The sequence below is a fragment of the Cellulomonas sp. P4_A2 genome, assembly GCF_056402515.1.
Genome location: NZ_JBFUHG010000001.1, coordinates 53,128 through 107,262 on the forward strand (window position 1 = coordinate 53,128; position 54,135 = coordinate 107,262).

Annotated in this window: 62 protein-coding genes (2 of these 62 cut by a window edge); 32 read left to right on the forward strand and 30 right to left on the reverse strand. The window is 72.4% G+C overall.

Annotated features, from left to right (window positions below):
• From AC1DUE_RS00310 to AC1DUE_RS00320, 3 genes are all read right to left on the reverse strand, one after another.
• Positions 1 to 735, reverse strand: the start of a protein-coding gene (locus AC1DUE_RS00310) for an AfsR/SARP family transcriptional regulator (protein WP_477037382.1). Its footprint begins 2,082 nt before the window's first position; only the first 735 of its 2,817 coding nucleotides appear in the window; it begins with the start codon at positions 733 to 735; the stop codon falls past the left edge of the window.
• A gap of 59 nt (positions 736 to 794) precedes the next feature.
• Positions 795 to 1,463 carry a hypothetical protein gene (locus AC1DUE_RS00315; protein WP_477037383.1) on the reverse strand — a complete coding sequence of 223 codons (669 nt, stop codon included), beginning with the start codon at positions 1,461 to 1,463 and terminating at the stop codon, positions 795 to 797.
• Between the two features lie 100 nt (positions 1,464 to 1,563).
• Entirely contained in the window at positions 1,564 to 2,397 is an 834-nt protein-coding gene (locus AC1DUE_RS00320) for a class II glutamine amidotransferase (protein ID WP_477037384.1), read from the reverse strand.
• A 187-nt stretch (positions 2,398 to 2,584) separates the two neighbouring features.
• Between AC1DUE_RS00320 and AC1DUE_RS00325 the strand changes: the two genes are divergently transcribed.
• The 3 genes from AC1DUE_RS00325 (at position 2,585) to AC1DUE_RS00335 (ending at position 4,556) form a co-directional block, all read left to right on the forward strand.
• Complete coding sequence (locus tag AC1DUE_RS00325; RefSeq protein ID WP_477037385.1) at positions 2,585 to 3,133, forward strand: RNA polymerase sigma factor; 549 nt, start codon at positions 2,585 to 2,587, stop codon at positions 3,131 to 3,133.
• A 23-nt stretch (positions 3,134 to 3,156) separates the two neighbouring features.
• The gene (locus tag AC1DUE_RS00330) at positions 3,157 to 3,927 is read left to right on the forward strand and encodes a hypothetical protein (protein ID WP_477037386.1); all 771 of its coding nucleotides are present in this window, start codon (positions 3,157 to 3,159) and stop codon (positions 3,925 to 3,927) included.
• A gap of 119 nt (positions 3,928 to 4,046) precedes the next feature.
• Positions 4,047 to 4,556, forward strand: coding sequence for a hypothetical protein (locus AC1DUE_RS00335; RefSeq protein ID WP_477037387.1), 510 nt, complete (start codon positions 4,047 to 4,049; stop codon positions 4,554 to 4,556).
• Between the two features lie 84 nt (positions 4,557 to 4,640).
• Here the strand turns inward: AC1DUE_RS00335 and AC1DUE_RS00340 are convergent, their stop codons facing one another.
• From AC1DUE_RS00340 to AC1DUE_RS00375, 8 genes are all read right to left on the reverse strand, one after another.
• Positions 4,641 to 5,507, reverse strand: coding sequence for an ABC transporter ATP-binding protein (locus AC1DUE_RS00340; protein WP_477037388.1), 867 nt, complete (start codon positions 5,505 to 5,507; stop codon positions 4,641 to 4,643).
• The gene (locus AC1DUE_RS00345; protein WP_477037389.1) at positions 5,504 to 6,319 is read right to left on the reverse strand and encodes an ABC transporter ATP-binding protein; all 816 of its coding nucleotides are present in this window, start codon (positions 6,317 to 6,319) and stop codon (positions 5,504 to 5,506) included. Before AC1DUE_RS00345 ends, AC1DUE_RS00340 begins: the two co-directional genes overlap by 4 nt.
• Complete coding sequence (locus AC1DUE_RS00350; RefSeq protein WP_477037390.1) at positions 6,316 to 7,350, reverse strand: ABC transporter permease; 1,035 nt, start codon at positions 7,348 to 7,350, stop codon at positions 6,316 to 6,318. The genes AC1DUE_RS00345 and AC1DUE_RS00350 overlap by 4 nt, the downstream gene beginning before the upstream one ends.
• A 32-nt stretch (positions 7,351 to 7,382) precedes the next feature.
• The gene (locus AC1DUE_RS00355) at positions 7,383 to 8,444 is read right to left on the reverse strand and encodes an ABC transporter ATP-binding protein (protein WP_477037391.1); all 1,062 of its coding nucleotides are present in this window, start codon (positions 8,442 to 8,444) and stop codon (positions 7,383 to 7,385) included.
• The gene (locus AC1DUE_RS00360) at positions 8,441 to 9,286 is read right to left on the reverse strand and encodes an ABC transporter permease (protein WP_477037392.1); all 846 of its coding nucleotides are present in this window, start codon (positions 9,284 to 9,286) and stop codon (positions 8,441 to 8,443) included. Before AC1DUE_RS00360 ends, AC1DUE_RS00355 begins: the two co-directional genes overlap by 4 nt.
• A 40-nt stretch (positions 9,287 to 9,326) precedes the next feature.
• The gene (gene modA / locus AC1DUE_RS00365; protein WP_477037393.1) at positions 9,327 to 10,127 is read right to left on the reverse strand and encodes a molybdate ABC transporter substrate-binding protein; all 801 of its coding nucleotides are present in this window, start codon (positions 10,125 to 10,127) and stop codon (positions 9,327 to 9,329) included.
• Between the two features lie 16 nt (positions 10,128 to 10,143).
• The gene (locus tag AC1DUE_RS00370) at positions 10,144 to 10,554 is read right to left on the reverse strand and encodes a TOBE domain-containing protein (RefSeq protein ID WP_477037394.1); all 411 of its coding nucleotides are present in this window, start codon (positions 10,552 to 10,554) and stop codon (positions 10,144 to 10,146) included.
• Between the two features lie 81 nt (positions 10,555 to 10,635).
• Positions 10,636 to 11,793, reverse strand: coding sequence for an ROK family protein (locus AC1DUE_RS00375; RefSeq protein ID WP_477037395.1), 1,158 nt, complete (start codon positions 11,791 to 11,793; stop codon positions 10,636 to 10,638).
• A 97-nt stretch (positions 11,794 to 11,890) separates the two neighbouring features.
• On the opposite strand from AC1DUE_RS00375, the gene AC1DUE_RS00380 reads away from it, so the two are divergent.
• The 5 genes from AC1DUE_RS00380 to AC1DUE_RS00400 all read left to right on the forward strand — a co-directional run bounded on the left by AC1DUE_RS00380 (position 11,891) and on the right by AC1DUE_RS00400 (position 18,335).
• Positions 11,891 to 14,068 carry an alpha-galactosidase gene (locus AC1DUE_RS00380; protein ID WP_477037396.1) on the forward strand — a complete coding sequence of 726 codons (2,178 nt, stop codon included), beginning with the start codon at positions 11,891 to 11,893 and terminating at the stop codon, positions 14,066 to 14,068.
• Positions 14,069 to 14,101: 33 nt separating this feature from the next.
• On the forward strand, positions 14,102 to 15,391 hold the full coding sequence (locus AC1DUE_RS00385; RefSeq protein WP_477037397.1) for an ABC transporter substrate-binding protein: 1,290 nt from the start codon (positions 14,102 to 14,104) through the stop codon (positions 15,389 to 15,391).
• A 65-nt stretch (positions 15,392 to 15,456) separates the two neighbouring features.
• Positions 15,457 to 16,329 (forward strand): carbohydrate ABC transporter permease, encoded by an 873-nt coding sequence (locus AC1DUE_RS00390; protein WP_477037398.1) that lies wholly within the window; start codon positions 15,457 to 15,459, stop codon positions 16,327 to 16,329.
• The gene (locus AC1DUE_RS00395; RefSeq protein ID WP_477037399.1) at positions 16,329 to 17,240 is read left to right on the forward strand and encodes a carbohydrate ABC transporter permease; all 912 of its coding nucleotides are present in this window, start codon (positions 16,329 to 16,331) and stop codon (positions 17,238 to 17,240) included. The genes AC1DUE_RS00390 and AC1DUE_RS00395 overlap by 1 nt, the downstream gene beginning before the upstream one ends.
• A 39-nt stretch (positions 17,241 to 17,279) precedes the next feature.
• Positions 17,280 to 18,335, forward strand: a complete 1,056-nt coding sequence (locus AC1DUE_RS00400; RefSeq protein ID WP_477037400.1) for a DMT family transporter — start codon at positions 17,280 to 17,282, stop codon at positions 18,333 to 18,335.
• 6 nt (positions 18,336 to 18,341) lie between these two features.
• Here the strand turns inward: AC1DUE_RS00400 and AC1DUE_RS00405 are convergent, their stop codons facing one another.
• A complete protein-coding gene (locus AC1DUE_RS00405) occupies positions 18,342 to 18,683 on the reverse strand; it encodes a hypothetical protein (protein WP_477037401.1) in 342 nt (113 codons plus the stop codon).
• Positions 18,684 to 18,728: 45 nt separating this feature from the next.
• On the reverse strand, positions 18,729 to 19,817 hold the full coding sequence (locus tag AC1DUE_RS00410) for a winged helix DNA-binding domain-containing protein (RefSeq protein ID WP_477037402.1): 1,089 nt from the start codon (positions 19,815 to 19,817) through the stop codon (positions 18,729 to 18,731).
• Between the two features lie 57 nt (positions 19,818 to 19,874).
• Between AC1DUE_RS00410 and AC1DUE_RS00415 the strand changes: the two genes are divergently transcribed.
• Positions 19,875 to 20,936: a DUF4232 domain-containing protein gene (locus tag AC1DUE_RS00415; RefSeq protein WP_477037403.1), complete on the forward strand. Its 1,062-nt coding sequence runs from the start codon at positions 19,875 to 19,877 to the stop codon at positions 20,934 to 20,936.
• Positions 20,937 to 20,940: 4 nt separating this feature from the next.
• Here the strand turns inward: AC1DUE_RS00415 and AC1DUE_RS00420 are convergent, their stop codons facing one another.
• Positions 20,941 to 21,741: a DeoR/GlpR family DNA-binding transcription regulator gene (locus AC1DUE_RS00420; protein ID WP_477037404.1), complete on the reverse strand. Its 801-nt coding sequence runs from the start codon at positions 21,739 to 21,741 to the stop codon at positions 20,941 to 20,943.
• Between AC1DUE_RS00420 and AC1DUE_RS00425 the strand changes: the two genes are divergently transcribed.
• The 4 genes from AC1DUE_RS00425 (at position 21,740) to AC1DUE_RS00440 (ending at position 24,463) form a co-directional block, all read left to right on the forward strand.
• A complete protein-coding gene (locus AC1DUE_RS00425; protein ID WP_477037405.1) occupies positions 21,740 to 22,126 on the forward strand; it encodes a DUF4406 domain-containing protein in 387 nt (128 codons plus the stop codon). The genes AC1DUE_RS00420 and AC1DUE_RS00425 overlap by 2 nt on opposite strands.
• Before the next feature lie 27 nt (positions 22,127 to 22,153).
• Complete coding sequence (locus AC1DUE_RS00430) at positions 22,154 to 22,579, forward strand: DUF4259 domain-containing protein (protein ID WP_477037406.1); 426 nt, start codon at positions 22,154 to 22,156, stop codon at positions 22,577 to 22,579.
• A 145-nt stretch (positions 22,580 to 22,724) separates the two neighbouring features.
• On the forward strand, positions 22,725 to 23,531 hold the full coding sequence (locus AC1DUE_RS00435; RefSeq protein ID WP_477037407.1) for a LolA-like protein: 807 nt from the start codon (positions 22,725 to 22,727) through the stop codon (positions 23,529 to 23,531).
• Between the two features lie 83 nt (positions 23,532 to 23,614).
• Positions 23,615 to 24,463, forward strand: a complete 849-nt coding sequence (locus AC1DUE_RS00440) for a lysostaphin resistance A-like protein (protein WP_477037408.1) — start codon at positions 23,615 to 23,617, stop codon at positions 24,461 to 24,463.
• Positions 24,464 to 24,555: 92 nt separating this feature from the next.
• Here the strand turns inward: AC1DUE_RS00440 and AC1DUE_RS00445 are convergent, their stop codons facing one another.
• Complete coding sequence (locus tag AC1DUE_RS00445; RefSeq protein ID WP_477037409.1) at positions 24,556 to 25,749, reverse strand: glycoside hydrolase family 76 protein; 1,194 nt, start codon at positions 25,747 to 25,749, stop codon at positions 24,556 to 24,558.
• A gap of 138 nt (positions 25,750 to 25,887) precedes the next feature.
• Between AC1DUE_RS00445 and AC1DUE_RS00450 the strand changes: the two genes are divergently transcribed.
• The 3 genes from AC1DUE_RS00450 (at position 25,888) to AC1DUE_RS00460 (ending at position 28,516) form a co-directional block, all read left to right on the forward strand.
• A complete protein-coding gene (locus AC1DUE_RS00450; protein WP_477037410.1) occupies positions 25,888 to 26,973 on the forward strand; it encodes a LacI family DNA-binding transcriptional regulator in 1,086 nt (361 codons plus the stop codon).
• An 89-nt stretch (positions 26,974 to 27,062) separates the two neighbouring features.
• A complete protein-coding gene (locus AC1DUE_RS00455; protein ID WP_477037411.1) occupies positions 27,063 to 28,049 on the forward strand; it encodes an aldo/keto reductase in 987 nt (328 codons plus the stop codon).
• Between the two features lie 59 nt (positions 28,050 to 28,108).
• On the forward strand, positions 28,109 to 28,516 hold the full coding sequence (locus AC1DUE_RS00460) for a type II toxin-antitoxin system VapC family toxin (protein WP_477037412.1): 408 nt from the start codon (positions 28,109 to 28,111) through the stop codon (positions 28,514 to 28,516).
• Between the two features lie 10 nt (positions 28,517 to 28,526).
• Here the strand turns inward: AC1DUE_RS00460 and AC1DUE_RS00465 are convergent, their stop codons facing one another.
• Positions 28,527 to 28,955, reverse strand: a complete 429-nt coding sequence (locus AC1DUE_RS00465) for a VOC family protein (protein WP_477037413.1) — start codon at positions 28,953 to 28,955, stop codon at positions 28,527 to 28,529.
• Between the two features lie 71 nt (positions 28,956 to 29,026).
• Between AC1DUE_RS00465 and AC1DUE_RS00470 the strand changes: the two genes are divergently transcribed.
• Both AC1DUE_RS00470 and AC1DUE_RS00475 read left to right on the forward strand, forming a co-directional pair.
• Entirely contained in the window at positions 29,027 to 30,271 is a 1,245-nt protein-coding gene (locus AC1DUE_RS00470) for an MFS transporter (RefSeq protein WP_477037414.1), read from the forward strand.
• 123 nt (positions 30,272 to 30,394) lie between these two features.
• The gene (locus AC1DUE_RS00475; RefSeq protein ID WP_477037415.1) at positions 30,395 to 31,258 is read left to right on the forward strand and encodes a sigma-70 family RNA polymerase sigma factor family protein; all 864 of its coding nucleotides are present in this window, start codon (positions 30,395 to 30,397) and stop codon (positions 31,256 to 31,258) included.
• Between the two features lie 30 nt (positions 31,259 to 31,288).
• On the opposite strand, the gene AC1DUE_RS00480 is transcribed toward AC1DUE_RS00475, so the two are convergent.
• The 4 genes from AC1DUE_RS00480 to AC1DUE_RS00495 are packed head-to-tail and all read right to left on the reverse strand — an operon-like array spanning position 31,289 to position 33,334.
• Complete coding sequence (locus tag AC1DUE_RS00480; RefSeq protein WP_477037416.1) at positions 31,289 to 32,038, reverse strand: ABC transporter permease; 750 nt, start codon at positions 32,036 to 32,038, stop codon at positions 31,289 to 31,291.
• Positions 32,035 to 32,400 (reverse strand): fluoride efflux transporter CrcB, encoded by a 366-nt coding sequence (crcB, locus tag AC1DUE_RS00485; RefSeq protein WP_477037417.1) that lies wholly within the window; start codon positions 32,398 to 32,400, stop codon positions 32,035 to 32,037. The genes AC1DUE_RS00480 and crcB overlap by 4 nt, the downstream gene beginning before the upstream one ends.
• Positions 32,400 to 32,816 (reverse strand): fluoride efflux transporter FluC, encoded by a 417-nt coding sequence (locus AC1DUE_RS00490; protein ID WP_477037418.1) that lies wholly within the window; start codon positions 32,814 to 32,816, stop codon positions 32,400 to 32,402. The genes crcB and AC1DUE_RS00490 overlap by 1 nt, the downstream gene beginning before the upstream one ends.
• Positions 32,813 to 33,334, reverse strand: coding sequence for a universal stress protein (locus tag AC1DUE_RS00495; RefSeq protein WP_477037419.1), 522 nt, complete (start codon positions 33,332 to 33,334; stop codon positions 32,813 to 32,815). The genes AC1DUE_RS00490 and AC1DUE_RS00495 overlap by 4 nt, the downstream gene beginning before the upstream one ends.
• A 73-nt stretch (positions 33,335 to 33,407) precedes the next feature.
• On the opposite strand from AC1DUE_RS00495, the gene AC1DUE_RS00500 reads away from it, so the two are divergent.
• Positions 33,408 to 34,040 carry an NADPH-dependent F420 reductase gene (locus AC1DUE_RS00500; RefSeq protein ID WP_477037420.1) on the forward strand — a complete coding sequence of 211 codons (633 nt, stop codon included), beginning with the start codon at positions 33,408 to 33,410 and terminating at the stop codon, positions 34,038 to 34,040.
• Positions 34,041 to 34,077: 37 nt separating this feature from the next.
• Here AC1DUE_RS00500 and AC1DUE_RS00505 read toward each other — a convergent pair whose 3' ends face one another.
• The 4 genes from AC1DUE_RS00505 to AC1DUE_RS00520 form a co-directional block, all read right to left on the reverse strand.
• A complete protein-coding gene (locus AC1DUE_RS00505; protein WP_477037421.1) occupies positions 34,078 to 34,974 on the reverse strand; it encodes a patatin-like phospholipase family protein in 897 nt (298 codons plus the stop codon).
• 189 nt (positions 34,975 to 35,163) lie between these two features.
• Positions 35,164 to 35,598 carry a DUF6194 family protein gene (locus tag AC1DUE_RS00510; RefSeq protein WP_477037422.1) on the reverse strand — a complete coding sequence of 145 codons (435 nt, stop codon included), beginning with the start codon at positions 35,596 to 35,598 and terminating at the stop codon, positions 35,164 to 35,166.
• Between the two features lie 10 nt (positions 35,599 to 35,608).
• Positions 35,609 to 37,090, reverse strand: coding sequence for an MFS transporter (locus AC1DUE_RS00515; RefSeq protein ID WP_477037423.1), 1,482 nt, complete (start codon positions 37,088 to 37,090; stop codon positions 35,609 to 35,611).
• Positions 37,087 to 37,506 carry a MarR family winged helix-turn-helix transcriptional regulator gene (locus AC1DUE_RS00520; protein WP_477037424.1) on the reverse strand — a complete coding sequence of 140 codons (420 nt, stop codon included), beginning with the start codon at positions 37,504 to 37,506 and terminating at the stop codon, positions 37,087 to 37,089. Before AC1DUE_RS00520 ends, AC1DUE_RS00515 begins: the two co-directional genes overlap by 4 nt.
• A gap of 89 nt (positions 37,507 to 37,595) precedes the next feature.
• Here AC1DUE_RS00520 and AC1DUE_RS00525 point away from each other — a divergent pair, with 89 nt between their 5' ends.
• Positions 37,596 to 38,321: an SAM-dependent methyltransferase gene (locus AC1DUE_RS00525; RefSeq protein WP_477037425.1), complete on the forward strand. Its 726-nt coding sequence runs from the start codon at positions 37,596 to 37,598 to the stop codon at positions 38,319 to 38,321.
• Positions 38,318 to 38,836, forward strand: coding sequence for a class I SAM-dependent methyltransferase (locus tag AC1DUE_RS00530; RefSeq protein WP_477037426.1), 519 nt, complete (start codon positions 38,318 to 38,320; stop codon positions 38,834 to 38,836). Before AC1DUE_RS00525 ends, AC1DUE_RS00530 begins: the two co-directional genes overlap by 4 nt.
• Here AC1DUE_RS00530 and AC1DUE_RS00535 read toward each other — a convergent pair.
• The 4 genes from AC1DUE_RS00535 to AC1DUE_RS00550 are packed head-to-tail and all read right to left on the reverse strand — an operon-like array spanning position 38,824 to position 42,172.
• Entirely contained in the window at positions 38,824 to 39,681 is an 858-nt protein-coding gene (locus AC1DUE_RS00535) for an alpha/beta fold hydrolase (RefSeq protein ID WP_477037427.1), read from the reverse strand. The two genes, AC1DUE_RS00530 and AC1DUE_RS00535, sit on opposite strands and share 13 nt — an antisense overlap.
• A 21-nt stretch (positions 39,682 to 39,702) precedes the next feature.
• Positions 39,703 to 40,290: a TetR/AcrR family transcriptional regulator gene (locus tag AC1DUE_RS00540; RefSeq protein ID WP_477037428.1), complete on the reverse strand. Its 588-nt coding sequence runs from the start codon at positions 40,288 to 40,290 to the stop codon at positions 39,703 to 39,705.
• A 26-nt stretch (positions 40,291 to 40,316) separates the two neighbouring features.
• Complete coding sequence (locus AC1DUE_RS00545) at positions 40,317 to 40,961, reverse strand: response regulator transcription factor (protein WP_477037429.1); 645 nt, start codon at positions 40,959 to 40,961, stop codon at positions 40,317 to 40,319.
• Positions 40,958 to 42,172: a sensor histidine kinase gene (locus AC1DUE_RS00550; protein WP_477037430.1), complete on the reverse strand. Its 1,215-nt coding sequence runs from the start codon at positions 42,170 to 42,172 to the stop codon at positions 40,958 to 40,960. Before AC1DUE_RS00550 ends, AC1DUE_RS00545 begins: the two co-directional genes overlap by 4 nt.
• A 140-nt stretch (positions 42,173 to 42,312) precedes the next feature.
• Here AC1DUE_RS00550 and AC1DUE_RS00555 point away from each other — a divergent pair, with 140 nt between their 5' ends.
• The 5 genes from AC1DUE_RS00555 to AC1DUE_RS00575 all read left to right on the forward strand — a co-directional run bounded on the left by AC1DUE_RS00555 (position 42,313) and on the right by AC1DUE_RS00575 (position 46,686).
• On the forward strand, positions 42,313 to 42,657 hold the full coding sequence (locus AC1DUE_RS00555) for a VOC family protein (protein ID WP_477037431.1): 345 nt from the start codon (positions 42,313 to 42,315) through the stop codon (positions 42,655 to 42,657).
• A gap of 41 nt (positions 42,658 to 42,698) precedes the next feature.
• Positions 42,699 to 43,517, forward strand: coding sequence for an SDR family NAD(P)-dependent oxidoreductase (locus AC1DUE_RS00560; protein WP_477037432.1), 819 nt, complete (start codon positions 42,699 to 42,701; stop codon positions 43,515 to 43,517).
• Between the two features lie 37 nt (positions 43,518 to 43,554).
• Positions 43,555 to 44,607: an NAD(P)-dependent alcohol dehydrogenase gene (locus tag AC1DUE_RS00565; protein WP_477037433.1), complete on the forward strand. Its 1,053-nt coding sequence runs from the start codon at positions 43,555 to 43,557 to the stop codon at positions 44,605 to 44,607.
• A 128-nt stretch (positions 44,608 to 44,735) separates the two neighbouring features.
• Positions 44,736 to 45,458 (forward strand): YqjF family protein, encoded by a 723-nt coding sequence (locus AC1DUE_RS00570; protein WP_477037434.1) that lies wholly within the window; start codon positions 44,736 to 44,738, stop codon positions 45,456 to 45,458.
• A 49-nt stretch (positions 45,459 to 45,507) separates the two neighbouring features.
• A complete protein-coding gene (locus tag AC1DUE_RS00575) occupies positions 45,508 to 46,686 on the forward strand; it encodes a low temperature requirement protein A (RefSeq protein WP_477037435.1) in 1,179 nt (392 codons plus the stop codon).
• A 53-nt stretch (positions 46,687 to 46,739) separates the two neighbouring features.
• On the opposite strand, the gene AC1DUE_RS00580 is transcribed toward AC1DUE_RS00575, so the two are convergent.
• Entirely contained in the window at positions 46,740 to 47,423 is a 684-nt protein-coding gene (locus tag AC1DUE_RS00580; RefSeq protein WP_477037436.1) for a PadR family transcriptional regulator, read from the reverse strand.
• A 259-nt stretch (positions 47,424 to 47,682) separates the two neighbouring features.
• Here AC1DUE_RS00580 and AC1DUE_RS00585 point away from each other — a divergent pair, with 259 nt between their 5' ends.
• The 5 genes from AC1DUE_RS00585 (at position 47,683) to AC1DUE_RS00605 (ending at position 51,664) form a co-directional block, all read left to right on the forward strand.
• Entirely contained in the window at positions 47,683 to 48,051 is a 369-nt protein-coding gene (locus AC1DUE_RS00585) for a YciI family protein (protein ID WP_477037437.1), read from the forward strand.
• Entirely contained in the window at positions 48,048 to 48,392 is a 345-nt protein-coding gene (locus tag AC1DUE_RS00590; RefSeq protein ID WP_477037438.1) for a YciI family protein, read from the forward strand. Before AC1DUE_RS00585 ends, AC1DUE_RS00590 begins: the two co-directional genes overlap by 4 nt.
• Before the next feature lie 338 nt (positions 48,393 to 48,730).
• Positions 48,731 to 48,961: a YciI family protein gene (locus AC1DUE_RS00595; RefSeq protein ID WP_477037439.1), complete on the forward strand. Its 231-nt coding sequence runs from the start codon at positions 48,731 to 48,733 to the stop codon at positions 48,959 to 48,961.
• A gap of 161 nt (positions 48,962 to 49,122) precedes the next feature.
• On the forward strand, positions 49,123 to 50,541 hold the full coding sequence (locus AC1DUE_RS00600; protein ID WP_477037857.1) for an RNA polymerase sigma factor: 1,419 nt from the start codon (positions 49,123 to 49,125) through the stop codon (positions 50,539 to 50,541).
• Between the two features lie 181 nt (positions 50,542 to 50,722).
• A complete protein-coding gene (locus AC1DUE_RS00605; protein WP_477037440.1) occupies positions 50,723 to 51,664 on the forward strand; it encodes a hypothetical protein in 942 nt (313 codons plus the stop codon).
• Between the two features lie 105 nt (positions 51,665 to 51,769).
• On the opposite strand, the gene AC1DUE_RS00610 is transcribed toward AC1DUE_RS00605, so the two are convergent.
• On the reverse strand, positions 51,770 to 53,014 hold the full coding sequence (locus tag AC1DUE_RS00610) for an Nramp family divalent metal transporter (protein ID WP_477037441.1): 1,245 nt from the start codon (positions 53,012 to 53,014) through the stop codon (positions 51,770 to 51,772).
• A gap of 485 nt (positions 53,015 to 53,499) precedes the next feature.
• On the opposite strand from AC1DUE_RS00610, the gene AC1DUE_RS00615 reads away from it, so the two are divergent.
• On the forward strand, positions 53,500 to 54,135 hold the 5' portion of the coding sequence (locus AC1DUE_RS00615; protein WP_477037442.1) for an N-acetyltransferase family protein. 465 nt of this gene lie beyond the right edge of the window; only the first 636 of its 1,101 coding nucleotides appear in the window; its start codon is at positions 53,500 to 53,502; the stop codon falls past the right edge of the window.

Genomic DNA, 54,135 nt, shown 5'->3' on the forward strand with positions numbered 1-54,135 from the left:
CCTGCCCGGCTCGACGCCGAGCTCGTCATCGAGACGCCGGCGCACCTGGTCGTAGGCCGCGAGCGCCTCGGCCTGCCTCTCGTCCCGGTAGAGGGCCAGGACCAGCAGCGCGTGCAGGCTCTCCCGGAACGGGTGCTGCTCGACGAGGGCGCCCGCGGCGCCGACGACCGCGGACGCGTCGCCCAGGCTGAGCAGCGCGGTCAGGCGCGCCTCCTGGGCCAGGAGCACGAGCTCCTCGAGACGCGAGGCCTCGGCCGCGGCGGCGTCGCCGAGCGAGTCGACGACATCGGCCAGAGGCGGCCCGGAGACGAGCGCCAACGCCGCGTCCAGACTGCGCAGCGCGGCACCGGGGTCGTCCGCCAGACCGGCGCGCGCATCCGCGAGCAGCCGGGCGAAGCGCCGGGCGTCCACAGCGTCGTCGGGCACCTCGAGGACGTAGCCCGGCGCGCGCCGCACGATCTGGGGACGCGCCCCGTCGGACCCCGGGACGTCGTCGACGAGGCTCTTGCGGAGCCGCGAGACGTACACCTGGAGCGTGGACAGGGCGGACTCGGGAGCGTCGTCGCCCCACAGCTCGTCGACCAGCCGGTCCGTCGAGACGACCTGGCCCGACGACATGGCGAGTGCCGCGAAGACGGCCCGCTGCTTGGGCGAGCCGAGCGACACCTCGTGGCCCCCGACCGTCGCGGAGACCGGACCCAGGATCCGCACGCCGGCGGGGACGAGGTCAACCACCGGGCCCGCTCATGGCCGCAGCCTCGCGCACGCGAAGAACGCGGGTCAAGGACGGGCGTTCAGTAGCCGCCGATGCGGTCCTGGGCCGCCTTGCGGGCCGCGACGACGTCCACGAAGTGCCGGGCCGACAGCGGTAGACGCTCGCGCGCGTCCGCCAGCCGACGCACGGTCGCGCGGTCACGCGCCCCCGGCACCACGTGGTGGAGCACCTCGGTCGACTGCAGCAGCAACGCGGTGATCACGGCCTGCGCGCTGGGCTCACCGATGCCCGAGCAGGCGCGCTCCACGCGGCCGAGCGCGGCGGACCGTGCCGCCTCGGCGACGTTGACGAGCGCCGGCGTGCGACCGAACGGGTGCCAGCGACCCTCGAACCGCTCGCCGACCGGGCCGAGCTCGTCCAGGACGCCGTCGGGGGCGAACGTCGCCGCGTGCCGGACCCATCCCCACGGCTTCTCCGGCGCCACCTGCGCGCACCGCCGCCCCAGGCGGGCGAGCATCGCCGGCAGGTCGTCCGCGAGCGCGGCCGGTCCGGCCACGACCCGTCGTCGGTCGATCCCGAACGTCTTGGTCCCGACCATGTCGATGACGCCGAGCAGGCAGGCGTCCGCGCAGAGGCCGGCGGCAGGGAGCAGCCACTCGCTCTCGTAGCCGCGCCAGGTGCCGCGGTCGGTCACCGCCAGCAGGACGGCGTCGCCGCGTACCGACGGCAGGGTGGTGATGGTCTCCATGTCGACTCGCTCTCGTCGCGGGGCGACCCGACCGGTCGTCCCCTGCACGAGAAACCTGCCCGCCGGGGCATGCAGGCCGCTGAACGTTCCCCTGCAGGACCTACGGCGCCGACGGGACGAACGGCCGGGTCTCCTGCGTGCCTCCGCCGATGACCAGGCAGGTGGCCTCCGGCACCTCGAGCCACGCGCCGCGCAGGTCCCCCAGCGGTTCGGACACCACGATGCGCGTGTCCTCCGACAGGTCGTGCAGCACCGGGTTGTCCGGGTACTGGTGGCGCAGGACGGCGACGTCCTGGTTGTGGAACAGCGACCGCGACCGCCCCTCGGACGAGTACCGGACCGCCCAGAGCCGCTCGCCGTCGGTCGTCGCGATCGTGCCCTGGAACGGGTACTCGACGCCGCGGCGGCGCGCGACGTCCTCGACGAGCCCGATCGTCGCGGCGATCGCCTTGGGCGGATCGTCGGTCAGCCCGAACGTCAGCGCGAGGTGGAAGAGCGTCTCGGAGTCGGTGGTGCCCTCGATCGTCGGGAAGAGCTCGGGGTCGATCTCCAGCTGCAGGTCCCGCTTGAGCTCCCCGAACCGCGAGACGAGGCCGTTGTGCATGAACAGCCAGCGCTCGTGCCGGAACGGGTGGCAGTTGGTCAGCTGCACGGCCGACCCGCTGGTCGCCCGCACGTGCGCCAGGACCGTGCCCGACCGCACGTGCTGCGCCAGCTCGCGCAGGTTCCGGTCGCTCCACGCGGGCTCGATGCTGCGGAACAACCCGGGTGTCGACGAGTGCTCGTCGTACCAGCCCACGCCGAACCCGTCGCCGTTGGTCGGCTCCGCGCCCAGCCGGCTGTGCAGGCTCTGCATGACCAGCGAGTTGGCGGGCTTGTAGAGCAGCTCGTCGAGCCTCACGGGCGAACCCGTGTAGGCGATCCAGCGGCACATCGTCGGCCTCCTCGCCGCGGTCACTGCGTCCGTCCAGAGTCGCACACCGTCGACGCCCGCACGCAGGCGGCTTGCCCCGGCTCGAGGCATGTTCGTAACGTGACGGCCGACCGTCGGCCGGCAACGGCGGTCCCGAACCGGACGGAGGTGCGCGCGTGGAACGCTCGTCGGCACGTGCGCGCACGCCGTGATCGAGGGGTTCGACGACGTCCTCGCCCGCGCCCGGAAGGGCTCGGGTGACGCGTTCGCGACCATCTGGACCGACCTGTCCCGCCCGGTGGCCGCGTTCCTGCGCTCCCGGGGCGCCGACGACCCCGACGACCTGACCAGCGAGGTCTTCCTGTCCGTCTTCACCGGGCTCGACCGTTTCCGCGGAGACCAGGACGACTTCCGCTCCTGGGTGTTCACGATCGCGCACCGCCGATCGGTCGACGCGTGGCGCCGGCGGGCGCGGACCGTCGCGGTCGCACCGCTCGCCGACGACGAGGACGGCGGGACGGTGCCGAGCGCGGAGGACGGCGCGCTCGAGACCCTCTCGCGGGAGCGCGTGCTCGCGGTCCTGGGCACGCTGACCGACGACCAGCGCGAGGTGCTCACGCTGCGCATCGTCGCCGACCTCACCGTCGAGCAGGTCGCCGCCGTGATGGACAAGCAGGTGGGGGCCGTCAAGGCCCTGCAGCGTCGCGGTCTCGCCTCCGTCCGCCGGGCGATCGAGAGACAGGGCGTACCCCTGTGAGCCTTTTCGACGATGACCAGGACATGAGGATCCCCGACGAGCAGCTGCTGTCGGGGCAGTCCGTGCCGAGCGAGCCGGAGCTGACCTCGTTCGTCGCGACGCTGCGGGACCTGGCGGACGGGCCGGCGCCGACCCCGTCGGCGGCGCTGGCGGCCCTGTTGCGCGACGGCCTCCCGACCGCGCAGCCCGCCGCCGACGCCGACGTCGTCGACCTCGGCGCGCACCGCTCACGGCGCCACACCCTGCGCCGGGCCGGCGCGGTGGCGGGAACGACGGTCGCCCTGAAGATCGCGCTCGGCGTCGCCGTGGCCGCGGCCGCGGTCGTCGGCACCTCGCAGCTCGACGGCGCTCCGGACATCGTGCGCGAACCCGCGCAGGCGGTCGTCGGTGCGGTCGTCGACACGTGGCAGGCGGTGACCGGAACGGCCCCCGCGGTCGAGCCCGCAACGCCCCATCAGGTGCCCGCCGTGCCGTCGGACCCCCAGGACGGGGCACCCGCCGTCCCGGCTGCGCCTGCGGCGCCGTGCGACGGCAGCTGCGCGGTCGACCCTGCACCGGGCCGCGGTCCCGTCGTCATCCCCCCGGGCTCGACCACCGCTCCTGGGCAGACCGGCGAGGCCCCCGGCGCGCCGGCGGACCCGGGCCGACCGGCGGAGCCCGGGAAGCCCACGGACCCGGGTCGCTCCGACGAAGCCCCTGGCCAGGACCGCAAGGCCACCCCCGCACCGGCCGCGACGCCGGCCCAGGGCGCCCCGGCCGTGCGCCCCACGCAGGCCCCCGCGCACGGCGGCTGACGCGAATCTCGTCGCACCCGTACCCCTGCGGGCCGGTCCGGCGATGACGTGGTTGAGAGGCGCGGTCCCCACCCCACCCGGGGTGGTCCCGGGGTCGCACCGGACTCAGGAGGTACCCCATGAGCACCACGACCCTTGCCGCCGTCGTGGCGAAGCTGGCCGCACTCGGCCTGCCCGCCAAGGCTGCCGGCGTGGCCGTGGCCGTCGGTGTGATCGGCGGCGTGCCCGCCGTGGCTCACGCCGTCGACTCGTCCCACCAGACGCCGGCCGTCGTCGAGACGACGACCTCGCCGACCGACGAGCCGACCGTCGAGCCGTCCACGGCACCGACCGACGCGCCGACCGCCATCCCGACCGACGACGCGACCGCAGCGCCGACCCCGACCGAGGAGCCGAGCGCCCCGGCGCCCGAGCCCACACAGCCGGCGTCCGACAAGGACCTGCCGGACGCGGCCTCGTTCGGCCAGTCGGTGGCCGACGACGCCCGCGACGGCGGCGTCGACGGCCAGGAGATCGCCGAGCAGGCTCGGCAGAAGTCCGCGAGCGACACCGCTCTCGAGCACCGTCCCGACGTGACCCCGCCGACGGACAAGGCGCCTGCCGACCCGGGCGCCCACGCCGAGGACTGACTCGGCACCCCTGACGTCCGCGGGCCTCGGTACATCCCCCTCCGAGGCCCGCGGACTTCTCCGTCTCCCGCCCCGGAACGGCCCTCAGCCGGCCCTGCCGCGGGCGAGGACCAGCATCCGCTCCTCGATGGTCGCGGGCACCGGCTCGACGGTCGCGGGCAGGGCGGCGGCGGCCAGGATCCGACGCACCTCGTCCAGGTCGACGTCGGCGACGCGCACGTCGCGGCCGTCCAGCGTGACCGGCACACCGGCGGCGTTCAGCGCACCGAACACCGCGGCCCAGTCGTCGGTGCGGACCGCACCGGCGCTCGTCGACCCGACGATGTCCGCCTCGCTGCCCTCCCCGACCAGCAGCCCGTCGGACATCAGCAGGAGCCGGTCGCACTGCTGCGCCTCCTGCATGTAGTGGGTGGTGACCAGCACGCCGGTGCCGTCGGACGCCTGCTCGCGGATGGTGTCCCACAGCGCCGCGCGCGAGAGCGCGTCGACGCCCGACGTCGGCTCGTCGAGGAGCAGGACCTCGGGGGCGTGCGAGAGGGCGACCACGAACGACAGGGTGCGCTGCGAGCCCAGGGGCATGTCGCCGACGAGGGTCGAGGCGTACCGCGCGAGGTCGGGAGGCAGCGTCGGCACGGGGGTGCCGTAGGCGTCGGCGACGAAGCGCATGTTCTCGGTAGCCGTCAGGTCGAGGTACAGACCGAGGTTCTGCGGCACGTAGCCGATCCGTCGCCTGCGCTCCCGCGACGGCGGGCCGCCGAGGATCTCGACGCTGCCCGCGCTGGTCTCGATCAGGCCGAGCAGCATCCGCATGAGGGTCGTCTTGCCGGCGCCGTTCGCGCCGAGCAGTCCGACGACCTCGCCGGGCCGGACCGCCATCGACACGTCGGAGACGGCCGTGAAGTCGCCGAACCTCCGCGTCACCGACGACGCGCGCAGCAGCACCTCGCTCACGACGGCACCCGACGCAGCAGCGACAGGGCGATGACGATGTCCTCGAGGTCCGGATCGATGACCTGCCCCGCCGGCGGCGACCCGCCCTCGGGCCAGTACTCGTGCCGCTCGGTCCCACGACGCCATGACCAGGCGTCGCGGACCGCGGAGGCCGAGCTCGTGACCGTGCCGTCGAACTGGGCGCGCACGTGCTCGTACGACCCCTGGACCAGCACGCGCCCGGAGTCCATGACCACGAGGTGCCCGGCGCGCTCGGCCTCGTCGAGGTACGTCGTCGACATGATCACCGCGGCACCGTCGGCGGCCGCCTGCGACACCATCCGCCACAGGTCGATGCGGCTCACCGGGTCGACTCCCGTGCTGGGCTCGTCGAGCACCAGCAGCGCGGGCCGGTGCACGCTGGCCAGGCAGAACCCGAGCTTGCGACGCATCCCGCCGGACAGCTGCGACGCGAGCCGGTCCTTCGCCCGGACCAGGCCGGCACCCTCCAGCAGCTCCGCCCGGCGTTGCTCGAGCCCCGGTCCGGCCAGACCGTAGATCCCCGCCACGAAGTCGAGGTTCTGCGTCACCGACAGGCCCGCCCAGCTTCCCGACGACGCGGGCAGGAACCCGATGTCCTTCTTGCCGGGCGCCTCGACCTCGCCGTCGTCGAGCCGCTGCTCGCGGACCAGCGCGCGCAGCAGAGTCGACTTGCCCGCGCCGTCTCCGCCCACCACGGCCACGACGGACCCGGCGGGCACCTCGACCGTGACGTCGTCGAGCGCGACCGTGCCGCCGAACCGCACCGTGGCGGACCGCAGCCCGTAGGTCACGCGGCCACCTTCTTCGCCGTGCGGCCGCCCGGCGCGAGGTCGCGACGGAACCGCAGGGTGGCCGCGGTGAACACCACGACCGCCATGACCGCGAGGACCGCGAACGCCAGCCACAGCGACGGGAACGAGGCGCCGCGCAGCATCACGCCCTGCGAGATCATCGTGAAGTAGGTCAGCGGCAGCAGGTACCCGATCCAGCGCACGCCGGGCGCCATCGCGTCGAGCGGGAAGATCATCCCGGACAGCAGGATCTGCGGGAACATCACCAGGAACGCGGTCTGGATGGCCTGCCCGGTCGTCTTGGAGATCGTCGAGATGAACACCCCGATCCCGAGCACGACGAACAGGAACAGTGCCGCACCCAGGGCGAAGACCGCGACGCTGCCGTTGAACGGGACGTCGAACAGCAGCATCCCGAGCACCGTCACGATGATCATGTCGATCGAGGCCAGCAGGAAGTACGGCACGATCTTGCCGAGGATCACCGAGCTGGGCTTGATCGGCATGACCGCGAGCTGCTCCAGCGTGCCGGCCTCCCGCTCGCGGACCAGCCCGATGCTGGTGACGAGGGTGCCGATGAACGTGAGGATCAGGCCGATGATCGCGGGGATCATCACCCACGACGTGGTCAGGTCCGGGTTGTAGAGGACCTCGGTCTGCACCGCGTCGCCCGCCGCGTTCAGCGTCCCGACGATCGACTGCGCCGCGAAGAGGTTGGACCCGTCGACGAGCGCGAGGACGGGCGTCTGGCCGGTCACGAACGCGACGTCGACCTTGTTGTCCTGCAGCAGCTGCTCGGCGTCGGCCTGCGTGTCCGAGGGTTCGAGGACCGTCACGTCGAAGAACTCGGGCAGCTGCGCGGCCACCTGCTCGGCCTGCGGCCCGACGACGGCGGCCTTCACGGTCGAGACGTAGAAGTTGGCCGCGTACCCGAAGATCACCAGCAGCAGCAGCGGCAGGACCACGATCATCGCGAGCGTGCGGTGGTCGCGGACGAGCTCGCGGAACTCCTTGACGATCATCGCCCTCATGGACCGAACGTAGCGCCCGGGTGCGGCGGCGGTCAGGACCTCCCGTACACCTCGAGCTCGGTGGCCTTGGCCGACAGCCACACCTCGTCGCCCAGGCCCAGCCCGAGCTCGGCGACGGCCGCCGGGGTCACGTCGACCAGCGCGGAGGGTGATCCGGCGAGGTCGAGCCGGACGCGGTCGGTGAGCATCGTCAGGCCGACGATCGTCGCCGGCCAGGTGTTGCGGACGCTCGACGCGTCGGGCCGGTGCGGGCTGACGATCACCGCGGACGGGCGCAGCGCGACGAGGACCTCACCGCGCTCGGCGTGGTCGGGGACGACGAACGCCCCGCCCGTGTCCAGAGTCACGCGTGCACCGTCCGCGGTGCCGGCGTAGAGGTTGAGCCCGACGAGCTTCGCGACGTACTCGGTGGCCGGGCGCCGGGCGACGTCGGCCGGGCTGCCCTCCTGCACGACGCGCCCCTGCTCGAGGACCAGCAGCCGGTCGGCCAGCAGGAGCGCCTCGAGCGGGTCGTGGGTGACGACGAGGCACGGACCGGCGAAGCCCGACAGGTGGCGCTTGAGCTCGGTCTGCACGTCGAGCCGCGTGCGTGCGTCGAGGGCCGACAGCGGTTCGTCGAGCAGGAGCACGCCGGGGTCGCCGGCCAGCGCGCGGGCCAGCGCGACGCGTTGCGCCTGCCCTCCGGACAGGTCGCCGGGCCGACGGTCGGACAGCTCGGCCAGGCCGAGGCGCGCCAGCCAGTGGTCGGCGGCCGCTCGCGCCTGTGCCTTTCCGAGCCCCTGGGCCCGCGGCGCGAACGCGACGTTGTCCCGCACGCTGAGGTGCGGGAAGAGCCGGTAGCTCTGGAAGACGAATCCGACGGGACGCTCGGAGGCCTCGCGGAACGCGCCCGTGCTCGCGTCGTCGAGCACCTCGCCGTCGAGCTCGATCCGGCCCGACGAGACCGGCGTGAGCCCGGCGACCGCGCTGAGCAGCGTCGACTTGCCCGCGCCGTTCGGACCGAGGACCGCGACGACCTCACCGGGCGGGACCACGACGTCGACGTCGAGCGTGAACGGCCCGCGGGTCACCTGGGCGGCGGCGACGAGGCTCATGACGCGACCCCGCCCCGGAGCCACCGGTCGCGCAGGGCGACGAGCACGACGACCGAGACCAGCAGCAGCACCAGGCTGAGCAGGATGGCCGCGTCCGGGTCGGTCTCCAGGGCGTAGTAGACGGCGATCGGCATGGTCTGCGTGCGGCCCGGGAAGCTGCCGGCGAAGGTGATCGTCGCGCCGAACTCCCCGAGCGCCCGCGCCCAGCAGAGCACGGCACCCGCGGCCAGCGACGGCGCGATCAGCGGCAGGGTGACTCGTCGGAACACCGTCATCCGACCCGCGCCGAGCGTCGCGGCGGCCTCCTCGAAGCCCTGGTTCGACGACCGCAACGCCCCCTCGACCGTGACGATCAGGAACGGCATGGCGACGAACGTCTCGGCGATGACGACGGCGGCGGGCGTGAACGGCAGCGTGATCCCGAACCACTGGTCGAGGTACTGCCCGACGAACCCGGTGCGCCCGAACGCCAGCAGGAGCGCCACACCGCCGACGACCGGCGGCAGCACCAGCGGCAGGGTGACCAGGGCGCGCACCAGCCGCAGGCCGGGGAAGTCGGTGCGCGCCAGGAGCCAGGCCAGCGGGACCCCGACCAGCAGCGAGATCGCCGTGGCGGTGGTCGACGTCCACAGCGACAGGCGCAGGGCCTCACCCGCGGCCGACCCGTGCAGGATCGTCCACGCGTCGCCCCAGGGCGCCCGGATCAGCAGACCGAGCAGGGGGACGACGAGGAAGAGGATCCCGACGAGCGCCGGGATCAGCAGCGGGACGGGCGCGGAGCGCGACCCGCCCCCGCTCGTCGTGCGGCGCGCGCGCTCGCGGGTGCTCAGCGTCGACGGCATGTGGCCCCGCGTCCCGGGCCGGCAGAGGTGTCCATGGAGGTCAGGGCAGCTCGAAGCCGGCCTGGGTGAGCACCTTCACCCCGGCGGGCGACAGGACGTAGTCGACGAAGGCCGCCGCGACCTCCGCGTTGGTGCTGTGCGCGAGCGTGGCGATCGGGTAGTCGGTCGAGGCGTTGTCGCCCTCGTCGATCAGCACGCCCTTGACGTCGTCGCCCGCCGCGACCACGTCGGTCACGTACACGAGGCCGGCGTCGACCTCGCCGAGGGTGACCTTGCTGAGCACCGCCTTGACGTCGGGCTCGAGGGTCACCGGCGTGACCGCGAGGTTCGCGTTGGTGAACACCTTGGCCGCGGTGGCTCCGCAGGGCACCTCTGGCTGGCACAGCGCAGTCTTCACCGCGGGGTTCGCCAGGTCGTTCAGCCCGGTGATGCTGGCGGGGTTCGAGGGCGGGACCGCGATCTCCATGCTGTTGGTGGCGAACACGACCGGGTCGGTCGCGTCGCCGGCCGCCACGACGTCGTCCATCGTCGTGGCGCTCGCCGACGCGAAGACGTCCGCGGGGGCGCCGTCGGCGATCTGCCCGGCGAGCGCGGAGCTGCCGGCGAAGCTGAAGGTCACGTGGACCCCCGGGTTCGCCTTCTCGAACTGCTCGCCGAGGGTCGTGAACGACTCGGTCAGCGACGCCGCCGCGAGCACGGTGATGTCGCCCTCGAGCGAGGCTGTCGTCGTGGCCGACGGCGCGCTGCTGCTGCCCGCGGCGCCGCCGTCGGAGGAGCTGCAGGCCGTGAGGCCGAGGGTGGCGGCGGCCGCGACGAGGACGAGCGCACGACGTCGACGCATGCGGAGGACTCCTGGGTCAGTGGGTGCGGGGGATCTCGACGGACACGTTCGTCGCCTTCACGGCCGCGACCGCGAGCACGCCCGGCTCGAGGCCCAGCTCGTCGGCGGCCTCGCGGCTGAGCAGCGAGACGAAGCGGTGCGGGCCGGCCTGGATCTCGACCTGGGCCATGACCGTGTCCTTCACGACGCGGGTGACCAAGCCGGTGAACCGGTTGCGGACCGACGCGGCCGCGATGTCGCCGGGTGGGACCTGGGCGGCCTCCTTCGCGAGCTCCTCGGCGAACCTCGCGAGCACGGAACCCTCGATCGCCTGACGCGCGGAGGCGTCGGTGGTCGTCTCGATCCGGCCGCTCTCGGCCCAGCGGCGGACGGTGTCGGCGCTCACGCCGAGCAGGTCGGCGGCATCCTTGATCCGGTAGGTGGGCATGCAGTAAGCGTAGCCGCAGATGCGGCGCCCTGGACGCCCAGGCAACGCACGTGCCCGTGTTCGTGATGATTCGCGCTGTACCTACGGTGCGAGCAGCCCGGCGCCCGGGCCGTCGAACCGGAACCGGTCGAAGGCGTCCTGGATGGCGACCGCGGCCGCCCCTCTCGCCCACGCGGTGAAGCTGGACTCGTCGACGTACAGCTGGACCTCCGTGGCGCGCGGGTCGCGACTCGCGGTGACCGCCGCGCGGACGCGGTCGCCCGCCACCGACATGAGCCCGATCCCGTCGCCGGCGAGCACGACCGCCGGCTGCAGCGTGAGGTTGGCGGCGAGCGCGACGAACCGGCCGAGCGCCTCGGCGGCCGAGTCGACGACCGTCCCGGCGGCCGGATCGCCCGTGCGCGCGAGCTCCAGGGCCTCGTCGTAGGTGACGGTGCGCTGCACTGCGGCGGACACCTGCGCCGCGATGGACCCGGAGGTCAGCATCGCCTGGGCGCACCCGCGGTGACCGTCCTGGCAGACCGGGCCGGTCGCGCTCAGCGGGATGTGCCCGCCGAGCCCCACACCCGCGTCCGGGGACCGGACCACCTCGCCGTGGACGACCAGGGCGTACCCGATCCCGGCGCCGATCGTGAGGACGACGAAGCCCGGGATGTCGCGGCCCAGGCCGAACCACAGCTCCGCCTCGGCGAGCGCGACGAGGTCGTTCTCGAGGACGGCCGGCACCCCGAGCTCCGCCTCGACGAGCCCGGCGAAGTCGACGTCGTGCCAGCCGAGGAACGGTGCGAACTTGACGCGCCCGTCCCGGACGGTCCCGCCGAGCGACACCCCGACCCCGGCGAGCCGGCCGACACCCAGCGCGCGGACCGCGGCCGCGAGATCGACGGCGACCTGGGCCGGCTCCGTGCCGGTCAACGCCCGCGACCCCTGTGCGAGCAACCCGGCGCGCACGTCGGTCGCGACGACGTGCACCGCGTCGCCGGTGATCTTGGCGCCCGCGAAGGACGCGAGACCCGGTGCGACGTCGAGCGGACGCGCGGGGCGGCCGACGGACCCGGACTTGTCCTCGAGCTGGACCATGAGGCCGTGGTCGAGGAACGGCTTCGCGAGGCGCGTGAGGCTCGGCGGCGAGAGGTTGAGGCGGCTGGTCAGAGCGGCACGCGAGATGGGCCCGTGGATGAGCACAGCCCGGGCGAGTGCCTTCTCGGTCTCCGTCAGCGCGGTCTCGTGCGGCTCCATTGCTTCCATCCTGGCACGAACCCCGGCCATCCCGGCCGAATACCCTGGGTGGATCTCACTCTTGCGGGCCGATTTCTTTCGTGTTAGAACTAATCGCATGATTCACCCGGACCCCGCGACCGACCGCGAAGACGCCGTCGGCACACCTGAGGCACCGACCGTCCTGCACCTGCGCCGTGGCGGCACCAGCGTCGTGCTCGACCTGGGCACCACACCGCACCCGACGATCGTGCACTGGGGCGAGGAGCTCGCCGGCTCCACCGACGAGAGCCTCGTCGACCTCGCCGTCGCGGCGCGGCCGCAGCGCGTCTCGGGCGGGCTCGACGAGTCAGCCCGTCCGACGCTCCTGCCCACCCCCGCCGGCGGATGGCTCGGCACGCCCGGGATCGAGGGTCACCGGGACGGCGCCTCGTTCAGCGTCCGGTTCGAGCTCGTCGACCTGCAGGCGAACGACCACCGTGCGCTGCTGTCGCTCGTCGACAGGGAGGCCCAGCTGGGCGCCCAGCTCGAGCTCCGGGTCGGGACGGCGGGGCTGCTGCACCAGCGGATCACCCTGCGCAACACCGGCGAGACCCCGTACACGGTCCAGTCGCTCGCCCTGTCGTTCCCGGTGCCCTGGGACGCGACCGAGCTCCTCGACACGACCGGTCGGCACCTGCGGGAGCGCGCTCCGCAGCGGCACGCGTTCACGTTCGGCACGTACGTCCGCGAGAGCCGGCGCGGCCGGCCGGGCGCGGACTCGACGTTGCTGCTGGCCGCCGGTCGCCCGGGCTTCGGGTTCGAGCGCGGCCGAGTGCACGGCATCCACGTCGCGTGGAGCGGCAACCACCGCGTCCTCGCCGAGCGGACCGTCACGGGTGACGCCGTGCTCGTCGGCGGCGAGCTGCTCGCGGCCGGCGAGGTCGTCCTGGCGCCCGGCGCCTCGGTCACGTCGCCGGAGGTCGTCGGCTCCTGGGGCGACGGGCTCAACGCGCTGGCCCACCGCTTCCACGACGAGTGGCGCCGGCGCCCCGCCCACCCGCGCCGGGCGCGGCCGGTCACGCTGAACACCTGGGAGGCCGTGTACTTCGACCAGGACCTGGGTCGTCTGTCCGCGCTGGCCGACGTCGCCGCGCAGGTCGGTGCCGAGCGGTTCGTCCTGGACGACGGCTGGTTCGAGGGTCGCCAGGACGACACCACCAGCCTCGGCAGCTGGTACGTCGACACGGACGTGTGGCCGGACGGCCTGCACCCGCTCGTCGACCACGTCCGTGCGCTCGGCATGGAGTTCGGCCTGTGGGTCGAGCCCGAGATGGTCAGCCCGGACGGCGACCTGGCGCGCGCGCACCCGGACTGGATCATGCGCGGACGCATGGGGATGCCCCCGTCGGCCCGGCACCAGCAGGTGCTCGACCTGGCCCACCCCGAGGCCTACACGTACATCGCGCAGCGCCTTCACGCGCTTCTCGACGAGTACCCGATCACCTATCTGAAGTGGGACCACAACCGCGACCTGCTCGACGCGGGCAGCGGACCGCAGGGCGTGGCCCGGGTCCGTGAGCACACACTCGCCCTCTACCGGCTGCTCGATGCCCTCAAGCAGGCGCACCCCGGTCTGGAGATCGAGAGCTGCGCCTCCGGCGGCGCGCGCGTCGACCTGGGGATCCTGGACCGCACCGACCGGATCTGGACCAGCGACACCCTCGACCCGCTCGAGCGGCTGGACAACCAGCGCTACACGGCCCTGGTCGTGCCGCCCGAGATGATGGGCATGCACCTCACGAGCCCGGTCGTGCACTCGACGGGTCGAACCGTGGACGTCGACTTCTCGGCCGCGGTCGCGCTGTTCGGCCACTTCGGCATCGAGTGGGACCTCACGGCGACCGACGACCGCACCCGGGGCCGCATCGCGTCCTGGGTCGCCTACGCCAAGCAGCTGCGTCCCCTCGTCGCGACCGGACGGACGGTCGACGTCGACCACACCGAGCCCGGGATCGACGTGCGCGGCATGGTCGCCGCCGACCGGAGCACCGCCGTCTTCACCATCACCCAGACCGCGACGACCGCGGCCTACCCGCCGGGCCGTGTCCGGTTCCCCGGGCTCGACCCGACGCGTCGCTACCGGCTCCGTGCCGTCGACGCCACCGAACCTGGGCACGACGCTGCCCAGTCCCCCCTGTCCTGGCGCACGCATCCCGTCGCTCTGACCGGTCACGAGCTCGACGCCGTCGGCGTCCGGCCACCTGTGCAGTTCCCGCAGCAGTCCACCGTGGTCGAGCTGACTGCCACGACCTGACCTGCTGCTCCATCAAGCGCGAGGAGGCGCACGATGAGACACCCCACGAGGAGACGCGGACGACCGTTCGCGGCCGCAGTCCTGGTGGCCGCCATGGCGGCGGTCGGCGGCTGCGCGTCCGGTTCGTCGGACGGCGTGACCACCCTGAACTTCTTCCAGTTCAAAGGCGAGGCGCTCGAGGACTTCGACCAGATCATCGCGGACTTCGAGGCCGAGAACCCCGACATCCGCGTCGTGCAGAACCAGGTCGCCGAGGCCGACACGATGATCCGGACCCTGCTGGTGAAGGACAAGGCCCCCGACGTCATCACGCTCAACGCCAACGGCGGCTTCGGGCGCCTCGCGCAGGCCGGGGTGTTCTACGACTTCTCCGACGAACCGGTGCTCGAGACCATCAACCCGGCGGTGCAGCAGATCCTGGCGGACCTCGGCAACAAGGAGGGCGAGGTCAACGGCCTCGGCTACGTCAACAACGCCAACGGGGTCATCTACAACCAGGAGATCTTCGAGCAGCAGGGCCTGGCGGTCCCGGAGACGTGGAACGAGTTCATCGCCGTGTGCGACACGCTGAAGGCCGCGGGCATCACGCCGTTCTACGGCACGCTCGGTGACTCGTGGACCGGGCTGCCGTCGTTCAACGCGCTCGGCGCCTACCCGGCGCAGGGGGGCTTCTTCGACAAGATGCGCGCACAGGGCGAGGACACCGGTCCCGACTCGGAGGTGTCGTTCGAGAAGGACTTCCCCGAGGCGATGGAGCAGCAGGCCCAGCTCTTCGGCTACATGCAGGACGGTTACCGCGGCAAGACCTACGACGACGGCAACGCGGCGTTCGCGAACGGTGACGCCGCCATGCTCCTGCAGGGCATCTGGGCACTCAGCCCGATCAAGGCGATCAACCCGGACGTCAAGGCGGGGATCTTCCCGTACCCGGCGACCGACAACCCCGACGACCGCGTGCTGGTCTCCGGTGTCGACGTCGCGGTCACGTTGCCGAAGAACGGCGCACACCATGACGAGGCGATGCGGTTCGTCGACTACCTGTTCCAGAAGGACGTCATCGAGAAGTTCGCCGCCTCGCAGAACATGGTCCCTTCGGTGAAGGGCGCCCAGCTCAGCGACGACCCCGCGCTCCAGTCGGTCAAGCCGTACTTCGACGACGGCCGCATCGCGGGCTTCATCGACCACCAGATCCCGCCCAGCATCCCGCTGACGGCGATCGATCAGCAGTTCCTGTTCAGCGGCGACGCGGAAGCCGCGCTCGCCACCCTCGACAGCGAGTGGCGCAAGGTCGCCGCTCGCACCATCCCCGTGACGGGAGAATGACGATGACGTCCTCGACAAAGTCCCCGCCCACGACACCCGAAGCCGGCGCGGCAGGCACGACAACCGTGCCACCCGTCAAGCTCGGCCGTGCGCAGTCCACGTACTACTGGATGGTCTGGCCGGCCGTCATCGCGTTCTTCGCGTTCCACACCGTGCCCGTCATCACGGGCGTCTTCTACTCGTTCACCAACTACGCCGGGTACGGCGACTTTAACTTCGTCGGCCTGTCCAACTACCTCAACCTCTTCAAGGACGACCGGGTCCTGCAGGCGTACGGTTTCTCGTTCCTGTTCGCCATCGTCGCGACGCTCCTGACCAATGCCGCCTCGCTGGCCATCGCGATGGGCCTGAACGCCAAGATCCTGGCCCGCAACCTGTTCCGCGGCGTGTACTTCGTGCCCTACGTGCTGGCGATCCTGGTCGTCGGGTACGTGTTCCAGTTCTTCTTCTCGAGCTCGCTGCCCAAGATCCTGTCCAACATCCCGCTGTTCCGGGACAACATCCTCACCAACGAGACGTGGGCGTGGACGGCGATCGTGCTGCTCGCGGTCTGGCAGGCCTGCGCCTTCACGATCATCATCTATCTCTCGGGCCTGCAGACGATCCCGCGCGAGCTCTACGAGGCCGCGTCCCTGGACGGCGCGAAGGCGTGGCGGGTGTTCCGGTCGATCACGTTCCCCCTGATCAGTGCGTTCTTCACCATCAACGTCGTGCTGTCGCTGAAGGGCTTCCTGCAGGTCTTCGACCCGATCGTCGCGCTCACCAACGGCGGCCCCGGCACGTCGACCGAGTCCGTGACGCTCCTGATCTTCCGTGGCGGGTTCTCCGGCGGCGAGTTCGCCTACCAGACCGCGAACGCGGTGATCTTCTTCATCGTCATCACGATCGTCTCGCTCTTCCAGTTCCGGGTCCTTCAGCGCAGAGAGGCCGACTTCTGATGACCGACGCCGCTACCACCTTCGGGCAGGCCGAGCCGGTCATGCCGACCTCGATCCGTCGCCGGACCTCGAAGAGGTCCGAAGACGACGACACCCGCAAGATCAACTGGTGGGCCACCGCGCTCATCGTGGTCTGCTCCCTGACGGTGCTCGTGCCGCTCTACCTGGCCGTGGTCGTCGCGCTCAAGACCCCCGCCCAGCTGGCCTCGGGTACCGGCTTCGAGTGGCCGAGCCCGATCCGGTGGGAGAACTTCTCGGAGGCGTGGACCCGCACGGACTTCCCGCAGGCGCTGACCAACACCGCCCTCATCGCGGTCGGGTCGGTCGTCTTCACGCTGCTGACGAGCTCGGTGGTCGCCTACGCCCTGGCCCGCAACATCCACCGACCGTTCTTCAAGGGTGTGTTCTTCTACCTGCTCGCGGCCCTGTTCATCCCGTTCCCGATCATCATGCTGCCGCTGGTCAAGCAGACGGCGTTCCTCGGCCTGGACAACCAGGGCGGCATGATCCTGCTCTACACGATCTACGGGCTGTCGCTGAACATCTTCATCTACACCGCGTACATCCGGTCGATCCCCATCGAGCTGGAGGAGGCGGCCCGCGTCGACGGCGCGAGCACCTGGCGGGTGTTCCGGCAGATCATCTTCCCGCTGCTCATGCCCATGAACGCGACGGTCGGGATCCTCACGTGCGTGTGGGCGTGGAACGACTTCATCATGCCGCTTGTCGTCCTGACCGACCCCGGGGCGCGGACCCTGCCGCTCGCGCAGTACGTGTTCCAGGGGCAGTTCAACACCGACTACACGGTCGCGTTCGCGTCCTACCTGATGGCGATGGCTCCCCTGCTGGTCGTCTACATCTTCTCCCAGCGCTGGGTGATCTCCGGCGTGACGCGAGGGTCCATCAAGTAGCGGCGGCCTCGCTCACCGGCCCGGTGCGACGATGGGCCGGTGAGCGAGGGGCGCGGTCTGGGCAACGTCGGGGTGCGGTCGGCCCTGCTCGCCGCGGTGCTGTTCGGGGCGAGCGCGCCGCTGGCCAAGCTGCTGCTCGGCGACGTCAGCCCGTGGCTGCTCGCCGGGCTGCTGTACGTGGGGTCCGGCGTCGGGCTCGGGCTGTGGCGGCTCGTCCGTCGCAGCCCGCGGGTCCGGCTCGAGCGGCACGAGGTCCCCTGGCTGGTCGGTGCGGTGGCCGCGGGAGGGGTCGTCGCGCCGGTGCTGCTGATGTTCGGGCTCGCGTCGATGCCCGCGTCCGGGGCGTCGCTGCTCCTGAACGCCGAGGCGGTGCTGACCGCGGTGATCGCCTGGGTGGTGTTCCGCGAGCACGCCGAGCGCCGCGTCGTGATCGGCATGGCCTTCGTCGTCGCCGGTGCGGTGGTGATCGCGGTGCCGTCCGGGCAGGCCGAGGTGTCGAGCCTGTGGCCGGCCGTCGCGATCGTCGGCGCGTGCGCGTTCTGGGCGCTCGACAACAACCTCACGCGCAAGGTGTCGCTGACGGACGCGACGTGGCTCGCGGCGGTCAAGGGCGGGGTCGCGGGTCCCACGAACCTCGTGCTGGCCCTGCTGCTCGGCGCGCAGCTGCCGTCGCTCGCCACCGCTGCCGGCGCCCTCGCGCTCGGCTTCGTCGCGTACGGGCTGAGCCTCGCCCTGTTCATCGTCGGCATGCGGCACGTCGGGACCGCCCGGGCCGGTGCCTACTTCTCGGTCGCGCCGTTCTTCGGTGCGGTGCTGGCCGTCGCGCTGGGCGACCCGCTGACATGGCAGCTCGCGCTCGCCGGTGCGCTGATGGCGGTCGGCGTCTGGCTGCACCTCAGCGAGCAGCACGCGCACGAGCACGCGCACGCCGCCGTCACGCACGAGCACTGGCACGCCCACGACGACGGGCACCACGACCACGACCACGCCTCACCGGTCCCGGCCGGGGTCCGGCACCGCCACGAGCACACGCATGCCGCGACCACCCACACGCACGACCACTACCCGGACGCGCACCACCGGCACGACCACTAGGGCAGGTCAGCGCCGCCAGGAGAGCATGACGAACAGGTCGCGCTCGTCGGCCGTCCCCTCGAGCACCGCCCGGGCGAGCGCCGGCTCGCCCGCCTGCTCGCACGCCCAGAGCTCGAAGTCCATGCGCTGCGACCACGCCGGGGTGAGGAACCCGAGCACCGTGTCGCCGTCCAGCACCTTGACCACGCCGTGCGACGTGCGCGCCAGCGCGACCGCGAACCCGCGCTCGGCGCGACCGGCCCGGATCGGCGCAGCAGACCCGAGGAACCCGTGCACCCGCACGGGCACGTGCCCCCCGCCGGTCGGCACGAGGCGACCGGGGAGGCGGGTCGAGGACGTCGGGTCCATGCGCGGGAAACTACTCCTTCTGTCCTCGTTCCGACATGACGAGCATCACTCGACGACCACGCGGTCGCTCGCGCCGTCGGACAGGAACGAGGCCGTCGCGGCCCCCTCGTCGACGACAGCGAGGCGCTCCGCGGCGGTCAGCTCGCGCAGCGGCGTGACGCTCACAGTGTCCGCGTCGGCCTTCCAGGTCGCCGAGACGCGGCCGTCGACCAGCACGACGCGGGTGCCCGCGACCGACAGGCCGCGGTGGGCGTCGTCGACGATGCGGGTGCGGTCGTCGTAGCCGAGCAGGGCGTTGTCGAACGCGGGCAGGAACCGGACGGGTGCCGGGGTGCCGGCGTCGGGGAGCGGTGCGCCGGGGAGGTCCCACAGGACGCGGCCGCGCTCGTCGCGGAAGGTCACCAGCTCGTCGCGGATGGCCTTGACGGCGGCCGGCAGGCCGGCGATGCCGGACCAGGCGCGGATGTCGGCGGTCGCCGCAGGGCCGTACGCGGCGAGGTAGCGGCGCACGATCGCCTGGCCGACGAGGTCGTCGTCGGGCGACAAGGGGTCGATGTCCCGGCCGAGCCAGGACGAGAGCAGCGCGACCTGCACGCCGGCCTTGACGCGCCACAGGCCGCGGGGCGGCGTCTGCGCGACCGGGACGAGGCACGCGATGGCCAGCTCGGCGTGCGCCCGCGGTCGGGCGGCGGGCCACCGGGCGTGGAGCACCTGCGCGAGCTCGCCCATGGTCCGCGGCTCGCCGTCGGAGAGGAACGCGCGCGCGACGTCGGAGAACTCGACCAGGTCCACGCCCTCCACCTCGGCGCGGAAGATCCCGAGCATCCGGCCGCGCAGCATGGCGTCGTGGCGGGCGCGCCAGGCGAGCATGTCGGCGGACGTCACGAGATGGACGGTGCAGCGCATCAGGTGGGTGCGGACCACGTCCCGGCCGACGACGAGCGCGTCCAGGTCGGCCGGGTCGAAGCCGCGCAACCGCGACCAGAGACCGACGAACGGCTCCTGGGGCTCCTGGGCCTGCAGGCCCGCGAGGTGCGAGACGGCGTCGAGCACGGGCAGGTCCGCGCGGTCGAGCAGCAGCTGGCGGGCGAGCGTGGCGCGGTTGAGGGCGCGCGGTGTCAGGACGGTCGTCATCGGACTCAGGATGTCGGGTCCGCGCCCGAGGCGTCGAGCGCCACGTAGCCTGCCGGGGTGCGTCTCCGCTCACCGCTCACGGTCGTCGTCCTGGTGGCCGCTCTCTCGGGCTGTGGCGGAGCGGGCTCCCCGGACGCGGCTGGGGCTGCGGAGAGGGTCGCGGCGGCCGCCCGCGCGATCGACGGGGTCGACGACGTCGCCGTGGTACCGGCCGACGACGGCGTGACCCAGGTGCACCTCGTCGTCGATGCGCGCGACGGCGTCGCCCGAGCGCGGGAGCAGGTGGACCGGCTCGTCGCCGCGTCCTCGCCGCCGGCCGGCGTCGAGATCTGGGTGGACCCGGCCACGACCGCCGACGCGGACCTCACGGTGCGCGTCTACCCCGAGGGCACCGACCCGGCGGCCGTCGGGAGCCTGTACCTGGTGGGCGCGACCCCGGGCGTCGTCAGCGCCTCCTCGGCCGGCGGACCGCTCGAGGTGCGCGTGGGCACCGAGGACGACCTCGCGGTCCTGGCGGACGTGATCACCGCCCGGCACCTGCTCGTGGCGAGCGCCGAGACCGTGGACGGAGCGTCGACGCTCGCCGCCCTCGACGAGCTTCCGCAGGTCGTTCCGCCGACGATCGTGCCGCTCCCGTGGCCGGCCGACCCCGGGGCGTCGGCGTGCACGGACGACGACCTGACGCTCTCGCTGGGCGGCGGGGACGCCACGACCGGGCACCGCGCCCAGATCCTCACGGCGACCAACACCGGGCCGAGACCGTGCTCGATGGGCGGCTACCCGACGGTGGCGTTCCGCTCGCTCGACGGCACCGCGCTCGAGGTGACGGTCGAGGACGGCGGTTCGTTCATGGCCAGCGACCCCGGACCGTCCACCGTGGTCGTGCCGGTCGGGGCGCGGGTGCTCTCCGTCCTCGGCTGGACGGCCATGCCGACGGCTGGGGTGGACGACGTCACGTCCGAGATCGAGCTCGGCGTGGGGACAGGGCTACCGATGCATCGGCTCGCGATGACGTCGTCGGCCGACGTGTACGACAGCGGACCGCAGACGACCCTCGACATCGTCGACGCCGGATCGGTGGCCGTCACCGCGTGGGCGCCCGAGGGCACGCGGTCCTGACGACCTATGCCCTGCGCACGTCGACGCCCGCTCGTTCGAGCTCGCTGACGACCGCGCTGTCCGGGTCGGCGTCGCTGACGATCCCGTCGACCTCGTCGAGCCCGAGCACCCGGAACGGGGACGCCGCGCCGATCTTCTCCTCGCTCGCCATGACCCACGTCTGGGCGGCCCGCCGCGACAGGGCGCGCTTCATCGCGGCCTCGTCGACGTCGCCCGTCGTCAGGCCGGTGTCCGGCCGCACACCCGTGACGCCCATCAGGAAGAGGTCGGCGGTGACCTGGGCGGCCGCCTCGGCCGCGGCCGCGCCGGACGCGACCACGGAGTGCTTGAACAGCCGACCGCCGAGGGTGAACACCTCGGCGGGGTGGTCGACGAGCGCGACGGCGATCGTCGGGCTGTGCGTGATCACGGTGACCCCGAGATCGCGCGGCAGCAGCCGGGCGACCTCGAGCGCGGTCGTGCCGCCGTCGAGGATCACCGTGCTCCGCGGCTGGATCAGGTCCAGGCAGGCGAGGGCCACGCGGTGCTTGCTCGTCGTCGCGATCTCCTGCCGGCGGGCGTAGCTGGCGGCCGCCGCCGGCACCGGGATCGCGCCGCCGTACACGCGCTGGCACAGCCCCGCGTCGGCGAGCTCGCGCAGGTCGCGGCGGATGGTGTCCTCGGAGGTGTCCAGCTCGATCGCCAGGTCCTTCGCGACGAGCCGGCCGTCGACCCTGAGCCGGTCGAGCAGGAGCTCCTTGCGCTGCGCCGCGAGCATCTGCACGTTCTCCCTTGTTTGTTCCGACTCGTGCATACTACTGCACATGACGACACCTCTGATGATTCTGATCGCCGGCCCGTACCGCTCCGGGACCGGCGACGACCCCGCCCTGATGGCCCGGAACCTGGAGCGGCTCGAGGAGGCCGCGTGGCCGATCTTCCGCAGCGGCCACATCCCCATGATCGGCGAGTGGGTGGCGCTCCCCGTGCTCAGCAGCGCGGGCGCGGACGGTCCGCTCAGCCCGCTCGCGAGCACGGTCATGTACCCCACGGCGGAGCGCCTGCTCCAGCACTGCGACGCCGTCCTGCGCCTCGAGGGCGAGTCGACCGGCGCCGACCAGGACGTGGCAATCGCGCACGAACGTGGACTGCCCGTCTACCACCGGGTCGAGGACATCCCCGGTTTCGTCGACCCGTCGCTGACGGACTGAGGCCGGGGGAGCAGCTACCGTTTTTCCATGGGGACCTGGGGATTCGGACCGTTCGAGAACGACACCGCCGCCGACTGGGCGGGCCACCTGGACGAGGCCGGACCCGCGGCACGGCCGGCGCTCGTCCGCGAGGCGCTGACCACCGTCGTGAAGGCCACGGACTACCTCGACGCCGACGACGCGATGAGCGCGATCGCCGCCGCCGCCGTCATCGCCGGGACACGTCCCGACGGTCCCGAGATCGACCCCACCTACGGCCCCGACGCGGAGACGCTGGCCGACCTGCGGCTCGACCCCGACCTCGACACGCTGGCGGCACAGGCCCTGGTGCGCGTGATGGACGAGGAGTCGGAGTGGCGCGAGCTGTGGGAGGAGGCCGACGAGTTCGACGACGCCCGTCGTGTGCTCGACGCGCTCCTCGCGGCGATCGACGGCGGCGGGCCGCCGTCCTGACGGCTCGGCTGTGGCGGCCGTCACGCCCGATCGGATGATCGTCGCAATCGCCCTCCACAGTCCGCGCACAGGCTGAGAGACTGTCCGCGCGCCGACGTCCGGGGGCTTCCGCCCGAGATGCGGCCGTGACCAGGGGGTCCCTCACATGCGTCGCTCGAGCCTGCTCGCCATCCCTGTCTCCGTCGTCCTGGCCGCGACCCTCGCGGCGTGCGGCGGCGCGTCCGAGGAGCCGCCGTCGGCGCCGAGCACGACGGCAGCCGCCGCAGAGGCGGAGGCGACGGTCGCACCGGCCGCTGACGAGCTGACCGCGGAGAACCTGTTCGCTCGCCTGGCCGCCGCACAGGCCGCCGCCCAGAGCTACGACATGGCGATGTCGATCACGGGCGCGACGTCCATGGACCTGACCGGGTCCGCAGACCTCACCGGCGGCAAGCAGAACATCGCCGCCTCCATCAACGACCCCGCGAGCGGCACCTTCGAGCTGCGGCTCGTCGACGGGATCATGTACATCAACCTCGGCGAGCTCAGCGGGGGCCTCTTCCTGCAGATCGACCCCAACGACGCCTCGAACCCGCTCGCATCGTCGTTCGCCGGGTTCGGCGACGACATGCTCAAGTCCGGCTACGAGGGCATGGAGGGCGCGGTCACCACGCTCATCAAGACCGGCAACGCCGAGACGATCAACGGCGTCGAGGCGCAGGAGTACACCGCCGTCCTCGATACCGCGAAGCTTGCGCCGGAGGCGACCGCCGGCCTGCTGGGCGACGACCCCGCGGCGGCGCTCCCCGCGACGCTCACGTACACGTTCTGGATCGACGACCGCGACCTGCCCGTCCGCACCGTGTTCGAGGTCGCCGGCACGACGACCACCACGGACGTCTCCAACATCGGCTCCGGCACGCCCGTCGTGGCTCCCCCGGCCGACCAGGTCACCACGGAGATGCCCTTCTGAGTCGTTTGCACCGACCCCGTGACGTCGGCGATGGTCGGGGCACGAGGCATCGCGCCGAGGCCGACCCCGACAGGAGCCGACACATGACCGAGCCCACCTCAGGCTGGAAGACGTTCTGGAACAAGGGCGACTGGTGGCGGGCCGTGATCGTCACGGTCGTCTACCTTGCGCTCTACGTGGGAGCCGGGCAGCTCGTCGGCCTCCTGTTCGGTGACAAGGTCGATGCCGACGACATCTTCGCCTCCGCCCAGAGCGTCTTCTTCGGCTTGTTCCTGCCGCTCCTGCTCGGCTCGATCTTCGCGGCCGCGTTCGTCGCGTCGCTCGGCTGGTTCCCGGCACTGTTCGCGCGGCAGCCGATCCGCGGACGCTGGTGGATGTGGATCGCGCCGGTTCTCGTGCTGCTCGCGGTCGTGCTGCGGCTGCTCGGCATCGACTACGCGTCCTACGCCGAGGGCGTGGTCCTCGTGACGTTCGCCGCGGGTTTGCTCGTCGGGTTCGTCGAGGAGATCCTGACCCGCGGCATCGCGGTGAAGATGCTCCGGGACGCCGGCCGTTCCGAGTGGGTGGTCATGGTCGTCTCGTCGGCGATCTTCGCCGGGATGCACGCGACGAACATCCTCGGCGGGCAGGAGCTCTCGACCGTCCTGGCGACCGTGGGTTTCACGTTCGGGTTCGGCATCTGCATGTACCTGACCCTGCGCGCCACGGGGAACCTGATCTGGCCGATGCTGATCCACGGCCTCTACGACCCGACCCTGTTCCTCGCCACGGGCGGTATCGACGAGGTCAGGTCCGGCACCGAGAGCGTGTTCCTCACGCTCGCCGGGCCGGCGAACATCCTGTTCATCCTGATGGCGCTCGTCGCGCTCGTCGCCGTGCGTGGACGGGTCCGACCCGGCCCCGCGTCGCGCGAGGCCGGAGCCGTCGCCTAGCGGCGAGCAACGAGATCGACCGCCCGGCTCGAGATCGACACTGTGACGTGCCGACCTCGCGCCGAACGGTCGATCTCGCGGTGTGCGCTCGCTCAGTACAGGGTCGAGGCCAGACCTCGCGGCCACGCGAGCGTGGCGTAGAGCTGGACCGCGGCGGCCTGGTCGAGCAGCGTCGTGGACTCGGCGCCGACCGGGAACAGGTTGGTCGCCGGGTCGCGGACATCGGTCCACAGGCTGTCGGCGTAGGCCTGCTGCGCGTCGCGGTAGGTGTGCCCACCGGTCACCGACTCCAGCAGCGCCAGGTTCTTGAAGTAGATGGAGTTGAAGTAGATCGGCTGACCGGCGAGCCGGTCGTCCGTCGAGTAGAACGCCAGCGACGCCTGGGCGATCGCCTTGGCCTTCGTCAGGTACTGACGGTCACCCGTGGCCTTGTAGAGCAGCGTGTAGGTGCCGATCGGGGTTCCCTGGTTGTACGACCACTGGGTCCTGTCGATCGAGCCGTCGAGCTTGATGTTGTCCCAGTAGAGACCGTTCGGGGCGAGCAGGGTGGCGTCGGCCCACGCGACGCTGCGCTTGGCCCAGTCGAGGTAGGCCGTGTCGTGCGTGATCAGGTACAGGCGGGCGGCCAGCTCCGCGCCGGGGAACGTCGAGACCGTGTTGCGGTCCTGGCTCCACGGCGCCTGCGTCCAGAAGACGCCGCCGGGCGAGGCGTGCGACGGGTCGGTGTCCCAGCCGGACTCGACGAGCGCGAAGATCTCCTTGGCCCGGTCGAGCGACGCGCGGTCGCCGGTCTGGAGGAACTCCTGGACCTTGGCGAGCGCCACCCACTCGTTGTCGTCGTAGAACATGTCGCCGCCCTCGCCGTAGGGCGCGCGCACGTAGGAGTCGTAGCCGGGCAGGCCGGTGCTGCCGCCGGTCGCGTTCCAGTAGCGCTCCTGGCCGACCTTGCGGTCCGCCAGGTCGTCGCGGAACTCCCGTCCGGCGCGGCCCGGGAGACCGGTGAGGTCGAGCGTCGCGATGTGGGCCTGCGAGAACGGCCACTCGAACGAGTAGGTCCGGTCGTCGGCCGTCGGCACGGTGCGCTCGAGGTACAGGCTCGAGCCGTCGGTCGTGTAGAGGTGGTCCTGCATCGCCTGGTAGGCGGCGACCGCGCGGTCGGCGTTGCGTGATTGCCCGTGGCCGTCCTCGTGACCTTGCCCGGCCACCGCCGGCACGGCGCCGAGCGTGACGGCCAGCGCCGTCCCGGTGACGAGCGCCGTGGTCTGGATCAGTCGTGTCAGCTTCATTGCTCCCACTCCGTCGTAGAACCAGTCTGAACATATCGTGCGATTCTCAATATATCGAGCGTCTGGAGGAGCACAAGGTGTGCTAGATATACCCAGAGACGGCCCGGTCGCGAGGCCCGTGAGCACAGGAGCGGGGCCGTGGACGGAGCGCTCTACACGCAGGTCTACGAGGGGCTGCGCGCGCGGATCGAGAGCGGCGACGTGGCCGTCGGCGACAAGCTCCCCACCCAGCACGAGCTCGCCGCCGAGTTCCACGTCTCCGTCATCACGGTCAAGCACGCGCTCGCCCTGCTGCAGGAGGCCGGGTACATCGAGCGCCGCCCCCGCATCGGGTCGGTCGTGGTCAGCGCGGTCCCGACGACCTCCGCGCGGCACACCCTGCCGACGATCGGCTGCATCCTCACCAACTTCGACGACAGCTTCGGCACCCGGGTGCTGCACGGGCTGCTCGACGCGAGCCTCGGCGTCGCCAACGTCGTCCTGTCGCGGACCGAGGGCTACCACGAGCGCGAGCAGCTGCTCATCGCGCAGTACGAGGACCTCGACGGGCTGATCCTGCTGCCGTCCTCGTCGGACTGGATCCCGCCCGCGATCCTCGAGCTGGTCCACCAGGCGCACCCGCTGGTCATCCTCGACCGTCTGCTCGTCGGCCTGCCGATCTCCACCGTCTGCTCCGACAACGTCGGCGCCGGCCGGCAGGCCACCGACCACCTGTTCTCCCTCGGCCACCGCAACATCGGGCTCGTGACGTCGGCCGGGCACGTGTCGTCGCTCGACGACCGGCACACGGGCTTCGTCTACGCGCACGCGGCCCGCGGGCTCGCGTTCGACCCGCGTCACGAGTTCCGCGACGTCCGCTCGACCGTCCCGCACTCCACGGCCTCGATGGACGACGACGTCGCCGCGCTCAAGGAGTTCGTGCAGGCCAACCCCGAGATCACCGGGTTCGTCGGCGGCGAGTACTCCGTCAGCCTGCTGCTGCGCCGGGCCTGCCTGGAGCTCGGGATGCGCGTGCCGCAGGACGTCTCGATCGTCTCGCTCGACTCGCCCGACAACGCCTACGACGACGCGCTGCAGGCGTTCACGCACGTCGCGCAGGACGAGCGCGGACTGGGCCGCGCCGCCCTGTCCGGCGTCCTCGAACAGCTCGCGTCACCGGGCTCGATCGTGAAGTCGGTCCTGCCTACGGCGCTCGTCGTCGGGGAGACGACGGCCCCCCGCTGATCGGTTGCTCTGGTCCTGCGCCACCCACGGGGTTGGGGGTGTCTGGCAGGACCTCCCTCGGCGACGTCCGCGGACGTAGCGTCGCAGACATGCACACACGAACCCTCGGACAGGGCCTGCAGGTCTCGGCGGTCGGCCTCGGCTGCATGGGGATGAGCCAGAGCTACGGACCCAACCCCGGCGATCGCGCCGACATGATCGGCGTCCTGCGCGCTGCGGTCGACCGCGGCGTCACGTTCTTCGACACCGCCGAGGTCTACGGGCCCTTCGTGAACGAGGAGCTCGTCGGCGAGGCGCTCGCCCCGGTCCGCGACCACGTCGTCGTGGCGACGAAGTTCGGCTTCCGGTTCGAGGACGGGCGGTCGGCCGGCGTCGACAGCCGTCCGGACAGCATCCGTCGCGCCGCGGACGGGTCGCTCCGCCGGCTCGGCATCGACGTGATCGACCTCTACTACCAGCACCGCGTCGACCCGGCCGTGCCCATCGAGGAGGTCGCCGGCGCGGTCAAGGAGCTGGTCGCTGCCGGCAAGGTGCGGCACTTCGGGCTCTCCGAGGCGGGTGCGTCGACGATCCGGCGCGCGCACGCCGTGCACCCCGTCGCCGCCCTGCAGAGCGAGTACTCGCTGTGGACGCGGGACCCCGAGCCGGAGGTGCTGCCCACGTGCGCGGAGCTGGGCATCGGCTTCGTGCCCTTCAGCCCTCTGGGCAAGGGTTTCCTCACCGGGACCGTCGACGCGTCCACGCCGTTCGCCGCGGGGGACATCCGCACGACGATCCCGCGGTTCACGGCCGAGAACCGCGCTGCCAACGAGGCACTCGTGGACCAGGTCCGCACGCTCGCGGACGCCAAGGGCGCGACACCGGGGCAGGTCGCTCTCGCGTGGCTGCTCGCTCAGCACCCCTGGATCGTGCCGATCCCCGGCACGCGTCGCACGGCGCGCGTCGAGGAGAACGTCGGCGCGACCGAGGTTGCGCTCTCCGCTGACGAGGTCGCCCTCCTGGACGCGACGGCCGAGCGGATCGGCGTGCGGGGCAACCGGTACAACGCCGCCGGCATGGCGGCCGTCGGGCTGTGAGTGTCGGCGTCCGGGCGTAGCGTCGGGCCCGTTCTCGGGACGCGACGAAGGAGGCGCTGGTGACCAGGTTCGTCGTCGATGCCGCCGCAGCCTTGCGGCTGGCGGAGTCCGGGGCCGACGTCCCGGACGGGCACCAGCTCCTGGCGCCGACGATGCTGCGGTCGCAGGCGCTGACGCTCATGCACGAGGCCGTCCACCGCGGCGACCTGTCTGCCGCGGACGCCCACCGGCGGCTCGCGCGGCTGCAGCAGCTGCGGATCCGGCTGCTCGGCGACGGCGTCCTGCGGCAGGTGGCGTGGAAGGTCGCCGACCAGCTCGGCTGGGCCTCGACCTACGACGCCGAGTACGTCGCCCTCACCCAGCTGCAGGCCGACTACCTGGTGACGCTGGACGACTCTCTGGCGGCCGCCGTCGACGGGATCGTGCAGGTCGCGCCGTTCGAGGCACTCCTCGGACCGCCCGCCTGACGCTGCACCATCACGCGCCGAAGCGGCCGCGGTGCTCGACGGGGATCAAGGGCTTCTCGGCGCGGACCTTCAGCTGCTGGACCGCCCAGGTGTTGCCGTCCGGATCGGCGAAGCCGAAGAACGTGCCCCCGTCGCGCTCGTCGAACACCGTGATCTCGGAGGCCTCGACGCCGCGCGAGAGGAGCTCCTCGCGGGCCGCCGCCGCGTCGGCGACGACGAGCTGCAGCCCCTTCAGGGATCCCGGTGCCATCTCGCTCTGCGACGGGAGGTTGCCGACGACGATCGAGCAGCCCGAGCCCCGCGGGGTCAGCTGCGCGACGTGCATGAACTCGTTCTCGGTGTCGTGGTCGAGGTCGAATCCGACCTGGTCACGGTAGAACGCGATCGATGCGGCCAGGTCGCTGACCGGCACGACGACAACCTCCAGGGTCCAGTCCACGCTCGTCCTCCGTCTGCTCAGTGCGTAAGAAGTCGATCGAGCCTATCCACCCGGGTTAGCGTCTGAGCCTTGTGAGCCGGTTCCTCGACGTCGTGGTCCCGCCGCGACTGGACCGTCGGTTCCGGTGGCTGCTGGCCTCGTCGTGGACCTCGAACCTCGGCGACGGGATCCTCATCGCCGCAGGGCCTCTGCTGGTGGCGTCCCGCACGGACGATGCGTTCCTCGTCGCGCTGGCCGCGCTGCTCCAGTGGCTGCCGCCGCTGCTCTTCGGCCTCTGGGCCGGCGCGGTCACCGACCGGCTGGACCGGCGACGGCTCGTCATCACCGTCGACTGCATCCGGACCGGGATCGTCGGGCTGCTCGCGGCCGCGGTGTTCGCGGACATCGCGACGATCTGGCTCGTCCTGGTCGCGATGTTCCTGCTGGGCACGGCGGAGACCTTCGCCGACAACGCGTCCAGCACGCTGGTCCCGATGCTCGTCGACCGCGACGACCTGGCGCTGGCGAACTCGCGCATCCAGGCCGGGTTCGTCACCGTGAACCAGCTGGTCGGACCGCCGCTGGGCGCCCTGCTGTTCGCCGCCGGGCAGGCGCTGCCGTTCGCCGCCGACGCCGTCCTGGTCGCCGCGGGCGCGCTGCTGATCTCGCGCATCTCGCTGCCGCCGCACCGCACCGAGCACCACGACACCCACATCCGGCACGACATCGCCGAGGGGCTGCGCTGGGTGAGGCACCATGCCGCGGTCCGGACGCTCGTGCTCACGATCCTGATCTTCAACGTGACGTTCGGGGCCGCATGGTCGGTGCTCGTCCTGTACACCCGCGAGCGGCTCGGGCTCGGCGCGATCGGCTTCGGCCTGATCACCACCGTCGGCGCTCTCGGCGGGCTCGCGGGCACCCTCTCCTACGGCTGGATCACGCGGTACGTCTCGCTCGCCAACCTCATGCGCATCGGCCTGATCATCGAGACCCTCACGCACCTCGGCCTCGCGCTGACCACCACTCCCGCGGTCGCCCTGGGGATCTTCTTCGTGTTCGGCGCGCACGCGTTCGTCTGGGGCACCACGTCGGTCACCATCCGCCAGCGCGCCGTTCCGACGGCCCTGCAGGGACGCGTCGGCAGCGTCAACCTCGTCGGCGTGTACGGGGGGCTCGTGATCGGCGCGGGCATCGGCGGCGTGCTCGCGCAGCACTACGGGATCACCGCACCGTTCTGGTTCGCGTTCGTCGGCTCCGCGATCTTCGTCGTCGCCATCTGGCACCAGCTCCGCCACGTCGCGCACACCGACGCCCAGGACGCCCCCGATCCCGTGTAGGCCCAGTCGACGCGGCGGCTGCGCGGCCACCCGTTCGTCACGAGGATCACCCCTCCCCGCCGTTCCTCCCGGACTCGGTCGTGGGTCAAGATGGCGACGACCGACGCTCGGGAGGGGGTGGCGATGACGCGCTCGGAACAGCTGGCGACGGCGCTCGGTGGGCGGTTCGAGGACAATCGGCCGATGCTGCGGGCGCTCGCGTTCCGTCTGACCGGGTCGGTCCGGGAGTCGGAGGCGGCCGTCGMGGCCGCGCGGACGCTGCTCGACGGCCAGGGCCCACCGGACGCCCTCCGCGCAGGGCTCATCACCGCCACAGCTCGCCACTGCCTGACCACGCTCCGCTCGCTCGAGCACCACGAGTGGCACGTACCCGACGTCGTCGTGAGCGACGCCGACGGACACACGCCCGAGCAGCTCGCGCTGCTCGGCGGCGCGACCGGCGTCGCGCTCTTCGTCGCGCTCGACACGCTGTCCCCCGAGGAGCGCGTCGCCAGCGTCCTGCGCGACGGCGCCGGGGTCGCGTACGACGAGATCGGCGAGCTGCTCGACGTGTCCGCGCGCGCGGCCGAGTCGCTCGCAGGTGCGGGCCGCGAGCGCGTGAGAACAGCCCCGGAGACCGACGTCCCCCTGCTCAGCCAGCGCAGGCTGGTCCGCGCCTACTACCGCGAGGCGAAGCGGGGCGACGCCGACGCGGTCCGCGGTCTGCTGCACGAAGGCGGTGTCACCCTGCGCTCGGACGCCGGCGAGCACGCCATATCGACGATGGTCGACGACCCCGAGACGGTGGCTCGGCGCGCGGTCATGTTCGCGCGGGTGCCAACGACCTCGATCCCCGCGCTCGTCAACGGTGCGGCGGGAGCGGCGATCGTCGGCGGCGAGCAGGTGACCGCGGTCGTCGGTATGACCGTCGTCGGTGACCGCATCGCCGAGATCGACTTCCTCGCCGACCCAACCAGGCTCGCAGGCCTGGACCTGCCGACGTTCTGACGTCGCCGCGCGGTCGAGGACGAGCCCTCCTCAGACGGCGGCGGGCGTCCGCGACCCGAGGCGGTGTGCCAGCAGCCTCGCGGTCAGCACGGCGGCGACCGACTCCGCCGCGAGCAGCCCGACCAGCACGAGCAGCTGCACCTGCGCGGCCGCGGCGGGCGACGCCCCGCCCAGCAGCAGCCCGACGAACGCACCGGGCAGGGTGACGAGCCCGGCGCTGCGGGTCTGGTCGAGCGCCGGGACCAGCGACCGTGCGACGGCCCGGCGCGCGTGCCCGGCGACCGCCTGCCGCGGGGTGGCGCCGAGGGAGAGCCACGCCTCGACCTGGTCCCACTCGCCGCGCGCGTCGTCCCGGAGCCGCCCGCCGGTGAGCGACACCGCGGTCATGGCGCCGCCGATGATCTGCGCACTGAACGGCACGATCGTCTGCGCCTGGAACGGCAGGGCGCCGCTGGCGAGGACGGGGACGACCGCGGCGAGTGCCCCGACCAGGATGGCGAGCGCGATCGGCGGCCACGTCGAGCGGCCGAGCCCGATCCGACGCACGGACGTCCACGAGGCCGCCGCGAGCATGACGACGAGGTAGACCGCCACCCACTGCGGGTGCTGGAACACCCATGCGATCACGAGTGCGACGAGCGTGAGCTGGACCGCTGCCCGACCGACCGCGACCAGCGCGTCCCGGCGGACGTGGACGCGCGCCGCGGTGAGCACCGCGAGGACCACGCCGACCAGGACGACGAGCGCGAGCGCGACCCTCCAGGCCGGGGCGACGGTCACCAGGCCGCCATCACCGCGACCCCGAGGGCCGCCGCCGCCAGGCAGAGCACCACCGAGCCGACGGCGTTCACGGTCGCCCGCCGCGTCTCGCCGGCCTGGATCAGCCGGACGGTCTCGGCCATCGCGGTCGAGAACGTGGTGTACCCCCCGCAGAACCCGGTCGCGGCGACCACCAGGGCCGTCGGACCGAGCCCGTGGTAGAGGTGCGCGCCGTTGAGCAGGCCGATCAGCAGCGACCCCGAGACGTTGATCAGCAGGGTGGCCAGCGGGAACACCCGGGTCCAGCGGGCACGGATCGAGCCGTCGACGACGAACCGGGTGGCGGCCCCGACCCCGCCCAGCACCGCGATCAGGACCACCATCAGGCGGTGTCCCGTCTGCGGGCCGCGAGCGCGATCCCGCCGACGCACGCGAGGACCCCGAGCACCAGGCTGGTCACCGCGTACACCAGCGCCATCGTCACCTGGCCGCTCGCCAGCAGCCGCTCCAGCTCGAACGCGAGCGCGCTGAACGTGGTGAAGCCGCCGAGCACGCCGGTGCCGAGCCCGAGCCGCAGCACGCGACCTCGGGGGCTCTCCGCCCCACGCCGCAGCAGCCCCTCGAGGAGCGCGCCGAGCAGGAACGAGCCGAGCACGTTCTCGATCAGGGTCGCCGTCGGGAACCCGTTCGCCGACGAGCCCACCGCGGACGTGAGCGCGTACCGAGCCGTCGTGCCGACCATCCCGCCCAGGGCCACGACCGCGATCAGGCGCGGGTCGTGGTGCGGCGGACGGGTCACGGGCTCTCCTTCGGGTTCTGCGGCACGATCGTGACGGGTACGGGCTGCGTGTGCGCGAGGCGTCCAGCGGTCGACCCTCCGACCAGGTGGTTCATCCAGCCACCCAGGCCCGCGCGACGACTCCCCACGGCGATCATCCACGCGTCGTGCTCGTGCGCGACGCGTGCGAGAGCGTGTGTCGCCTCGCCGACCGTGTAGACGAACCGCCACGAACCCTTGTACCCGCTCAGGCGGTCGCCCACCTCGGTCGCCAGGTCCCACTCCGCGGCCACGGAGTCGTCCGAGTCGACGTGGTCCGGGTCCAGCGGGGTCGTCTCGAGGGAGCCGTCGTCGTGGGTCGCGACGAGGGTCCGGGACGTGTCGGACCACACGCACACGAGGTTCGTGCCGAGCGCCTGGGCCAGCTCGGCGGCGCCGTGCACCACACGCGCCGACTGCCCAGGGATCACTCCGACGACCACCGCCCGCGCGCCCGTGAGCGGGGTGCCGTGCCAGGGGTGCGGTGCCGAGCGGGCCATGGGTCGTGCCTCCGTGCTCACGGTATCGCCGACGTCACGGAACAGCCCAGGCTCCCCGACAGTTGGCCAGGACATGACCACCACCATCGGATTCATCGGCGCCGGACTCATCGGCGGCACCCTGGCCAAGCTGGCCGTCGCGCACGGCTACGACGTCGTCGTCAGCAACTCGCGCGGGCCGGAGACGCTCGTCGACCTCGTCGCAGAGCTGGGTGACCGTGCCCGCGCCGGCACGCCCGCGGAGGCCGCAGCGGCCGGTGACCTCGTCGTCGTGACGATCCCGGTCAAGGCCGTCCCGTCCGTGCCCGTCGCCGAGCTGGCCGGCAAGCTCGTGATCGACACCAACAACTACTACCCGCAGCGCGACGGCCAGATCGCCGTCCTCGACGAGGGCTCGACGACCGTCTCCGGGTACCTGCAGCAGCACCTGCCGACGTCGTCGGTGGTCAAGGCGTTCAACAACATCGGCTCCGGCGACCTCGGCACGCTCGGCGTCCCCGCCGGGACGCCCGGACGCCTCGCCCTGTCCGTGGCCGGCGACGACCCCGAGTCGCGCGCGACGGTCGTCGCCCTCATCGACGAGCTCGGCTTCGACGCCGTCGACGCCGGCCCGCTCTCCGAGAGCTGGCGGTTCGAGAAGGACCACGCGGCCTACGGCCTCAAGTCCGACGTCGCCGGCATGACGAAGGCGCTGGCGGAGGCCTGACTGGGCCTGACCTCTCAGCGCCTCCGCCGGCCGGGCGTCAGCGCCAGAGCTCGGCGAGCTGCTCGGCCCGGGCCTTGCCCTGCTCGTAGCCGGCCCTCGCGGCGGGCGGGCGCAGCGACGGGTCCATCGCGTTGGTGCCGAACAGATGCTCGGAGGCGTCGTCCGGGAAGACCGTCTCGACCCTGCTGCCGCCTGCACGCAGCTCGTCGACCTGCGTCGAGAGGTGCGTGCCCCAGGCGGACGGCATCAGCGACCGGCCGCCGAAGGGCGAGAGCACCAGCACCCGCCCGTACCCGGCCGCAAGGTCGGCGTTCTCGGCGTTGGACCGGTAGCCGCCGTCGATGTACCAGCCGTCGCCGATCCGGTAGGGGAGGCCGCTGGAGCAGCTGGCGGCCACCGCGTCGGCCAGGTCGACCCCGCTGCCGCGGTCGAACACCACCGGCTCACCGGTGTCTGCGTCGACGGCCGTGATGAGCACCGCGCGGTCCGGCCAGCCCTGGTCGGGCAGCCGCGCGGCGACCGTGGCGCGCCACCGGGCCTGCCACGAGCCGTCCGACGCCGCCTCCAGCTCGAGTGCCGACGCCCCCAGCCTGCGGCGCAGGTCGGCCACGTCGGCGGAGGCGTCGATGGTCCGGAGGAGCCGTTCCAGGTGGTCCGTCACCGGCCTGGCGGGGCCGCGGCTCCGGTCGGGCAGCTGCCCGGGGGCGGGGGCGGTGAGGGTGGCGGCGTAGAGCTCGGCCGGCGTCGCACCGGCGATCTGGGCCGCGGCGGTCGAGCCGGCGGACGTCCCGACGGTCAGGTCGGGCGTGGTCACGTCGAGGCCGGCGTCGAACAGGCCGGCGATCACGCCGATCAGCCAGGCGTTGCCGGTCGAGCCGCCACCGCCGAGGACGAGCGCTCGCTGGTGGTCGTGCTGGGAGGAAGAAGTGTTCATGGGAGTCGCCTTTCGCACGGTGCGTGGCGGGTACTCCCGGTGGCGACTAGCCCAGTCGCGCGGTCGCGGACTGCAGGGGAGCACCCGATGCGGATACTGCGTTCATGGGTCTCACCTCCTGACGTCCGGTCACGATCACGGCGACGGTAGGCGCCGGCGCCGCGCCTGTGCAACCTCAATTGCCGGCCGCTAGACCTCGGCGCGGCGGTCCCAGCGGGCACGGGCGTCGGCGTGGGCGCGGTCGATCAGGTCCAGGACGGTCTGCTCGGTGCGCGCGCCGGGGTTGATCACGGCCACCCAGCCGAGGTCGCCGTAGACGGGGTGGCGCAGGACGACGTCCGTCTCCGCCGGATCGGCCGCAGGCTCCGGCACCGCGCCGCGGCCGACGTGGACGTTCACCCGCCAGCGGCCCTCGTCGTCGAGCCGCGACAGCTCGTCGTCCGGGTAGTTCTTGGTGACGATCGTCGTGAACGGCTGGGTGTTCGTCGGCACCTGGCCGTCGGGTGCGTAGTAGACGAACGAGTCGCCCCACGCGATCGCGGGGAACTCGCTGCCCTTCGCGGGCGCGAGGACCAGGACGTGGTCGAGCCGGCGGACGTGGTCGAGGATCTGGTCGATCTCCATGCGCCCATTCTCAGGGCGCGTCGAACACCTCGGCACGTTCGGCGGCGCCCACGGGCACGGCGTCGTGGGGCTCGTGCTCCTGGATCTCCTCGATCACGTGGTGCGGCGCGACACGGCGGGCGCGGCGGACGGACAGGACCGCGTGCGTGGCCAGGCCGAGGAACACCAGGCCGCAGGCGACCGCGGCGATGAGGAACGTGAGCTCGATGCCTTGGCTCGCGGGCCGGCCGGTGGGCGCGAGGTGGGCCGCGATCACGGCACCGGCGACGGCCGCGCCGAGCGACCCGCCGATGGTGCGGAGCACCTGGTTGAACGACACCGCCGAGCCGAGCTCCTGGGCCGCCACCCCGCGGGCGATCAGCCCGGGCATCGCGGCGAAGGTGGTGCCGATGCCGACACCGACGAGGAACATGCCCGCGAGCAGCTCGGGCAGGGCGTCGTGCCGGACGACGAGCAGCAGGTTGGCCAGGGTGACGAACAGCGCGCCGAGCGGCAGCATGACGGTGTAGCTGAGCCGGTGCGCGAACGCGCGGGCCAACCGGCTGGCCAGCTGGCTGCCGATCGAGAGCGGCAGCATGACGAACCCGGCCCAGAACAGCGACATGCCGACGCCGTAGCTGGTGCTCGTCGGCGCCTGCGCGACCAGGCTGATCACCGAGACGCCGATGTACATCGACGCGCCCATCGACAGGCCGGTCGCGTTGGCCAGCAGCACGTCGGGCTTGCGCATGAGGTCGAGCCGGATGAGCGGGTGGTCGGTGCTGGTCTCGCGCCACACCCACGCGCCGAGCACGAGCACGGCGCCCGCCAGCAGCCCGATCGTCGTCGCGGAGCCCCACCCGAACCGCGGGCCCTCGCTGATGCCGAGCAGCAGCATCGCCAGGCCGGCGCCGAGCAGAGCTGCGCCGAGGGTGTCGAAACGGCGGCGCAGACCGAGCTCGTCGGGGCCCTTCGGCACCGCGACGAGCAGCACCACGAACGCGGAGACGACGAACGCCGCGGCGAACCAGAACGCCCACCGGAAGTCGAAGGTCGAGGCGATGATGCCGGTCAGCGGGTACCCGATGCCGATCCCCGTGGCCACGGTGACCGAGAGCGCGGCGATCCCTGGCTGCACCTTCTCGGGCGCCGCGTACCGGCGGGCCAGCGCGATCGCCATCGGCGTGATCGCGTACGACAGACCCTGCAGGGCCCGGCCGACGAGGAGCACGGAGAACGTCTGCGCGGTCGCAGCCAGCACCGAGCCGACGAAGATGATCGCGAGCGTGAGCAGCAGGATCCGCTTCTTGTGCGGCCCGTCGGACAGCCGCCCGAGCACGGGCGTGGCGACCGCGCCCACCAGCAGGTTCACGGTCAACGTCCACTGCGCGGCGCTGACCGTGACGCCGAACTCGGCCGCGATCGTCGGGACGAGCAGCAGGCCGAGCGAGCTGATGATCGCGGCCGCCAGGGCCGCGTAGACGAGGGCCGGGACAAGGCGCCGGCCGGTCATGCGGTGGCCAGCCGGCGCAGCACGTCGATCGCACCGGCGAGGGCCGCGCGCTCGTCGTCGTCGAGCGAGCCGACCGCGTGCGCGAGCCACGTGTTGGTCGCGTGACGGTCCGCCTCGAGCGCCTCGCGGCCGGCCGGGGTGATCTCGATGATCATCCGGCGGCCGTCGGTCGGGTCGGACGACCGGCTGATCCGCCCGGCGCGCTCGAGGTCCGCGACGATCACGGCCATCGACTGCGGGGTGATGAACTCCGAGGCTGCGAGCGCCGACGAGGTCGTCGGTCCGTCGTTCGCGAGCCGGTTGAGCGCACGGCTCTGCCCGATGGACAGCGTCTTCTCGCTGGTCAGACGCCGGTAGATGGGCCCCAGGGCGTCACGCAGGCCGAAGGCGAGCTCGGCGGTGTCAGTGGTGATCACGACTCAAGTGTACAGGGCAACTGATCAGTTGACCCTGTCGATCGTCTATTCGCTCGTCGTCGCGACCTGCCGGACGTACCGTCCGGATCATGGACATCCCTCGGCAGCACACCATCCGCGAGGCGCACCACCGGATCCTGGACCCGTTCACCGACGAGAAGCTGGCAACACTGGGGGCAGCGCTGCGCCTGTCGCCCGGGACGACCGTCCTCGACCTCGCGTGCGGCACGGGCGAGATGCTCTCCACCTGGGCGCGGGACCACGGCACCGTCGGGACGGGCGTCGACCTCAGCTCGGTATGGATCCAGCGCGCCGTCGGGCGGGCGCAGGAGCTCGGCGTCGACGTGACGTTCGTGCACGGCGACGCCTCGACGTACGTCGCCAACTCCCCCGTGGACGTCGCCGCGTGCGTCGGCGCGACCTGGATCGGCGGCGGGGTCGTCGGCACACTGGCGCTGTTGGAGAGGTCGTTGGCGCCGGGCGGCGTCGCGCTCATCGGCCAGCCGTTCTGGCGGCAGGATCCGCCGGCCGGCGCGCCGTGGCCGCCGGAGACCTTCCTGTCGCTGCAGGGGCAGGTCGACGAGCTCGGCGAGGCCGGCTGGGACCTGGTCGAGATGGTGCTGGCCGACGAGGACAGCTGGGACCGGTACGTCGCGGCGCAGTGGCTGAGCACGCGGCAGTGGCTCGATGAGTTCCCGGCCGACCCCCTCTGGGCCGAGATGCGCGCGGAGCTCGACACGGCGCCGCTGGAGTACGTCACCTACCAGCGGCCCTACCTCGGCTGGGGCGGGTTCGCCCTGATGAAGCGACCGTGATGATCGTCGGGACGGGCATCGTGGTGGCCGAGCGCGAACCGGAGACGTGCCTCGAGCGCGTCCTGGTGACGCGCCTGCTCGAGCCGCACCTCGGTCCACCCGGCGTCGCGCTGGACCTCGCGGGCGGCACCGGGCCCTATGCGGTGTGGCTCATCGAGCTGGGCTGGGACGTGCGCGGCCGGGCCCACGGCGCCGTGTTCGAAGCGGTGCTCGGGCTCGACCCGCTCCTGCCCCCGACCCGCCGCCTCGCCCGGCTCACGCGGCCCGGCGGCCTGCTGGCGCTCGCGGTCGCCCCCCACGGGCCCGTCGGGGTACCCGGCTTCGACACCGTGACGGTCGCGGCCCCGCACGCCCTCGCCACCGGTCACGACGAGGAGCTGGAGGCGCTGCGGCTCGTCGACCCCGACGGCTACCGGGCCACGCTCGACCGCTTGGTCTCCACCGCCGACGACCCCGCGCTCCTGGCGACCGCGGACCACCTGCTGTGGGTGGGGCGGCGCGCTCAGCTGAGGTAGTCGACGACGGCCGCGATCGTGTCGGCGTCGCGCAGGATCCGCCGGTGGCCGAGGCCGTCCGACAGGAGCAGCTCGGCGTCCGGCCACGCCTCCGCGATCCGCTCGCCGTCCGCGGGGTCGGTCTCCTTGTCCGCGCGGTCCGCGACGACGAGCAGCACCGGCAGGTCGTCCCGCCCGGCGGCCCGCGCCGGGATGTCCAGCGTGCTCAGCTCCCGGCCCGCCAGGCGTTCCATCCGGGCGAGCAGGAGCTGGCGGGTGTCCTCGCTGAACCCGAGCGCGCGGGCGAACGCCCGCGTGTACTCGACCGGTTCCGCGGGCGGCGCGACGAGGACCAGCCGCTCGGTCGTCGTTCCGTCGAGCACGGCCAGCGCTGCCGCGGCGGCCCCGAGCGAGTGGCCGACGATCGCGTGGGCGGACCCGTGCGCCGCGGTCACCGTCCCGATCGCGTCCATCAGCTCGATGAGGCTGCTCCGCTTCGGCCCGAGCGATCCAGGCCCGGAGTCGCCGTGGCTCGGTGCGTCGTAGGAGAGGACCTGGTAGCCGGCGTCCACCAGCGGCTCCACGAAGGACGCGAGCTGGGCGCGGTGACCGCCCCAACCGTGGACGAGGTAGACGCGCGGGCCGGTGCCCCACGTCTCGCCGACGGTCCCGTCGGGAAGCTGCCACCGCGTGCCCCCCGGGACGTGGACGCCCGGCTTGGCGTGGGTCGGCGTGCACCACATCCGCAGGGCCCCGCGGGCGACGAGCCTCGGGGCGACGCGGTCGAGCGTCCGGACGGTCACCGTCAGCGTGCGCGGCACGTTGGGCCGAACGATCGTGCTTTTCTGCGCGGCGGTCTGGGTCATCGGGAACGTCCTTCTGGGGAGCTAGGAGACGACGATCGTCTGGAGGAGGCGCTCGAACGCGTGGCGCGCCCGGTCGTCGGCCAGGGGGTCACGCAGGAGCCGCTGCGCGTGGAAGTGGGCGAGCATCAGGCCGTGCAGGTCGTAGGCGAACTGCTCGGGGCTCTCGTCGTCGCGCAGCTGGCCGTCCTTGGCGCCCGACCGGTAGATCTGCGCCAGCGAGTCGGACAGGTCCCAGTGATCCTGGACCAGCTGGTCGCGGACCGGGCCGGGCTGGTCGTCGAACTCGGTGGACGCCGAGACGAACAGGCAGCCGGCCGAGCCGTCGTTGGAGAGCTCGATCCAGCGCTCGAACAGGGTGCGGATGCGCGGGACGCCGCGCGGGGCCGCGAGCGCGGGCCGGACGACCTGCTCGACGAACCGCTCGCGCGCCTGACCGAGGCAGGCCAGCTGCAGCGCCTCCTTGGACCGGAAGTGCGCGTACAGCCCGCTCTTCGACATCCCCGTTGCGGTGGCCAGCGAGCCGATCGTGAGGCCGGCGGCGCCCAGACGCCCGGCGATCTCGACCGCCTGGTCGAGCACCGCCTGCCGCGTCTCGTCGCCCTTGCTCACGGGTCCAGTTTTAGCACGATCGTGCTTTATGACACCAGCCCCGACTCGTAGGCGGCGATCACCAGCTGCACGCGGTCGCGGCAGCCGAGCTTGCGCAGGGCCTCGGAGACGTGCGACTTCACGGTCGGCTCGGCGATCCACAGCTCGGCCGCGATCTCGCCGTTGGACAGGCCGCGCGCGACCGCCAGCAGCACCTCGCGCTCGCGCGGGGTCAGCTCGTCGAGGCCGGTCACGGGGGTCTTCTGGGGCGTGCGGCTCGCGAAGTCCTCGACCAGCCGTCGGGTGACCGTCGGCCCCAGCAGCATCGAGCCGTCGGCCACGAGACGCACCGCCTCGACCAGGCGGTCGGCGGTGACGTCCTTGAGCAGGAACCCGGACGCGCCCGCGCGCAGGGCGTCGTAGACGTACTCGTCGAGGTCGAACGTGGTCAGGATCAGCACGCGCGTGCCGGGGTGGTCGGCCGTGATCCGCTCCGTCGCGGCGATGCCGTCCAGCACCGGCATGCGGATGTCGACCACGGCCACGTCCGGGTTGGTCGTCGCGACGAGGTCCAGGAGAGCCCGCCCGTCACCGACCGAGCCGACCACGTCGAGGTCCTCCGCCGCGCCGATGATCGCCGCGAACCCCTGCAGCACCACGGGCTGGTCGTCGGCGACCACCACCGTCGTCATGCGGTCACGGGCAGCGAGACGTCCAGGACGAAGGCCTTGTCGACGACGCGGGCGCTCATCGTGCCGCCGAGCGCCTCGACGCGCTCCCGCATGCCGATCAGGCCGCGACCCTCGTCGTCGGCCGAGGACGACGCGTTCGTGAGCGTGAACCCGGCGTGGTCCTTCGACTGGGTGCGCACCAGTCGTGTCGTGGCGCCCGACGCGTGCCGTCGCGCGTTGGTCAGACCCTCCTGGACCGCGCGGTAGAGCACGTACCCGATCGTCGGCCCGATGTCCTCCCACGTGCCGACCACCTCGACAGGCTGGCCGGCCGCGACCGCCGCCTCCACCAGCCGGTCGACGTCGCAGGCGGTGGGCTGCGGCGTCCGGTCGTCGGTGGACTGGTCCGTGCGCTGCAGGACGACGAGCACCTGGCGCAGCTCGGTCAACGCCTCGCGGGCGTCGCTCGCGATCGCCGACAGCACCTCGCGGGCGTCGTCGTTCAGGCCCGGGTGCAAGAAGGGGGCCGACTCCGCGCGCACCGCGACCAGCGAGACGTGGTGCGCGACGACGTCGTGCAGGTCGCGGGCGAGCCGCGCCCGCTCGCCCGCCAGCGACTCGACCTCGAACGCGCGCTGCTCGACAGCCTCGACCTCGACGCCACGGGCCCAGGTGCGCCGAGCCACGCCGAACATCCACGCGCTGCCGACGACGAGGGTGACGCCGATGACGTACAGGACCAGGACGACACCGCGGTTGGCCGGCGATCCGGAGGTCACCTCGCCGATCGGCATGAGCGCCACGAGGTCCGAACCGCAGTACCAGACCGCGATGAAGAGCGCGGCCCCGTAGGGCACCAGTGCGCCGCGGATCCCGTCGAGCGCCGCCAGCACCGCCACGGCCAGGATGCCGAGCCACCAGCCCCACGCGAACCAGCCGGTGAAGACGGACGTCACGAAGGGCAGCAGCGTCAGGCCCGTCCCGAGCACCGGCCACCGACGTCCCACGAGGACGCCCGCGACGACGAACCCTGCGGTCACGAACCCGCCGACCGAGTGCAGGATCGTGAAGCTCGACGTCTCGAAGTCGTAGCCGTCGACCGACATCGGGGTCACCAGCAGGAAGCCACCCACGCCGAGGGCCAGGAACACCGAGAGCCCCCAGGGGCGCCGGCCCGCCCCCTGCGCGAGCCGGAGCACCATGGGAGCCTCGGTATGACCTGCCGTCGTCATGTGTTCATCGTGTCGGATCACGCATCCCCGCGGCCTCCGTCCCGAGACTGATCTCGGAGCGGCCGTCACACTTCGCGTGAGTGATCCGTCAGGTGGAGGAGAGCGGGCTTGCGCCCCTGATACATGGAAGAGGTACGAACATGACGGACGGACTGAAGATCGTCGTGGTGCCGGTCAAGGACCTCGACGCGGGCAAGGCGTTCTACGGCGCGCTCCTGGGCGTCGAGCCGATGCAGGACGCGCCGTTCTACGTCGGCTACGAGACCGCGGGCATCCACCTCGGCCTCAACCCGCACGGGTTCGAGCAGGGCATGACGGGGCCCACCTACTACTGGAAGGTCTCCGACCTGGCGGCGGTCAGCGACTCCCTCGTCGCAGCCGGAGGCTCGGTGCTGCAGTCGCCGACGGAGGTCGGCCCCGGGCGGACCATCTCGACGGTGGCGGACGTCGACGGGAACGTCATCGGGCTCGTGCAGGACGCCTGACGCGCATGATGGGGGCTCCCGACGACTGAGGAGCCCCCGTCATGAGCACCGTCCTGATCACCGGCACCTCCTCGGGAATCGGCCTCGAGACCGCACTGGCCGCGGCCGCTGCCGGGTGGACCACCGTCCCGACGATGCGCGACCTGGGACGTGCGGACCTCCTGAAGGAGCGCGCCGGTTCCCTCCCCCTGGACATCCGCGCCCTGGACGTCACGTCGTCCGACGTGGGTGCCGTGATCGACCAGGTCGTCACCGACCACGGCTCGCTCGACGCCGTCGTCAACAACGCGGGCGTCGGACGGGTCGGGACCGTCGAGACGTTGGGTCTGCCCGCATTTCGCGACGCCATGGAGGTCAACTTCTTCGGCGTCGTCCGCGTGGTCGAGGCGGCGATGCCGCACCTGCGCGCGTCCCGTGGGCGGGTGCTCACGCTGAGCAGCGTCGGGGGCGTCGTCGGCCAGCCGTTCAACGAGGCCTACTGCGCCGCCAAGTTCGCCGTCGAGGGGTTCCTGGAGAGCCTCGCACCGGTCGCCCGCGCCCTCGGTGTGCCCGTCGTCATCGTCGAGCCCGGGGCCGTGGCCAGCGAGTTCGTCGCGAATGCGTCGGTGCCGACGTCGACCGGCGGCGTCTACGGACCCCTGCTCGACGCGTACCTCGCGCGGACCGCTGGCGCCTTCGCCAACGCCCAGTCCGCGCAGGCCGTCGCCGCGTTGCTCGTCGACCTCCTGACCACCCCCGAGCCGCCCGTCCGAGTGCAGACGAGCCCGGCCGCCACCGCGTTCGCCGGGCTCAAGCTCGCCGACCTCGACGGGTCCGCGGTGCAGACGCTGACGCGCACCTGGATCGGCGAGGGCGCATGATGGTGTCTCCCCCCACCGTCGTCTCGAGGAGACCGCTGTGTCCCTGACCGTTCCTGCGCTGCTCGCGCCCTCCCCCGGCGCGAAGTTCGAGCGCGGCGCCGTCGACCGTCGCGAGCTCCGTGAGCACGACGTCCTGATCGACATCGCCTACGCCGGCATCTGCCACTCGGACATCCACCAGGCACGCGAGGAGTGGGGCTCGGCGATCTTCCCGATGGTCCCCGGGCACGAGATCGCGGGCGTCGTCTCCGCGGTCGGCTCCGGCGTCACCCAGCAGTCCGTGGGCGACCGCGTCGGCGTCGGATGCTTCGTCGACTCCTGCCGCGAGTGCGCGCGCTGCCTGGACGGCGAGGAGCAGTTCTGCGAGCGCGGCAACGTGGCCACCTACAACGGCCGCCAGTACAGCGGCGAGCCCACCTACGGCGGGTACTCGACGCAGATCGTCGTCGACGAGAACTACGTCCTGAGCATCCCGTCCGAGATCGCCCTCGACGTCGCCGCGCCCCTGCTGTGCGCCGGGATCACGCTCTACTCGCCGCTCAAGAACTGGGGCGCGGGGCCGGGCAAGAAGGTCGCGATCGTCGGCCTGGGCGGGCTCGGGCACATGGGCGTCCAGCTGGCGCACGCGCTCGGCGCCGAGGTCACCGTGCTCAGCCAGTCGCTGTCGAAGGAGGAGGACGGCCGTCGGCTGGGCGCCGACCACTTCTACGCGACGAGCGACCCGGCGACGTTCTCGTCGCTGCGCGGGACCTTCGACCTGATCATCAACACCGTCTCGGCCGACATCGACCTGGACGCCTACCTCCGCCTGCTCGCGTTCGAGGGGTCGCTGGTGTTCGTCGGCCTCCCCGAGAACGCGCTGTCGTTCCGCGTCTTCTCGCTCACCGGCGGCCGTCGGTCGATCTCCGGCTCGAACATCGGCGGCATCCGCCAGACGCAGGAGATGCTCGACTTCTGCGCGAAGCACGGGATCGCCTCGGTCGTCGAGACCATCACCGCCGACGAGGTCGACGCGGCCTACGACCGCGTCGTCGCGAGCGACGTCCGCTACCGCTTCGTCATCGACACGTCGACGATCCCCGCCGACTGACCGGCCCCTGCTCCTCGATCGACTCCGTCTGGCACCTCCGCCTCTGGTGCTCGGCGTGGTGCGCTTGCGGTCGTCGTCGCGGGACCGTGAGCCTGCCCTCGTCGACGCCTGACCGTACGGTGGCTGGCGTGGACCCCATCCAACGCGTCGCACCGCCGCTGACCGGGCGGGCGATCCTCACCCAGGAGTGGCAGAGGGTGAGCATCCTGCACTGGCGTGTTCCTGCCTCGTCGGTGTCGGCGTTCTGCCCGCCCGGGACGCGTCCCGACGAGCACGACGGCTCGTCGTGGGTCGGCCTGGTCGCGTTCTGGATGGCCAGGTTCCGCGTGGTGCCCGGGCCCGCGCTGCCCTACATCGGCGACTTCCCCGAGATCAACGTCCGGCTCTACACGGTCGACGACGACGGCCGGCGGGGCGTGCTGTTCCGGTCGCTCGAGGCGTCGCGCGCCCTGACCGTGCTGGGCGCGCGGACCGTCATGAACGTGCCGTACCAGTGGGCGCGGATGTCGCTGCGGCGCACCGACGACCTGCTCGACTACCGCTCCACGCGCCTGACCGGCTCGCGTCCGTCGTCGCGGATCGTGGTCCGCCCCTCCTCCACGCCGGTCCTCGACGACCCGCTCGCCGACTTCCTCACGGCCCGCTGGGGGATGCACACCGTGATCCGCGGACGGACGCGGTTCGTGCCGAACGAGCACGAGCCGTGGCCGCTGCGCCGGGCGTCCGTGGTGTCCCTGGACGACGAGCTCGTCGCGGCCGCGGGTGTCCCGATCTCCGGCGCGCCGGAGTCGGTGCTCTACTCGCCGGGTGTGCACGCGCGCTTCGCGGTGCCGCACCCGCCGGTGGCCTGATCGCCGAAACCCTCGCACGGACCGTCCTGCGTCCGGCAAGGTGAGGCCCGTGATCCGACGCCTCGGCCTGCGGACCTCTCCCGAGGGGCACCGCGTCACCACCTTCGAGCTGTTCTTCGATCTCGTCTACGTCTACGCGTTCACGCAGGTCAGCCACCTGATGGCCGAGTCGCACGATGCGCTCGGCGTGCTCCAGGCGATGATCGTGCTGGGGCTGCTCTGGTGGACGTGGTGCTCGTACAGCTGGCTGGCCAACCAGTCGCCCGCGGACCAGGGCGTCCTGCGCATCGGGATGTCGGTCGCGATGGCCGCGATCTTCGTCGCGACCCTGGCCATCCCCGAGGCCTTCGAGGACCTGCCGGGCGGCCTGGACGGGCCGCTCGTGCTCGTCGTCGCGTACGGGCTCGTGCGCGTCGTCCACATGTCGCTCTACCTCGTCGCGGCCGGCGACGACCGGGGCCTGCGCCGGCAGGTCGTCCGCACCCAGCTGGTCGCGATGCTGCCGGCGTTCGCCCTGCTGGTGGTCGGCGCCCTCGTCGGGGAGCCCGCACAGACCTGGATCTGGCTCGGCGCGATCCTCTGGGACCTCGGCCTCACGCTGATGACGGGCATCGGCGGTGACTGGCGGCTGCACTCCCCGTCGCACTGGGCCGAGCGGTACGGGCTCGTCGTCATCCTGGCGCTCGGGGAGTCTGTCGTCGCCATCGGCATCGGGGCCTCGCACGAGCCGATCAGCGTCCCGATCATCGCCGGCGCGGTCCTGTGCATCGCGCTCGCGCTCGTCCTGTGGTGGGTCTACTTCCTGGGCAGCGCCGAGCACGCCGAGCACGCGCTCGCCCGCAAGGACGGCGTCGCCCGGGCCGAGTACGCGACGCTCGCGTACACCTACCTGCACTTCGTCCTCATCGCCGGCGTGGTCGTGGCCTCGCTCGGCGTGGAGGAGGCGATGGCGGAGGTCGGGTCGTCGGAACCGTTCGGCCTGTTCGGCGCCGTGCTGCTCGGCGGGGGCGTCGCGGCGTACGTCGTCGGGACCGCCGTGCTCCTGCGATCCAGCGGTCACCGGTGGCCGTGGGTCCGGCTGGTCGGCGCCCTCGCACTGGTCGCGGTCGTGCCGCTGCTGGCGTCCTGGCCGGCGCTCCCGGGCCTGGCCCTGGTGGTGGTCATCGCCTACGCGTGCGCCGTCGCCGAGGTCCGCCGAGGTGCGCGGCTGGCCGCAGCTCGCGCCTGAACGACGACGGCCCCCACGACCGGAGTCGCGGGGGCCGTCGGTTCCTGCGGAGGTCAGGCCTCCGCAGGGGCGTCCTGGACCGGCGCGTCGCCGGCGAGGATCAGGTACAGGTCCCGGCGCGAGCGCTCGAGGACCGCGAGCGCGGCCGTGGCCTGCTCGTCGGTGCCCGTGCGGACGACCTGGTGGGCCGCCGCGGCGAGCGCCTCGAGGGCACCGCGCAGGTTGCGACCCGGCGAGGTGGGCCGGCTGGCGGCGTCCTCGAACGGGCTGCCGAGCTGCTCGGCGTTCTCGGTGACGTACGCGGTGCCGGCCTCGGTGAGGCTGGCGAGCTTGCGACCGGACTCGGCGGTGATGACCACCAGGCCCTCGTCCTCGAGCAGGCTCAGCGCCGGGTAGATGGCGCCCGGGCTCGGCCGCCACTGGCCGCCGGACCGCTCGCCGATCTCCTGGATCAGCTGGTAGCCGTGCATCGGCTGCTCCTTCAGGAGCAGCAGGACGGCGGCTCGGATGTCGCCGCGTCCGGCACGCCGACCGGGTCCGCGGCCGCCGAAGCCGGGTCCGCCGAAGCCGGGTCCGCCGAAGCCGCGGGGGCCCCGGGGGCCGCCGCCGTGCTCGCCGCGGGGGTAGAAGGCGCCGCGGCGCGGGTCGAAGCCCTCGCCGTACGGAGCGCTCGGGAAGTCGCCGCGGCGCTGACGGCCGCGAGGATCAGACGTCTCATCGTGTGTGTGGTGTCGCATGAGTGGTTCTCCTTGAAGGTTCGGTGCCCGGGCCTGTACGGCCTGGGGGCGTCGCCGGCTGGCGCGGGATCGCGTCGGGCTCTGCGGCGTCCGGGAGGTGTTGCTCTCCACCGGATGTCGTCAACGATATATCGTTGATAGAACTTTGACAAGTCCTATCGATACATCGGCTCAGGTTGTCGATTTTCGCGACCCTCGCGCGTCATCCCCCCGACGGGGCACAGTAAGGGGGCCCCGACGAGACCCGAGGAGACCAGCGATGAGCGCGACGTGGATGGTGTTGCTGTACGGCGACGAGGGGTTCTGGGAGTCGGCGTCGCAGGAGGTCAAGGACCGGATCATGGGCGAGCACCAGGCCTACGCGCAGGCGTGCGCCGAGCAGGGCTTCAAGATGATCGGCGGCGAGGAGCTCGACTTCTCGTCCAAGGCCCTGAACGTCCGCCGCAGCGAGGGCGGTCCCGTCGAGGTCACCGACGGCCCGTTCAGCGAGACGGCCGAGTACCTCGGCGGCTACTACGTCTTCGAGACCGACGACCCCCACGGCCTCGCGAGGCTGACCGGCGAGATGCTGGTGACCGACGGCGGCCGGGGCGGCGCCGAGCTGCGGCCGGTCATCCTGCACCCGTGACCCGGTACCTCGTCCTGATGTACCAGGACGAACGCATCTGGGCGTCGGCCGACGAGGCGCTGATCGCCCGGTACTACAGCGAGCACGACGCGTACTCGACCCGGGCCGCCGAGTTCGGAGTCACGATCGAGGGCGGCGAGGCGCTGCGGTCGGTGTCGACGGCGACGACGATCCGGCGTGCCGGCGAGGACGCGACGGTCTGGGAGGGCCCGTTCGCGGAGACCGCCGAGCAGCTGGGCGGCTACTACCTCGTCGACGCACCCTCGGTGAGCGCCGCGATCGACCACGCGCGGCTCCTGCCCGAGTACACGATCGAGGTCCGCGAGATCGCACAGATGTGATGTCGATCCGTCCCGACCCCGACCGTCATCCGGTCATCACCGTCCCCCCGGAAAGGGAACCGACATGACCGAGTACATGGTGCTGCTGCACCGGTCCGAGGAGCGCGACGCCGCCCTGACCCCGTCAGAGTTCGCTCAGGCCCGGGCCGCGCACGACGCGTTCCAGACCTTCTGCGCCGACAACGGCTGGCCCATCAGCAGCGGCGCGCCGCTCGCCTCGGCCGCCCSGGCGCGCGKCCTGCGCCCGGCCGGCCGGGGGGGGTGTCCGACGTCGCCGGCGGGCTCGTCCTCAACGGAGAGCACGTCGAGATCCGCGCGACCGACCGCGAGTCGTTCCAGTGAAGTTCGTCGTGCTGGCCTTCGGCTCGTCGCTGCCGTCCGGCGTCACGCTCGCACCCCCGGACACCGGCACACTGGTCGTCGACAGCGCCGTGCACCCCTCGGGTTTCGACGGGGTCGCCGCGGACCTCTCCGGGTTCGCGCTGGTCGACGCCGCGTCGCTCGACGAGGTGCTCGACACGCTCCCGTCCGAAGGAACCTACGAGGTGCGGCCCGCGGAGGTCACGTGACGGAACCGCTCTTCGACGAGCTCGCCGACCCGTCGGCCGCACCGCCCGACGTGTCGACGGGTCCGGCCACGGACTCCGCAGATCCGTCCTCGCCCTCCCCCGAGGAGCGTGAGGCCGCCGCCGTCGCCCTCGCCGCCGCGTGGCAGACGTCTTGGTCGCGCCTGATCGGCCTGCTGATCGGCCAGTACGCGCGTCCGGACCTGGCCGAGGACGCCGTCTCGGACGCGTTCGAGGCCGCCGCCCGGCACTGGCCCGTGGACGGCGTGCCGACGAACACCGGCGCCTGGCTGCTCACCGCGGCGCGCCGTCGCGTCCTCGACCGACTCCGTTCCGAGGCGGTCCATCGCCGGAAGGAACCCTTGATGGTGGTCGACGACGAGATGCGCGCCGCCGCCGCGGCCGTCGTCGACCCCGGGGCACACCTCGCCGACGAGCAGCTCCGGCTGATCTTCGCCTGCTGCCATCCCGCGATCGCGCCTGACGACCGCGTCGCCCTGACGCTGCGCTTCGTCGTCGGCCTGACCACGACCGAGATCGCCCGGCTCCTGCTCGTCCAGGAGACCGCCATGGCCGCCCGGCTGACCCGCGCCAAGAAGCGGCTCGCCTCCTCGGGCATCCCCTTCGCGACCCCTCCCGCGGCCCGCCTCGACGAGCGCCTCGATGTCGTCGCGACCGTCGTCTACCTCGCCTTCACCTCGGGGTACCACCCGGGCGTGGGCGCGGTCCCGCTACGCGTCGACCTCGGCGACGAGGCGATCCGCCTCCTGCGCGTCCTCGACTCCCTGCTGCCGGGCCGCCCCGTCGTCCGCGCGCTGCTGGCCCTCCTGCTCCTGCAGCACTCCCGTCGCGACACCCGGCTCGCCCCCGACGGCACCCTGGTCCTGCTGCCCGACCAGGACCGCTCCCGCTGGCACCGCGACGAGATCGCCGAGGGCATCACGCTCCTCGAGTCCCTCCCCCCGACCCTCCCGACCGCCGGCACCCCCCGCCCCCGGACCGCCGCACCCTCATCGGCGGGCGGGCCGTCATTTGCGAGCGGGCCGTCATTGACGAGCGGGCCGTCGGCGGGCGGGCCCCCGTCCGGGAGCGGGCGCTCGCCGGCTGGCGCGTCCTCGTCCGGGGCCGATCCGTCGTCCGTCGACGCACCCGCCGACTCGTTGACCACCTCGACCGCCTCGGTCGTCTCACGCCTCGCCGAGGAGTACCGGCTCCAGGCGCTCATCGCCGCCGAGCACGCCACCGCCCCGACCGCCGCCGACACCCGCTGGGACGTCATCGCCGGCCTCTACCTCCAGCTCGAACGACTCACGGGCTCCCCGGTCGTCCGCCTGGCCCGCGCGGTCGCGGTCGCGGAGGCCTCGGGCCCGTCCGCAGGTCTGCTGCTCCTGGACGGACTGGAGGAGCAGCTCCCCCGACACCACCGCGTCCCGGCAGTCCGAGCCGAGCTCCTGGTCCGCGCCGGCAACCCGACCGCCGCGGCGACGGCCTACCGCGAGGCCCTCACCCTGGTCACCAACCCCACAGAACGCACCCACCTGGAGTCCCGCCTAGCCGCCCTGGACTCCCCACCCGCCTCCTGACGCCTGCGCCCCATCTCGCAGACGAACGCGGCAGTTCCTCCCGAACGCGGCAGTTGCTAGTGCCGCGTTGGTGTGGAACTGCCGCGTTCGTCGGCGGGGCTGACCCGTCCCCAACCCCGGCCGCTCGACGACGCACCGACCGCTGCCCTTGGGCGCCCAGGGGTCAGTGACCATCGCCTCCATGCCTGTGCGCCCCGGATCCCCGCTCGAACGTGCCTCGATCAAGAGTCCGCCGATACTCCTCGCACGCGACCACGCGCCGGATCAGCTCGCGCGCGGGATCGCTGACGGACGCCTCATGCGAATCGGCCGCGGCGTGTACGTGCGTGCAGCGGGAACTGCGGGCGCTGAGGCCCTGGCTCTCGCCAGGATCCTGGGAGTTCAGGCGAGGATGACGTCCGAGCACTGCTTCAGCCACGCGTCGTCGGCTGTGCTCCACCGGCTTCCGCAATGGCAGGTGCCGACGCTCACCCACGTGTACCAGGCGTCCGCACCCAGCTCTCGACGAGATCAGCAGATCGTCCGGCACCACCCGATGCCGCCGGAGGGGGACATCACTGTTGCTCACGGGATACCGGTGACCTCGCTGGCTCGAACGGCGTGGGACTGCGCGGTGACGATGCGACCGGTCGCGGGTCTCGTCCTTCTCGACGGCGCCCTGCGGGCCGGTCTGTCGCGCGACGAGCTCGTGCTGCGCGCCGGGTCGGCAACCGGAACGCGAGGCTCTGCACGCGCTCGGGCCCTGATCGAGCTCGCAGATCCTGGGGCCGAGTCACCAGGCGAGAGCACGTGCCGTTTCGCTCTGCTGCGAGACGGGTTCCCGCCGCCGGTGACCCAGCTGGAGGTGCGCACTCGGCTCGGCACCTTCTGGGCTGACATGGGTTGGCCTGAGTGGCGATTGCTCGTCGAGTACGACGGACGGAGCAAGTACGGGAGCTCGGACGCCGACTTCGTCCTGCGCGAGAAGCGCCGTCACGATGCGATCGTCGAAGCGGATTGGCGGTGCATTCACGTCACGCGCGAGGACCTCCGCACGGCAGGCGATCTCGCTCGGCGCCTGCTGCCGCACCTCCCCGAAGAGGCCGCCGGCGCGATCCGCCGGCGCAGGGTCCTGTCCGGATGACGACCGCGGCAGTTTGTCTCCAGCGCGGCAGTACCTAGTGCCGCGATGGCGACATAGTGCCGCGTTCGCGGCTAGGCCGGGTCGGCACTCGGCGACCGGCGCTGGTCAGCCCAGGGCTAGCAGGAGGATCAAGGTCAGGTTGAGGGCTACCACCAGGGCGACGACCAGCAGGAGGGTCGCGTGGAGGCGAGGGCCGTTGCGGTAGCGACCCATCACGGAGGCCGAGCGGGTCAGGCGGACCAGGGGGATGACCGCGAAGGGGATGCCGAACGAGAGGATCACCTGCGAGATCACCAGGGTCCAGGTGGGGTCGGCTCCGATGGCCAGCAGGACCAGCGCCGGGATGAGCGTCACGGCTCGGCGCACGATCAGCGGCACGCGACGGTGCAGCAGGCCCTCCATGATCGTCGCTCCGGCGTAGGCGCCGACGGACGTCGAGGCGAGGCCCGAGGCCAGGAGGCCGATCGCGAACGCGATGCCGATGCCGATACCCAGTGCGGCGACGATCGCGTCGTAGGCGCCGGGGATCGAGTCGGTTCCGGAGACGCCGCGCAGCGCGGCCGCGGCCAGGAGGAGCAGACCGATGTTGACGATGCCCGCGATGGCGAGCGCGGTGCCGACGTCCCAGCGGGTCGCGCGCAGGATCCGGGGGACGTCGGAACGGGCGCCGTGGCGGTCGCGGGCGAGGGCCGAGTGGACGTAGATGGCGTGCGGCATGACGGTCGCGCCGAGCATCGACGCCGCGAGCAGCACCGAGCCGGGACCGTCGAACCGCGGGACCAGCCCGGACAGCACGCCGCGCGCGTCGGGCGGGACGACGAACAGGCCGGCCAGGAACCCGACGGAGATGATCGCGAGCAGGCCGACGATCACCAGCTCGAACCGTGACTGCCCGTACCTGTTCTGCGTGAGCAGCAGGAGCAGCGAGACGACGCCGACGATCAGCCCGCCCAGCGGCAGCGGCACCCCGAACAGCAGGTTCAGGGCGATCGCGCCGCCGACGACCTCGGCGATGTCGGTGGCGGCGGCGACGAGCTCCGCCTGGGCCCAGAAGGCGAGCCGCGGACCTCGTCGCAACCGCTGGCCGAGCAGACCCGGGAGCGACTGCCCAGTGACGAGCCCCAGCTTCGCGGACTGGTACTGGACCAGCACGGCCATGGCGTTGGCGACGACGAGCACCCACAGCAGCAGGTAGCCGTAGCGCGCGCCCGCCGTCAGGTTGGCGGCGACGTTGCCGGGGTCGACGTACGCGATCGCCGCGACGAAGGCGGGTCCGAGCAGGAACGCGAACCGGCGCCGGGACGCCGCGGCGGGGGCCTGGTCGACATCGACCTCGGCGCTGCTGCGCATCTGCTCTCCTAGAAGTTCGGTGAACCGAACTTATGCTACCGGACGTACGGATCCGACGGAGCCGACCTGCACCGATCGCCAGCGAGAACCGCCGCGACCGCGCGAACCTCCGCACCCGCGTGGCGGCCGTGGTCCGAGGGCGCTGACGCTGGAAAGGCCGCAACGTCCGCGCTCATGAGGGTTATAGGCCACACGAACGCGGACGTTGCGGAGGAAAGGGCGAGAGAGCTGAGGCGCCGGGCGCGAGGGGCAGGGCGTGCGGCAGGAGGTGAGGGGCGGGGCGCGAGGGGCAGGGCGCGAGGGCAGGAGGTGAGGGGCAGGGCGCGAGGGGCAGGGCGCGAGGGCAGGAGGTAAAGGGCGGAGGTGAGGGGCGGGATGCGGGGCGGGAGGGGCGGGGAGAGCGCAGGTGAGGACTGAGCGCCTGCGGGCGCTCGACGGCGAAAAAGGGGTCGACCTGCACGGCCCCGGGCGGGAGGGTGGACGACATGACGACGTGGTCGATCCGCGAGATCCCGCACCTGGAGGGCACGAGCGACCCGGAGGCGTGGTTGCTGCACGGGCTGGTCCGGGTGCAGAACGCGACGCTCCTGGACACCTGGGGCACCCGCGACTTCGAGCGGGCGGCGCACGAGATCCTCGGCGCGCTGCACGACCAGGCGTACGTCCGCAAGGTGCGGCTGGTGGCCGTGCGCGAGGGCGGGGACGCCAGCCCGGACGACGCCCTCGGCTACGCCGCGTTGAACATGCCGCTGACGGACAACACCCACACGGCGATCGTCGAGATCGGCGTCGACCCGCAGCAGCGGCGCCGGGGCATCGGCTCCGACCTGTACGAGGCCGCGGTCCGGGTCGCGACGGACGCGGGCCGCACCACGTTCCAGGCGTCGACCGACCAGCGCTCCGAGCCGGAGCCTGGCCCGGACACGCTCGCGCCGGCGACGGGCGAGGGCCGCGTGCTCGCCACCGCCGAGCCCACCCGCTTCCTGACGAAACGGGGGTTCGAGCTCGGGCAGGTGGCCCGCTTCTCGGTGTTCGACCTCCCCTTCGAGCCCGACCACGTCGAGCGCCTGCGACGAGACGCCGCGGAGCACGCCGGACCGGACTACCGGCTCGTGTCGTGG

Bases quoted from the DNA above. Each gene is read 5' to 3' on its own strand.
- AC1DUE_RS00315 (WP_477037383.1), bottom strand. From the start codon at position 1,463: ATGGAGACCATCACCACCCTGCCGTCGGTACGCGGCGACGCCGTCCTG.
- AC1DUE_RS00320 (WP_477037384.1), bottom strand. From the start codon at position 2,397: ATGTGCCGCTGGATCGCCTACACGGGTTCGCCCGTGAGGCTCGACGAG.
- AC1DUE_RS00330 (WP_477037386.1), top strand. From the start codon at position 3,157: ATGAGGATCCCCGACGAGCAGCTGCTGTCGGGGCAGTCCGTGCCGAGC.
- AC1DUE_RS00335 (WP_477037387.1), top strand. From the start codon at position 4,047: ATGAGCACCACGACCCTTGCCGCCGTCGTGGCGAAGCTGGCCGCACTC.
- AC1DUE_RS00350 (WP_477037390.1), bottom strand. From the start codon at position 7,350: ATGAGGGCGATGATCGTCAAGGAGTTCCGCGAGCTCGTCCGCGACCAC.
- AC1DUE_RS00355 (WP_477037391.1), bottom strand. From the start codon at position 8,444: ATGAGCCTCGTCGCCGCCGCCCAGGTGACCCGCGGGCCGTTCACGCTC.
- AC1DUE_RS00360 (WP_477037392.1), bottom strand. From the start codon at position 9,286: ATGCCGTCGACGCTGAGCACCCGCGAGCGCGCGCGCCGCACGACGAGC.
- modA (WP_477037393.1), bottom strand. From the start codon at position 10,127: ATGCGTCGACGTCGTGCGCTCGTCCTCGTCGCGGCCGCCGCCACCCTC.
- AC1DUE_RS00370 (WP_477037394.1), bottom strand. From the start codon at position 10,554: ATGCCCACCTACCGGATCAAGGATGCCGCCGACCTGCTCGGCGTGAGC.
- AC1DUE_RS00375 (WP_477037395.1), bottom strand. From the start codon at position 11,793: ATGGAGCCGCACGAGACCGCGCTGACGGAGACCGAGAAGGCACTCGCC.
- AC1DUE_RS00380 (WP_477037396.1), top strand. From the start codon at position 11,891: ATGATTCACCCGGACCCCGCGACCGACCGCGAAGACGCCGTCGGCACA.
- AC1DUE_RS00385 (WP_477037397.1), top strand. From the start codon at position 14,102: ATGAGACACCCCACGAGGAGACGCGGACGACCGTTCGCGGCCGCAGTC.
- AC1DUE_RS00395 (WP_477037399.1), top strand. From the start codon at position 16,329: ATGACCGACGCCGCTACCACCTTCGGGCAGGCCGAGCCGGTCATGCCG.
- AC1DUE_RS00405 (WP_477037401.1), bottom strand. From the start codon at position 18,683: ATGGACCCGACGTCCTCGACCCGCCTCCCCGGTCGCCTCGTGCCGACC.
- AC1DUE_RS00410 (WP_477037402.1), bottom strand. From the start codon at position 19,817: ATGACGACCGTCCTGACACCGCGCGCCCTCAACCGCGCCACGCTCGCC.
- AC1DUE_RS00425 (WP_477037405.1), top strand. From the start codon at position 21,740: ATGACGACACCTCTGATGATTCTGATCGCCGGCCCGTACCGCTCCGGG.
- AC1DUE_RS00420 (WP_477037404.1), bottom strand. From the start codon at position 21,741: ATGTGCAGTAGTATGCACGAGTCGGAACAAACAAGGGAGAACGTGCAG.
- AC1DUE_RS00430 (WP_477037406.1), top strand. From the start codon at position 22,154: ATGGGGACCTGGGGATTCGGACCGTTCGAGAACGACACCGCCGCCGAC.
- AC1DUE_RS00435 (WP_477037407.1), top strand. From the start codon at position 22,725: ATGCGTCGCTCGAGCCTGCTCGCCATCCCTGTCTCCGTCGTCCTGGCC.
- AC1DUE_RS00440 (WP_477037408.1), top strand. From the start codon at position 23,615: ATGACCGAGCCCACCTCAGGCTGGAAGACGTTCTGGAACAAGGGCGAC.
- AC1DUE_RS00445 (WP_477037409.1), bottom strand. From the start codon at position 25,749: ATGAAGCTGACACGACTGATCCAGACCACGGCGCTCGTCACCGGGACG.
- AC1DUE_RS00455 (WP_477037411.1), top strand. From the start codon at position 27,063: ATGCACACACGAACCCTCGGACAGGGCCTGCAGGTCTCGGCGGTCGGC.
- crcB (WP_477037417.1), bottom strand. From the start codon at position 32,400: ATGGTGGTCCTGATCGCGGTGCTGGGCGGGGTCGGGGCCGCCACCCGG.
- AC1DUE_RS00495 (WP_477037419.1), bottom strand. From the start codon at position 33,334: ATGGCCCGCTCGGCACCGCACCCCTGGCACGGCACCCCGCTCACGGGC.
- AC1DUE_RS00500 (WP_477037420.1), top strand. From the start codon at position 33,408: ATGACCACCACCATCGGATTCATCGGCGCCGGACTCATCGGCGGCACC.
- AC1DUE_RS00505 (WP_477037421.1), bottom strand. From the start codon at position 34,974: ATGAACACTTCTTCCTCCCAGCACGACCACCAGCGAGCGCTCGTCCTC.
- AC1DUE_RS00510 (WP_477037422.1), bottom strand. From the start codon at position 35,598: ATGGAGATCGACCAGATCCTCGACCACGTCCGCCGGCTCGACCACGTC.
- AC1DUE_RS00515 (WP_477037423.1), bottom strand. From the start codon at position 37,090: ATGACCGGCCGGCGCCTTGTCCCGGCCCTCGTCTACGCGGCCCTGGCG.
- AC1DUE_RS00525 (WP_477037425.1), top strand. From the start codon at position 37,596: ATGGACATCCCTCGGCAGCACACCATCCGCGAGGCGCACCACCGGATC.
- AC1DUE_RS00535 (WP_477037427.1), bottom strand. From the start codon at position 39,681: ATGACCCAGACCGCCGCGCAGAAAAGCACGATCGTTCGGCCCAACGTG.
- AC1DUE_RS00545 (WP_477037429.1), bottom strand. From the start codon at position 40,961: ATGACGACGGTGGTGGTCGCCGACGACCAGCCCGTGGTGCTGCAGGGG.
- AC1DUE_RS00550 (WP_477037430.1), bottom strand. From the start codon at position 42,172: ATGACGACGGCAGGTCATACCGAGGCTCCCATGGTGCTCCGGCTCGCG.
- AC1DUE_RS00555 (WP_477037431.1), top strand. From the start codon at position 42,313: ATGACGGACGGACTGAAGATCGTCGTGGTGCCGGTCAAGGACCTCGAC.
- AC1DUE_RS00560 (WP_477037432.1), top strand. From the start codon at position 42,699: ATGAGCACCGTCCTGATCACCGGCACCTCCTCGGGAATCGGCCTCGAG.
- AC1DUE_RS00580 (WP_477037436.1), bottom strand. From the start codon at position 47,423: ATGCGACACCACACACACGATGAGACGTCTGATCCTCGCGGCCGTCAG.
- AC1DUE_RS00585 (WP_477037437.1), top strand. From the start codon at position 47,683: ATGAGCGCGACGTGGATGGTGTTGCTGTACGGCGACGAGGGGTTCTGG.
- AC1DUE_RS00605 (WP_477037440.1), top strand. From the start codon at position 50,723: ATGCCTGTGCGCCCCGGATCCCCGCTCGAACGTGCCTCGATCAAGAGT.
- AC1DUE_RS00610 (WP_477037441.1), bottom strand. From the start codon at position 53,014: ATGCGCAGCAGCGCCGAGGTCGATGTCGACCAGGCCCCCGCCGCGGCG.